General features: G+C 65.5%; 57 protein-coding genes, 1 tRNA gene and 1 pseudogene (2 of these 59 running past the window's edge). 35 read left to right on the top strand and 24 right to left on the bottom strand.

The window, feature by feature from the left end:
- Positions 1 to 657: the 3' portion of an ATP-binding cassette domain-containing protein gene (locus tag ACO2Q9_RS18955; protein ID WP_423313636.1), read on the top strand. 177 nt of this gene lie to the left of the window's left edge; only the last 657 of its 834 coding nucleotides appear in the window; its start codon lies beyond the left edge, outside the window; the stop codon is at positions 655 to 657.
- A gap of 39 nt (positions 658 to 696) precedes the next feature.
- Positions 697 to 912: a TOBE domain-containing protein gene (locus tag ACO2Q9_RS18950; RefSeq protein WP_423313634.1), complete on the top strand. Its 216-nt coding sequence runs from the start codon at positions 697 to 699 to the stop codon at positions 910 to 912.
- Positions 913 to 939: 27 nt separating this feature from the next.
- Here ACO2Q9_RS18950 and ACO2Q9_RS18945 read toward each other — a convergent pair whose 3' ends face one another.
- The 4 genes from ACO2Q9_RS18945 to ACO2Q9_RS18930 all read right to left on the bottom strand — a co-directional run bounded on the left by ACO2Q9_RS18945 (position 940) and on the right by ACO2Q9_RS18930 (position 7867).
- On the bottom strand, positions 940 to 2424 hold the full coding sequence (locus tag ACO2Q9_RS18945) for an efflux transporter outer membrane subunit (RefSeq protein WP_423313632.1): 1485 nt from the start codon (positions 2422 to 2424) through the stop codon (positions 940 to 942).
- 29 nt (positions 2425 to 2453) lie between these two features.
- Complete coding sequence (locus tag ACO2Q9_RS18940) at positions 2454 to 5705, bottom strand: efflux RND transporter permease subunit (protein WP_423313630.1); 3252 nt, start codon at positions 5703 to 5705, stop codon at positions 2454 to 2456.
- Entirely contained in the window at positions 5702 to 6889 is a 1188-nt protein-coding gene (locus ACO2Q9_RS18935; protein WP_423313629.1) for an efflux RND transporter periplasmic adaptor subunit, read from the bottom strand. Before ACO2Q9_RS18935 ends, ACO2Q9_RS18940 begins: the two co-directional genes overlap by 4 nt.
- Before the next feature lie 138 nt (positions 6890 to 7027).
- A complete protein-coding gene (locus ACO2Q9_RS18930) occupies positions 7028 to 7867 on the bottom strand; it encodes an alpha/beta hydrolase (RefSeq protein WP_423313627.1) in 840 nt (279 codons plus the stop codon).
- A 148-nt stretch (positions 7868 to 8015) separates the two neighbouring features.
- Between ACO2Q9_RS18930 and ACO2Q9_RS18925 the strand changes: the two genes are divergently transcribed.
- Together ACO2Q9_RS18925 and ACO2Q9_RS18920 are read left to right on the top strand one after the other, a co-directional pair.
- Complete coding sequence (locus tag ACO2Q9_RS18925; RefSeq protein WP_423313625.1) at positions 8016 to 8933, top strand: LysR family transcriptional regulator; 918 nt, start codon at positions 8016 to 8018, stop codon at positions 8931 to 8933.
- Positions 8934 to 9033: 100 nt separating this feature from the next.
- Positions 9034 to 9585, top strand: coding sequence for an NADPH-dependent FMN reductase (locus ACO2Q9_RS18920; RefSeq protein ID WP_423313623.1), 552 nt, complete (start codon positions 9034 to 9036; stop codon positions 9583 to 9585).
- A 28-nt stretch (positions 9586 to 9613) separates the two neighbouring features.
- Here the strand turns inward: ACO2Q9_RS18920 and ACO2Q9_RS18915 are convergent, their stop codons facing one another.
- Both ACO2Q9_RS18915 and ACO2Q9_RS18910 read right to left on the bottom strand, forming a co-directional pair.
- Positions 9614 to 10402 carry a hypothetical protein gene (locus ACO2Q9_RS18915; protein ID WP_423313621.1) on the bottom strand — a complete coding sequence of 263 codons (789 nt, stop codon included), beginning with the start codon at positions 10400 to 10402 and terminating at the stop codon, positions 9614 to 9616.
- Between the two features lie 159 nt (positions 10403 to 10561).
- Positions 10562 to 11203 (bottom strand): FMN-dependent NADH-azoreductase, encoded by a 642-nt coding sequence (locus ACO2Q9_RS18910; RefSeq protein ID WP_423313619.1) that lies wholly within the window; start codon positions 11201 to 11203, stop codon positions 10562 to 10564.
- Between the two features lie 150 nt (positions 11204 to 11353).
- Between ACO2Q9_RS18910 and ACO2Q9_RS18905 the strand changes: the two genes are divergently transcribed.
- The 7 genes from ACO2Q9_RS18905 (at position 11354) to ACO2Q9_RS18875 (ending at position 17632) form a co-directional block, all read left to right on the top strand.
- A complete protein-coding gene (locus tag ACO2Q9_RS18905; RefSeq protein ID WP_423313617.1) occupies positions 11354 to 12337 on the top strand; it encodes a LysR family transcriptional regulator in 984 nt (327 codons plus the stop codon).
- 157 nt (positions 12338 to 12494) lie between these two features.
- Complete coding sequence (locus ACO2Q9_RS18900; RefSeq protein WP_423313615.1) at positions 12495 to 13133, top strand: peroxiredoxin; 639 nt, start codon at positions 12495 to 12497, stop codon at positions 13131 to 13133.
- A gap of 12 nt (positions 13134 to 13145) precedes the next feature.
- Positions 13146 to 13721: an RBBP9/YdeN family alpha/beta hydrolase gene (locus tag ACO2Q9_RS18895; RefSeq protein WP_423313613.1), complete on the top strand. Its 576-nt coding sequence runs from the start codon at positions 13146 to 13148 to the stop codon at positions 13719 to 13721.
- On the top strand, positions 13718 to 14716 hold the full coding sequence (locus ACO2Q9_RS18890; RefSeq protein ID WP_423313612.1) for a sulfate ABC transporter substrate-binding protein: 999 nt from the start codon (positions 13718 to 13720) through the stop codon (positions 14714 to 14716). Before ACO2Q9_RS18895 ends, ACO2Q9_RS18890 begins: the two co-directional genes overlap by 4 nt.
- Positions 14717 to 15601, top strand: a complete 885-nt coding sequence (cysT, locus tag ACO2Q9_RS18885) for a sulfate ABC transporter permease subunit CysT (protein WP_423313610.1) — start codon at positions 14717 to 14719, stop codon at positions 15599 to 15601.
- Positions 15601 to 16512 carry a sulfate ABC transporter permease subunit CysW gene (gene cysW, locus ACO2Q9_RS18880; RefSeq protein WP_423313608.1) on the top strand — a complete coding sequence of 304 codons (912 nt, stop codon included), beginning with the start codon at positions 15601 to 15603 and terminating at the stop codon, positions 16510 to 16512. Before cysT ends, cysW begins: the two co-directional genes overlap by 1 nt.
- A gap of 16 nt (positions 16513 to 16528) precedes the next feature.
- Positions 16529 to 17632, top strand: coding sequence for a sulfate/molybdate ABC transporter ATP-binding protein (locus ACO2Q9_RS18875; RefSeq protein ID WP_423313607.1), 1104 nt, complete (start codon positions 16529 to 16531; stop codon positions 17630 to 17632).
- A gap of 30 nt (positions 17633 to 17662) precedes the next feature.
- Here ACO2Q9_RS18875 and ACO2Q9_RS18870 read toward each other — a convergent pair whose 3' ends face one another.
- Both ACO2Q9_RS18870 and ACO2Q9_RS18865 read right to left on the bottom strand, forming a co-directional pair.
- Complete coding sequence (locus ACO2Q9_RS18870; RefSeq protein ID WP_423313605.1) at positions 17663 to 18196, bottom strand: rhodanese family protein; 534 nt, start codon at positions 18194 to 18196, stop codon at positions 17663 to 17665.
- A 19-nt stretch (positions 18197 to 18215) separates the two neighbouring features.
- Positions 18216 to 18527, bottom strand: coding sequence for an ArsR/SmtB family transcription factor (locus tag ACO2Q9_RS18865; RefSeq protein WP_423313602.1), 312 nt, complete (start codon positions 18525 to 18527; stop codon positions 18216 to 18218).
- A gap of 75 nt (positions 18528 to 18602) precedes the next feature.
- On the opposite strand from ACO2Q9_RS18865, the gene ACO2Q9_RS18860 reads away from it, so the two are divergent.
- A complete protein-coding gene (locus ACO2Q9_RS18860; RefSeq protein WP_423313600.1) occupies positions 18603 to 19472 on the top strand; it encodes an MBL fold metallo-hydrolase in 870 nt (289 codons plus the stop codon).
- Between the two features lie 47 nt (positions 19473 to 19519).
- A tRNA-Arg gene (locus ACO2Q9_RS18855) sits at positions 19520 to 19596 on the top strand.
- A 15-nt stretch (positions 19597 to 19611) separates the two neighbouring features.
- Here ACO2Q9_RS18855 and ACO2Q9_RS18850 read toward each other — a convergent pair.
- From ACO2Q9_RS18850 to ACO2Q9_RS18835, 4 genes are read right to left on the bottom strand one after another with little or no spacing between them, the layout of a single operon-like run.
- Positions 19612 to 20310: a Crp/Fnr family transcriptional regulator gene (locus tag ACO2Q9_RS18850; RefSeq protein ID WP_423313598.1), complete on the bottom strand. Its 699-nt coding sequence runs from the start codon at positions 20308 to 20310 to the stop codon at positions 19612 to 19614.
- A 29-nt stretch (positions 20311 to 20339) separates the two neighbouring features.
- Complete coding sequence (locus tag ACO2Q9_RS18845) at positions 20340 to 21323, bottom strand: tripartite tricarboxylate transporter substrate binding protein (protein WP_423313597.1); 984 nt, start codon at positions 21321 to 21323, stop codon at positions 20340 to 20342.
- Between the two features lie 25 nt (positions 21324 to 21348).
- On the bottom strand, positions 21349 to 22686 hold the full coding sequence (locus ACO2Q9_RS18840; RefSeq protein ID WP_423313595.1) for a (Fe-S)-binding protein: 1338 nt from the start codon (positions 22684 to 22686) through the stop codon (positions 21349 to 21351).
- Entirely contained in the window at positions 22683 to 23099 is a 417-nt protein-coding gene (locus ACO2Q9_RS18835; RefSeq protein WP_423313593.1) for a RidA family protein, read from the bottom strand. The genes ACO2Q9_RS18840 and ACO2Q9_RS18835 overlap by 4 nt, the downstream gene beginning before the upstream one ends.
- Before the next feature lie 136 nt (positions 23100 to 23235).
- Here ACO2Q9_RS18835 and ACO2Q9_RS18830 point away from each other — a divergent pair, with 136 nt between their 5' ends.
- From ACO2Q9_RS18830 to ACO2Q9_RS18805, 6 genes are all read left to right on the top strand, one after another.
- On the top strand, positions 23236 to 23616 hold the full coding sequence (locus tag ACO2Q9_RS18830) for a hypothetical protein (RefSeq protein WP_423313591.1): 381 nt from the start codon (positions 23236 to 23238) through the stop codon (positions 23614 to 23616).
- A gap of 141 nt (positions 23617 to 23757) precedes the next feature.
- Positions 23758 to 24930 (top strand): TolC family protein, encoded by a 1173-nt coding sequence (locus ACO2Q9_RS18825; protein WP_423313589.1) that lies wholly within the window; start codon positions 23758 to 23760, stop codon positions 24928 to 24930.
- Positions 24927 to 25481, top strand: a complete 555-nt coding sequence (locus ACO2Q9_RS18820) for a hypothetical protein (protein ID WP_423313587.1) — start codon at positions 24927 to 24929, stop codon at positions 25479 to 25481. The genes ACO2Q9_RS18825 and ACO2Q9_RS18820 overlap by 4 nt, the downstream gene beginning before the upstream one ends.
- Positions 25478 to 26587, top strand: coding sequence for an efflux RND transporter periplasmic adaptor subunit (locus tag ACO2Q9_RS18815; RefSeq protein ID WP_423313585.1), 1110 nt, complete (start codon positions 25478 to 25480; stop codon positions 26585 to 26587). The genes ACO2Q9_RS18820 and ACO2Q9_RS18815 overlap by 4 nt, the downstream gene beginning before the upstream one ends.
- Before the next feature lie 6 nt (positions 26588 to 26593).
- Positions 26594 to 29704, top strand: a complete 3111-nt coding sequence (locus ACO2Q9_RS18810) for an efflux RND transporter permease subunit (protein WP_423313583.1) — start codon at positions 26594 to 26596, stop codon at positions 29702 to 29704.
- 22 nt (positions 29705 to 29726) lie between these two features.
- Positions 29727 to 30107, top strand: a complete 381-nt coding sequence (locus ACO2Q9_RS18805; protein ID WP_423313581.1) for a hypothetical protein — start codon at positions 29727 to 29729, stop codon at positions 30105 to 30107.
- 16 nt (positions 30108 to 30123) lie between these two features.
- Here the strand turns inward: ACO2Q9_RS18805 and ACO2Q9_RS18800 are convergent, their stop codons facing one another.
- On the bottom strand, positions 30124 to 30429 hold the full coding sequence (locus ACO2Q9_RS18800; protein WP_423313579.1) for a hypothetical protein: 306 nt from the start codon (positions 30427 to 30429) through the stop codon (positions 30124 to 30126).
- 265 nt (positions 30430 to 30694) lie between these two features.
- Between ACO2Q9_RS18800 and ACO2Q9_RS18795 the strand changes: the two are divergent.
- A pseudogene (locus ACO2Q9_RS18795) lies at positions 30695 to 30985 on the top strand (GNAT family N-acetyltransferase); the annotation flags it as partial.
- Between the two features lie 35 nt (positions 30986 to 31020).
- Here ACO2Q9_RS18795 and ACO2Q9_RS18790 read toward each other — a convergent pair.
- Positions 31021 to 31338: a YnfA family protein gene (locus tag ACO2Q9_RS18790; RefSeq protein ID WP_423313577.1), complete on the bottom strand. Its 318-nt coding sequence runs from the start codon at positions 31336 to 31338 to the stop codon at positions 31021 to 31023.
- Between the two features lie 96 nt (positions 31339 to 31434).
- Here ACO2Q9_RS18790 and ACO2Q9_RS18785 point away from each other — a divergent pair, with 96 nt between their 5' ends.
- The 3 genes from ACO2Q9_RS18785 (at position 31435) to ACO2Q9_RS18775 (ending at position 32319) form a co-directional block, all read left to right on the top strand.
- The gene (locus ACO2Q9_RS18785) at positions 31435 to 31689 is read left to right on the top strand and encodes a hypothetical protein (RefSeq protein WP_423313576.1); all 255 of its coding nucleotides are present in this window, start codon (positions 31435 to 31437) and stop codon (positions 31687 to 31689) included.
- A gap of 215 nt (positions 31690 to 31904) precedes the next feature.
- Positions 31905 to 32066 carry a hypothetical protein gene (locus tag ACO2Q9_RS18780; RefSeq protein WP_423313574.1) on the top strand — a complete coding sequence of 54 codons (162 nt, stop codon included), beginning with the start codon at positions 31905 to 31907 and terminating at the stop codon, positions 32064 to 32066.
- Positions 32053 to 32319: a hypothetical protein gene (locus ACO2Q9_RS18775; protein ID WP_423313572.1), complete on the top strand. Its 267-nt coding sequence runs from the start codon at positions 32053 to 32055 to the stop codon at positions 32317 to 32319. Before ACO2Q9_RS18780 ends, ACO2Q9_RS18775 begins: the two co-directional genes overlap by 14 nt.
- Before the next feature lie 2 nt (positions 32320 to 32321).
- Here ACO2Q9_RS18775 and ACO2Q9_RS18770 read toward each other — a convergent pair whose 3' ends face one another.
- Positions 32322 to 32957 carry a hypothetical protein gene (locus ACO2Q9_RS18770; RefSeq protein WP_423313570.1) on the bottom strand — a complete coding sequence of 212 codons (636 nt, stop codon included), beginning with the start codon at positions 32955 to 32957 and terminating at the stop codon, positions 32322 to 32324.
- Between the two features lie 171 nt (positions 32958 to 33128).
- On the opposite strand from ACO2Q9_RS18770, the gene ACO2Q9_RS18765 reads away from it, so the two are divergent.
- From ACO2Q9_RS18765 to ACO2Q9_RS18755, 3 genes are all read left to right on the top strand, one after another.
- Positions 33129 to 33512, top strand: coding sequence for a response regulator (locus ACO2Q9_RS18765; RefSeq protein WP_423313568.1), 384 nt, complete (start codon positions 33129 to 33131; stop codon positions 33510 to 33512).
- 124 nt (positions 33513 to 33636) lie between these two features.
- Positions 33637 to 34848: a DUF3182 family protein gene (locus ACO2Q9_RS18760; protein ID WP_423313566.1), complete on the top strand. Its 1212-nt coding sequence runs from the start codon at positions 33637 to 33639 to the stop codon at positions 34846 to 34848.
- Entirely contained in the window at positions 34832 to 35683 is an 852-nt protein-coding gene (locus tag ACO2Q9_RS18755) for an alpha/beta hydrolase family protein (RefSeq protein WP_423313564.1), read from the top strand. Before ACO2Q9_RS18760 ends, ACO2Q9_RS18755 begins: the two co-directional genes overlap by 17 nt.
- Here ACO2Q9_RS18755 and ACO2Q9_RS18750 read toward each other — a convergent pair.
- Positions 35586 to 36491, bottom strand: a complete 906-nt coding sequence (locus tag ACO2Q9_RS18750; RefSeq protein ID WP_423313562.1) for a YihY/virulence factor BrkB family protein — start codon at positions 36489 to 36491, stop codon at positions 35586 to 35588. The genes ACO2Q9_RS18755 and ACO2Q9_RS18750 overlap by 98 nt on opposite strands.
- A 75-nt stretch (positions 36492 to 36566) precedes the next feature.
- Here ACO2Q9_RS18750 and ACO2Q9_RS18745 point away from each other — a divergent pair, with 75 nt between their 5' ends.
- On the top strand, positions 36567 to 36848 hold the full coding sequence (locus tag ACO2Q9_RS18745) for a hypothetical protein (RefSeq protein ID WP_423313561.1): 282 nt from the start codon (positions 36567 to 36569) through the stop codon (positions 36846 to 36848).
- Between the two features lie 3 nt (positions 36849 to 36851).
- On the opposite strand, the gene ACO2Q9_RS18740 is transcribed toward ACO2Q9_RS18745, so the two are convergent.
- Positions 36852 to 37760, bottom strand: a complete 909-nt coding sequence (locus ACO2Q9_RS18740) for a c-type cytochrome (protein ID WP_423313559.1) — start codon at positions 37758 to 37760, stop codon at positions 36852 to 36854.
- On the opposite strand from ACO2Q9_RS18740, the gene ACO2Q9_RS18735 reads away from it, so the two are divergent.
- Genes ACO2Q9_RS18735 through ACO2Q9_RS18725 form a run of 3 tightly spaced genes read left to right on the top strand, consistent with a single transcriptional unit; the run spans position 37759 to position 41533 of the window.
- Positions 37759 to 38133, top strand: coding sequence for a c-type cytochrome (locus tag ACO2Q9_RS18735; RefSeq protein ID WP_423313557.1), 375 nt, complete (start codon positions 37759 to 37761; stop codon positions 38131 to 38133). The two genes, ACO2Q9_RS18740 and ACO2Q9_RS18735, sit on opposite strands and share 2 nt — an antisense overlap.
- Positions 38130 to 39050: a cytochrome c oxidase subunit II gene (coxB, locus tag ACO2Q9_RS18730; protein ID WP_423313555.1), complete on the top strand. Its 921-nt coding sequence runs from the start codon at positions 38130 to 38132 to the stop codon at positions 39048 to 39050. The genes ACO2Q9_RS18735 and coxB overlap by 4 nt, the downstream gene beginning before the upstream one ends.
- Positions 39047 to 41533, top strand: coding sequence for a cbb3-type cytochrome c oxidase subunit I (locus ACO2Q9_RS18725; protein ID WP_423313553.1), 2487 nt, complete (start codon positions 39047 to 39049; stop codon positions 41531 to 41533). Before coxB ends, ACO2Q9_RS18725 begins: the two co-directional genes overlap by 4 nt.
- Before the next feature lie 9 nt (positions 41534 to 41542).
- Here ACO2Q9_RS18725 and ACO2Q9_RS18720 read toward each other — a convergent pair whose 3' ends face one another.
- The gene (locus ACO2Q9_RS18720; RefSeq protein ID WP_423313551.1) at positions 41543 to 42073 is read right to left on the bottom strand and encodes a DUF421 domain-containing protein; all 531 of its coding nucleotides are present in this window, start codon (positions 42071 to 42073) and stop codon (positions 41543 to 41545) included.
- A 196-nt stretch (positions 42074 to 42269) separates the two neighbouring features.
- Between ACO2Q9_RS18720 and ACO2Q9_RS18715 the strand changes: the two genes are divergently transcribed.
- The 3 genes from ACO2Q9_RS18715 (at position 42270) to ACO2Q9_RS18705 (ending at position 45146) form a co-directional block, all read left to right on the top strand.
- A complete protein-coding gene (locus ACO2Q9_RS18715) occupies positions 42270 to 43700 on the top strand; it encodes a PQQ-dependent sugar dehydrogenase (RefSeq protein WP_423313549.1) in 1431 nt (476 codons plus the stop codon).
- Between the two features lie 129 nt (positions 43701 to 43829).
- Positions 43830 to 44804: a ferritin-like domain-containing protein gene (locus ACO2Q9_RS18710; protein WP_423313547.1), complete on the top strand. Its 975-nt coding sequence runs from the start codon at positions 43830 to 43832 to the stop codon at positions 44802 to 44804.
- Positions 44805 to 44870: 66 nt separating this feature from the next.
- Positions 44871 to 45146 carry a hypothetical protein gene (locus ACO2Q9_RS18705; protein WP_423313545.1) on the top strand — a complete coding sequence of 92 codons (276 nt, stop codon included), beginning with the start codon at positions 44871 to 44873 and terminating at the stop codon, positions 45144 to 45146.
- 24 nt (positions 45147 to 45170) lie between these two features.
- On the opposite strand, the gene ACO2Q9_RS18700 is transcribed toward ACO2Q9_RS18705, so the two are convergent.
- The gene (locus tag ACO2Q9_RS18700; RefSeq protein WP_423313543.1) at positions 45171 to 45863 is read right to left on the bottom strand and encodes a glutathione S-transferase N-terminal domain-containing protein; all 693 of its coding nucleotides are present in this window, start codon (positions 45861 to 45863) and stop codon (positions 45171 to 45173) included.
- 61 nt (positions 45864 to 45924) lie between these two features.
- On the opposite strand from ACO2Q9_RS18700, the gene ACO2Q9_RS18695 reads away from it, so the two are divergent.
- A complete protein-coding gene (locus ACO2Q9_RS18695; RefSeq protein WP_423313541.1) occupies positions 45925 to 46620 on the top strand; it encodes a hypothetical protein in 696 nt (231 codons plus the stop codon).
- Between the two features lie 19 nt (positions 46621 to 46639).
- Here ACO2Q9_RS18695 and ACO2Q9_RS18690 read toward each other — a convergent pair whose 3' ends face one another.
- From ACO2Q9_RS18690 to ACO2Q9_RS18670, 5 genes are all read right to left on the bottom strand, one after another.
- Positions 46640 to 47926: an acyl-CoA dehydrogenase family protein gene (locus ACO2Q9_RS18690; protein WP_423313539.1), complete on the bottom strand. Its 1287-nt coding sequence runs from the start codon at positions 47924 to 47926 to the stop codon at positions 46640 to 46642.
- Between the two features lie 36 nt (positions 47927 to 47962).
- A complete protein-coding gene (locus ACO2Q9_RS18685; protein WP_423313538.1) occupies positions 47963 to 49045 on the bottom strand; it encodes a phosphotransferase in 1083 nt (360 codons plus the stop codon).
- Between the two features lie 25 nt (positions 49046 to 49070).
- A complete protein-coding gene (locus ACO2Q9_RS18680; protein ID WP_423313536.1) occupies positions 49071 to 49790 on the bottom strand; it encodes a Crp/Fnr family transcriptional regulator in 720 nt (239 codons plus the stop codon).
- 114 nt (positions 49791 to 49904) lie between these two features.
- A complete protein-coding gene (locus tag ACO2Q9_RS18675) occupies positions 49905 to 50684 on the bottom strand; it encodes an oxepin-CoA hydrolase, alternative type (protein WP_423313535.1) in 780 nt (259 codons plus the stop codon).
- Positions 50685 to 50722: 38 nt separating this feature from the next.
- On the bottom strand, positions 50723 to 52243 hold the full coding sequence (locus ACO2Q9_RS18670; protein WP_423313533.1) for a 3-hydroxyacyl-CoA dehydrogenase: 1521 nt from the start codon (positions 52241 to 52243) through the stop codon (positions 50723 to 50725).
- Between the two features lie 83 nt (positions 52244 to 52326).
- On the opposite strand from ACO2Q9_RS18670, the gene ACO2Q9_RS18665 reads away from it, so the two are divergent.
- A protein-coding gene (locus ACO2Q9_RS18665) for a hypothetical protein (RefSeq protein WP_423313531.1) crosses the window boundary here: on the top strand, positions 52327 to 54307 show its 5' portion. Its footprint extends 230 nt past the window's final position; 1981 of the gene's 2211 nt are visible here — the first part of the coding sequence; its start codon is at positions 52327 to 52329; the stop codon falls past the right edge of the window.

The following is a 54307-nucleotide window of genomic DNA, read 5'->3' as shown; positions in this document are numbered from 1 at the left end:
AAGAGCACGTTGCTGCGCCTGGTCGCGGGTCTGGAAGATTCGACCAGCGGTGAACTGGTCATCGGCAATCGCGCGGTGAAGGGCCTGCGCGACGACACGCGGATCATGTTCCAGGACTCGCGCCTGCTGCCGTGGAAGCGTGTGCTGGACAACGTGGCGCTCGGCGTTCCCGCGGATCAACGCCAGGCCGCAGTCGACGTGCTGGGTCAGGTCGGTCTCGGCGATAGGCTCAACGACTGGCCCGCGCGCCTGTCGGGTGGGCAGCGCCAGCGTGTATCGCTGGCGCGTGCGCTGGTGCACAACCCGCAACTGCTGCTGCTCGACGAGCCGCTCGGCGCGCTGGACGCGCTCACGCGGATCGAAATGCACCGCCTCATCGAAGGCCTGTGGCTGCGCAACGGCTTCACAGCCTTGCTGGTCACGCACGACGTGCAGGAAGCCGTGGCGCTGGCCGACCGCGTCATCCTCATCGAAGACGGCCGCATCGCGCTGGACGAAACCATCTCGCTGGCGCGCCCGCGCTCTCAGGGCGACGCGGCCTTTGCTGCCATCGAGAAGCGCATTCTCGATCGCGTGCTGCAACGGCCCAACGTGCATGAAGAGCCAGGCCCGCCGATCGAAACCACGCCCGCGCATGTGCTGCGCTGGGCTGTCTGAATTTTCTCAACCTCTCAAGTCCTGCAAAGAAGGAACAACATGTCCATTCAAGCCATCAACGTCCGCAACCAGTTCCGCGGCAAGGTCAAGGAAATCATCCGCGGCGACGTCGTGTCGGAAGTCGATGTCGAAACGCCGTGGGGCATCGTCACGTCGGTCATCACGACGCGCTCGGTGGACGAGCTCGCGCTGAAGCCTGGCTCCGAAGTCGTCGCGCTGGTGAAGTCCACCGAAGTGTCGATCGCGAAGCTCTGAACGATTCAGGAGCGGCTTCCACGGCGGTCAGCGCGCCGTGCGCGCTCCCGCAAGTTGGATGTCCTGCGCGTCGCTCACCTTGCGCGGAGCATCCCATCCGCCGCCCAGCGCGCGGATCAACCCGACGGTGGCAGCGTACTGCGACGCCTTGACACCGAGCGCCGCGCGCCGGTTGCGCAGCTCGCTGCGCCTTGCGTCCAGCAGTTCGAGCTGGCTCACGTAGCCGTTGCGGTAGCGTGAGTCGGACAGCAGCGTCGCGCGTGCGGCCGAATCCACCGCGCGGCCCTGCGCCCGGGCCTGTTCATCCAGCAGGCGCAGGGCGGAGAGCTGGTCCTCCACTTCACGGAAGGCACCGAGCACTTGCGCGCGATACCCGACGAGTGCCGTGTCGAGTTGCGCCGCCGCGCTGTCCACGCCAGCCTGCCGGCGTCCGCCATCAAAGATGGGCAGGGCGAGCAGCGCCCCGATGCTCCACGCACGCGCCGAGCGCGTGAACAGGTCCCCAAGCTCGGACGACGCGAAACCGCCGGAGGCCGTCAGCGCGAGGTCCGGGAACCAGGCCGCCTGCGCGACTCCGAGCCGCGCCTGTGCCGCAAGGATGCCATTCTGTGCAGCGGACACATCCGGCCGGCGCGCGAGAACCGTTGCAGGGACACCGGGTGGGATGACGGGCAGCGCCGTGGTCCATTCACCTGCATCGAGGCTGAAGCCCGAAGCCGGTTCACCGATCAGTACCGCGAGCGCGTGTTCGAGTTCGGCACGGCGGCGGTCGAGCGCGAAGGCTTCGGCCTCGGTGGATGCGAGTTCGGTGCGCACGCGGGCGACGTCGAGCTCGGCCACATCGCCGGCGCGGTAGCGGCGCTCGGTGACGTCCAGACTGCTGTTGTATGCCGTGACGGTTTCGCGCACCAGCGCGCGTTCGGTGTCCGCCGCGCGCAGCGCGAGGTAGGTTTGCGCCACCTCGGCCTGGACCAGCAGGCGCGTGTTCTGCAACAAGGCAGCGCGCGCGTCGGCGTCGAGCGCTGCGGCGTCGCGGGTCTTCGCGAGCTTGCCGAAGATGTCGACCTCCCACGAGAGATCGACACCTGCGCTCACCAGCGTCGATGGGCGCGTGCCGGTCGCGGTGTTGGCGCCGGCTTGGCGCACCGCGCCTGCACCAAGGCCCACCTGCGGCGCGAGCTCGGCCGACGCACTTCGCACCATGGCGCGGGCCTGTGCGAGCCGCGTGGCCGATTCCTGGATGCTGGTGTTGCCGGCGACCGCACGCTCGACCAGGCGGTCGAGCACCGGGTCGGCAAAGGCCTTCCACCATTCACCGCGGTCCTGCGCTTCGGCGGGCTGCGCCGTGGTCCAGCCGGGGATGGTTTCCCTGAAATGCGCAGGCGGCAGCTCGGCGGGTTTGACCGCGCTGGGCGGCACGGTGACGCAACCGGCAAGCACCATGGCGGCGAGAAGCGGCGCGAGCAGCGGTGCGAACCGGAAGCCGTGCGAGACGGGTGTCGTTGTGTTCATGACATGAATCCTTTCAGGCCCGACGTTCATCAGGCTTCTTCGCTGCGCCTCGGCGCAGCGGGTACGAGTTGCGATCCGGCACCGCCACCACCGTGGCTGTTGTCGACCGGCGTGCTTTCGATGTGCGGCGCTTCGCCATGCTGGCGCAGCGGACGGTTGCCCGCCAGGCGGCGCATCACGACGTAGAACACCGGCGTGAGGAACAAACCGAAGGCGGTCACGCCGATCATTCCGGAGAACACGGCCACGCCCATGGCGGACCGCATCTCCGCGCCGGCGCCGGAACTCAACACCAGCGGCAGCACGCCCATGATGAACGCCAGCGAGGTCATCAGGATCGGGCGCAGACGAAGGCGGCTTGCCTCGATGGCGGCCTGCACCGGCGTGCGGCCGGCAAACTCCAGTTCACGTGCGAACTCCACGATCAGGATGGCGTTCTTGGCTGAAAGTCCCACCAGCACCATGAGCCCGATCTGCGTGAACACGTTGTTGTCGCCACCGGTCAGCCACACGCCCGTCAGCGCGGCGAGCAGGCTCATCGGCACGATCAGCAGGATGGCGAGCGGCAGCGTCAGGCTTTCATACAGCGCAGCCAGTACGAGGAACACCAGCAGGATGACCACCGGGAACACGATCACCGCCGAATTGCCGGCGAGGATTTCCTGGTACGTGAGGTCCGTCCATTCGTAGCCGATGCCTTGCGGCAGCGTCTCGGCGGCGATGCGTTCGATGGCCGCCTGCGCCTGGCCCGACGAGTAGCCGGGGGCCGGGCCGCCGTTCACGTCGGCGGTCAGGTAGCCGTTGTAGCGCATGGCGCGTTCGGGGCCGAAGCTCGGCGTCACCCTCATCAACGCCGACAGCGGCACCATCTCGCCGGTGACAGAACGCACCTTCAGCAGGCCGATGTCTTCGGCGCGCGCGCGGTACTGTGCGTCCGCCTGAACACGCACGCTGTAGGTGCGGCCGAACTTGTTGAAGTCGTTGGCGTACAGGCTGCCGAGGTAGATCTGCATCGTGTCGAAGATGTCCGCCACCGGAACGCCGAGCTGACGCGCCTTGGTGCGGTCGATGTCGGCGTAAAGCTGCGGCACGTTGAGCTGCCAGCTCGTGAACATGCCGGCGAGTTCCGGCGTCTGATAGGCCTTGGCCATGAAGGCCTTCACGGCGCCGTCCATCGCTTCGTAGCCGAGCGAACCCCGGTCTTCCAGTTGCAGCTTGAAGCCGCCGGTGGTGCCCAGGCCCTGCACGGGCGGCGGCGGGAACATCACGACGAACGCATCCTGGATGCCGGCGTACTGCTGGTTCAGCGCCGCAGCGATCTCGTTGCCCGACAGGCCCTTGCCCTTGCGCTCGTCGAAAGGCTTGAGCATGGCGAACACGATGCCGGAGTTCGAGCTGTTGGTGAAGCCGTTGATCGACAGGCCGGGGAAGGCGAGCGTGCCTTCCACGCCCGGTGTCTTCTCGGCGATCTCGCCCATGCGGCGGATCACGGCATCGGTGCGGTCGAGCGTGGCACCGTCGGGCAGTTGCGCGAAGCCGATCAGGTACTGTTTGTCCTGCGCAGGCACGAAGCCGCCGGGCGCGGCCTTGAAGAGGCCGAAGGTGGCCGCGACCAGCACGACATAGATGCCGAGCATCAGCGCCTTGCGCGAGAGCACGCCGCGCACGCTGCCGCTGTACGCCTCGGAGCCGCGACCGAACAGGCGGTTGAAGCCACGGAACAGCCAGCCGAACCAGCGGTCCATCCAGCGCGTGAGCGCATCCTTGGGTGCGTCGTGGCTGCGCAGCAGCAGGGCAGCGAGCGCGGGTGAGAGCGTGAGCGAGTTGATGGCCGAGATCACTGTCGAGATTGCGATGGTCACCGCGAACTGGCGGTAGAACTGCCCGGCCAGCCCGCTGATGAACGCCAGCGGCACGAACACGGCGACCAGCACAGCGGCAATCGCGACGATCGGCCCTGACACTTCACGCATGGCCTGGTAGGTGGCCTGCAGCGGTTGCAGACCGGCCTCGATGTTGCGTTCGACGTTTTCCACCACGACGATGGCGTCGTCCACCACGATGCCGATGGCCAGCACCAGCCCGAACAGCGTGAGCGCATTGATCGAGAAGCCCAGCATCAGCAGCACGGCGAACGTACCGACCACCGATACCGGCACGGCCAGCAGCGGGATGATCGACGCGCGCCAGGTCTGCAGGAACAGGATGACGACCAGCACCACGAGCAGCACGGCTTCGAGCAGCGTCTGCACCACCGATTCGATGGAAGCCCGCACGAACTGCGTCGGGTCGTAGGCGATGCGGTATTCCACGCCCTCGGGCATGTTCTTCGCCAGCTCGTCCATGGTCTTGCGCACTTCGGTGGAAATGTCGAGTGCATTGGATCCGGGTGCCTGGAACACACCGATGCCGACGGCGGGCGCGTTGTTCAGCAGCGAGCGCAGCGAGTAGTCGGCGGCGCCGAGTTCCAGCCGCGAGATGTCGCGCAGCCGCGTGACCGCGCCGCCTTCGCCGGTTTTCACGATGATGTCGCCGAACTCTTCCTCGTTCGACAGGCGGCCCTGCGCGTTGACGGAGAGTTGCGTGTCCACACCCGGCAGCCCGGGCGAGCCACCCACCACACCGGCTGCGGCCTGCACGTTCTCGCCGCGCACCGCGCGCACCACGTCGCCGGCCGACAGGCCGCGTTGCGCGACCTTCTGCGGGTCGAGCCACACGCGCATGGCGTAGTCGCCGCCGCCCCAGATGATGATCTGCCCCGCGCCCGGGATGCGGGCGAGCCGGTCCTTCACGTTCAGCAGCGCGTAGTTGCGCAGGTAGTCCATGTCGTAGCGGCCGTTGGGCGACACCAGGTGCACCACCATCGTGATGTCGGGCGAGCTCTTGACTGTGGTGATGCCCAGGCGGCGCACTTCCTCGGGCAGGCGCGGTTCGGCTTGCGCCACACGGTTCTGCACGAGTTGCTGCGCCTTGTCGGGGTCGGTGCCGAGTTTGAAGGTGACGTTGAGCGTCATCACGCCGTCGGTCGTCGCCTGGCTGCTCATGTAGAGCATGCCTTCGACGCCATTGATCGCTTCTTCCAGTGGTGTGGCGACGGTTTCGGCAATCACCTTCGGGTTGGCGCCCGGATACGTAGCACGCACGACGACCGTCGGCGGCACCACTTCGGGATATTCGGAGATAGGCAGGCCGCGCAGGGCGAGCAGGCCGCCCAGGAAGATGAGCAGCGACAGCACGCCGGCAAAGATCGGCCGGTCGATGAAGAATTTCGAGAAGTTCACGTCGTTCCTCCCATCGGCACTTCATTCGGCGCAATGGGCGCGCCCGGACGGACGTGCTGCAGCCCGTTGACGATCACGCGCTCTCCGGCCTTGAGACCCGAGCTCACGACTCGCAGGCCGTCGATGTGCGCACCGAGCGTTACCTCGCGGTATTCGGCCTTGTTGTCCGGCGACGCGACCATCACGTACTTCTTGCTCTGGTCGGTGCCGACGGCGCGTTCGGTCACGAGCACGGCCGCGTTGCTGCTGGCCTGGCCCATGCGGATGCGCGCGAACTGGCCGGGAATGAGGCTGCCGTCCTTGTTGTCGAACGAAGCGCGCAGGCGGATGGTGCCGCTCTTGGCATCGACCTGGTTGTCGATGAGCTGCAGGCGACCGGCAATGGGCGTGTCGGCCTGCGCGGACGTGCCCATCTGCACGGGGATGCGGTCGAGCTGGTTGCGCGACCCGGCACCACCCGTCGCGTTTTTCAACGTGCGCATCAGAAGCTGCTCGTCGGTGTCGAAGCTCGCGTAGATCGGGCTGACCGAGACCAGCGTGGTCAGCACCGGCGCACCCGGGCCGGCGGCGACCAGGTTGCCCACGGTTACCTCCACCTTGCCGATGCGGCCGGCAATGGGGGCGCGCACTTGCGTGTAGCCGAGACTCAGCTTCGCAGTCAGCAGTTGCGCCTGCGCGGCGCGCAGGTTCGCATCCGCCTCACGCAGCGTGTTGCCGCGTTCCTCGAATTCGCGTTGCGCAATGGCGCGCTCGTCCCACAGGCGCTGTGCGCGTTCCTGCTCGCTGCGGCTGTGCGTCACGCGGGCCTGAGCTGCGGCCACCTGGGCTTCGGCGCGCTCCACTTCGGCGGCATACGGCGCGGGGTCGATGGTGATGAGCAGGTCGCCCGGCTTCACCAGCGCGCCCTCGCGGAAGTGCACCGACTGCACGGCGCCGGCGACGCGCGAACGAACATCCACGCGCTCGACCGCTTCGAGCCGGCCGGAGAATTCCTCCCACGCGTTCACTTCGCGTTCTGCCACCGTGGCCACCGACACAGGCGTGGCCTGCGGCGCAGCAGCGGGTGCCTGGGCATGCGAGCCCTGCTGCCCGAAGAGCACGACGCCGATACCGGCGGTCGCGATGATGGCGGCGACGGCGGTCCACAGGCTGCGTCGCTTGAAAAAGTTGTCGTTGCGGTTCATTGTCCAGGTCCTTTCGGAGTTCTTCCGGGGTGATTTCGGGTGATTTCGGTGTTTTCGGGATGAGTCGGCCTGCGCCGGCCATTCGGGCCGGACGGATGTCTCGTTGTTGAAATGGGGGGTGAGGCTCCGACCGGAGCGTCAACAGTGCGGCGGTGGCGTCGCGGGGTTCAGGAAATGCGACAGGTGCTGCCGCACGCTGACCTCGCACGCGCAGCATTCCTGCGGTTCGCTTTCCACCAGCGTGTCGGGCCAGCCGGTCGTGCCCTGCAGCAGCTGGAACTGCACGGGGACGCCGCCTGCGCGCAGGCGTTCGGCGTACTCCTGCGCCTCGTCGCGCATGGGGTCGTCCTCGCCGGTCATCACCAGTGTGGCGGGCAGGCCTGCGAGGCGCTGCACCGCACCGGGCACGGCGTACGGGTGTTCGGCGTCCATGGGCGAGCGCAGGTATTGCTGCCAGCCCTGGTGCCACTTGCATTCGGTCTGCGCGCCGATGGCTTCGCGCAGCGACGCGGTGCCGACGCACGGATCGAGCATCGGCGTCACGAGGATCTGCCCGGCCAGCGGCGGGTGCGTGCGGTCGCGGGCGACCAGCGTCACGGCCGCCGCGAGGTTGCCGCCGGCTTCTTCACCGGCGAGAAAGATGCGGGGGGCGGTGCCGGCCAGCTTGGTGCGGTTCTTCCACGCCCACTCCAGCACGGCATAACCCGCTTCCACGGCTTGGGGGAAAGGATGCGCAGGCGCCAGCGGATAGTCCACCGACACGACGACGCTGCCGGATTCTGTCAGCAGCTTCGCCATCGGCTCGCCGGTGCTCAGGTCGCCCGAAATGAAGGCACCGCCATGGAAGTGGATCACCAGCGGCTGTCCGCCGCCCGGGCGCTTGGCACCGTAGACCCGGACATTCACCACACCGCCAGCCTCCAGCGCGACCGCATGATCGGTCGGCGTGGTGGGGGTGGGCGTTTTGCGCGGGCTCATGGCTTTCTGTTCCAGTCCGGTGAATGTAGTGGTGGCGATTCCGATGATAAATAGACCTTTTGCGCCTTGTCTGTTTCCATATTGCCAACAATCGCCCCCGTTTTTTGGCACAGAATGCGTCCACACCAAGGAGTTGGAGAGAGCAGGGATGGACCAGATCCTGTCGATGCGGGTTTTTGCGCGGGTCGTCGAGGCGGGCACCTTCACCAAGGCGGCCGAGTCGCTGGACATGCCCAAGGGCACGGTGACCAAGCTCGTCCAGCATCTGGAGGCGCGGCTCAAGGTCAAGCTGCTCAACCGCACCACGCGCCGCGTGATGGTGACGCCCGAAGGCGCTGCCTATTACGAGCGCACGTTGCGGCTGCTCAATGACCTCGACGACATCGAAGCCAGCATGTCCAACGCGCAGGTCAAGCCCAGCGGGCGCGTGCGCGTGGATGTGGGCTCGTCGGTGGCGCGGCTCATCATCATCCCGGCGCTGCCGGACTTCTATGCGAAATTCCCGGACATCCAGCTCGATCTGGGTGTGAGCGACCGGCCGGTGGACATGGTCACCGAGAACGTGGACTGCGTGCTGCGTGCCGGCGACCTGATGGAGCAATCGCTCGTGGCGCGGCGCATCGGCAACATCGGGCTGGTCACCGTGGCGTCGCCGGACTACATCCGCCGCCATGGCGAACCCACGCATCCGCAGCAGCTGGACCAGGATGGTCATCGCACGGTGAACTACTTCTCCGCGCGTACCGGCCGGCCGTATCCGCACGAGTTCGTCAAAGGCGGTGAACAGCTCGAAATCTCCGGGCGCTACCAGGTGTCGGTCAACGAGAGCAACGCGCATATCGCGGCGGTCCTGGCCGGTCTTGGCGTGGGGCAGACGGCCGCTTTCTCGGCGGCACCTTATATCGCCAGCGGAGAGATGGTGGAGGTCATGAAAGACTGGACCCGCCCCGCGTTGCCGATCTACGTGGTGTATCCGCCCAATCGACACCTGAGCGCGAAGGTGAGGGCGTTCGTGGACTGGGCGGCTGAGTTGTTTGCGCGACGGGCGGATTTGCAGTCGCGCTGACATAGATGCGCGCTTGTCGGCACCGGCCTACACCGGGACGCCTGCCCCCAGCCCAGAATGTGGCGACGCATCCATAGTCAATCCGGAACAGGAGAACAACTTGGCCAACTACCGCATCGCCGTCCTCGTCGGCAGCCTCCGCAAGGATTCGTTCAACCACAAGCTTGCCAAATCCATCGCGAAGCTGGCCCCGCCGAACTTCAGCTTCGAGCATCTGGAGATCGGCGACCTGCCGCTTTACAACCAGGACGACGACAAGAACCAGGCGCCGCAGGTGCTGCGCCTCAAGGACGAGGTGAAGAAGTCACAAGGCCTGCTGTTCGTCACGCCGGAATACAACCGGTCCATCCCCGGCGTGCTGAAGAACGCCATCGACCACGGTTCGCGTCCCTACGGCCAGAGTTGCTGGGCCGGCAAGCCGGCCGGTGTGCTGGGTGTGTCGGTCGGGGCCATCGGCACCGCGCTCGCGCAACAGCACCTGCGCAACATCCTGGCTTACCTCGACGTGCCCACGCTCGGCCAGCCCGAGGCCTTCATCCAGGCCAAGGAAGGTTTGTTCACGGACGGCGGCGACATCGGCATCGAGGAGAGCCGCAAGTTCCTTCAAGGCTGGGTGGAGAAGTACACGAAGTGGATCGAGAAGCACGCCTGACGCGTCCTCTGCGCGGTTCTGGATCTTGTCAGGTCTCAGCGGCGTTCGAAGCGACTTGTGCCTGTGCAACAAATGACCGCCGTTTGGCCAAGAAGATGACTGCGCCGAGCGGGAAGGCCAAAGCAAATATGTACGGTGCCGCAGGTCCAGCTTTGGTGAATCCTGCTCCAAGCAGCAGGAAGCTGAGCGGCTGGATGCCCCATGCGCCGTCAGTCCAGTTGAACTGGAACTGCGCAAAGCCGAGCGCGACGAACAGGACCCAGAGCCATTTGCGCTTGGCAATTGGCGTGCGGATGCAGATGACCAGCGCAAACACGACAAAAAGCGGTATGGCTACCGCCATTGCCAGCACGGTGTAGTGCGCCGGGCCCTTGCCCTCGATCGTGAAGCGGTTCTTCGTAATGAGCGATTGGTCTTGCGGCAGCACGTGCAAGGCCGTCAGCACAAGCTTCCCGCCCCGCCGCTGCAGCGAGGTGCTCGCAATGATCCAGGCTTGCGCGTATTCGTACTCGTACGTGAGGTGGTAGTTTGTCAGATCCGTTGTCTTGAACGTTTGCGTCCCGACCGTCTTGACGGACTTGGGGGATTCGGCCGGAAGCATCTGGGCCATCTGCTTGAGTTGCCCCCGCAATTGCGGGGTCTTGAGTTCCGCGACCAGTTGCGATTCGATGGCACCGTAGTCCCGCGCGGCGAGCTGGGAGATGACCTTCTTCCCGATCTCCGCCTCCTCCTGCGGAATCATCTTGTCAAACCAGGCCTGCTGGTCACAGGCGCTTAGCATGAGGGTCAGGAAGAGCAGAGCAAGGGAGCGGATCATGTCGGAGACTCGCGAATCGGCTGCTTCGACTATATCGACTCCCTGCGAAGTGCCAGTGAAGCGCTATCGGAAAAAAGCAAAAGAGCCCGCATCAGCGGGCTCTTTTTTATGGCACCGGTCAACGCCGATGCTTCTTTATCGTGGGACGACTCTTTGCGATCAGGCCGCAGCCGCCGAAGCCTGCGCATCGTTCGCTGCGTGGCTCTTGATGTCCTTCTCGGCGGATGCCAGTGCCTCGGCCTTCCTGGCTTCGCCCATGCCCACGCCTTCGGCGCGCACGAAGCGCACGTCGGTGATGCCGACGAAGCCGAAAATCACCTTGAGGTAGCTTTCCTGGTGTTCGATGGCCTGGCCGCCTTCTGACGTGGAATACACGCCGCCGCGCGACGACGCGACGATGACGGTCTTGCCACCGGCCAGACCCACGGGGCCCTTGTCGGTGTACTTGAAGGTGCGGCCGACTTGCGCGATGCGGTCGATCCAGGCCTTGAGCTGGGTCGGGACGGAGAAGTTGTAGAAGGGCGCGCCGATGACGATGACGTCAGCCGCCAGGAACTGGGTGACCAGCGCTTCGGAGACGGCGTTTTCCTGCTTCTGCACGTCGGTGAATTCGGTGCCGGCCGGGGCACGGAAGCCCAGCGCGTCAGCGGACAGGTGCGACGGCGCATTGACGGCGAGGTCGAGGTATTCGACGGTGGTGTCGGGGTGGGTGGCTTGCCATTCGGCCACGATGCGCGCGGTCAGGTTGCGGGAGACCGAGTTGGCGCCGGTGATGGCGGAGTCGATGTGGAGCAGCTTCATGAGGGTTCCTTTCAATGCGGCAAGCAAACGGTTGAGCCGATGAAGCAATTGTGGAGATGGTGCGATTCATTGATAAGTCGCCACTTTCGCGATAGATTGTCCTGCTGGCGGAGCCAATGCTCGCCCGATTGACGATTCCGGAGGACGGCGATGATGGATCTGAACGACATGCTTTACTTCACCGAAGTGGTGGAGCGGGGCGGTTTCGCGGCAGCGGGCCGGGCGCTCGGCATCCCGAAATCGCGGCTGTCACGACGGGTGGCGGACCTGGAGGCGCAGTTGGGCGTGCGGCTGCTCCAGCGCACCACGCGCAAGCTGTCGCTGACCGAAGTGGGCGAGCAGTACCTGCGGCATTGCCTTGCCATGCGCGAGGCTGCACAGGCCGCCGCGCAGGTGGCGGCCCAGGTCCAGACCGAGCCGCGCGGCACCATCCGCGTCACCTGTCCGGTGACGCTGGCGCAGTCGGGCGTGGGCCTGCTCGTGCCGCTGTTCATGCGCGAGAACCCGCAGGTGCGGGTGGAAATGCAGGTGACCAACCGCGTGGTCGATCTGGTGGAAGAAGGCGTGGACATCGCGCTGCGCGTGCGGCCCACGCTGGAGGCCAGTGGCAGCCTGGTCATCAAGCAACTGGGCCAGACGCGCACATTGCTGGTCGCCTCGCCGGACCTGCTGATGCGCGAGCCGGCACCCGTGACACCCCATGACCTGTCGCGCTTCGAGACGGTCGCGATGTCCGCCAGCGATTCGCGCACCACGTGGCGACTGTTGGGGCCGGACGAGGCGGAGTTCCTGTTCGTGCACCGCCCGCGCTATGTGGCGGACGATCTGCTCACGCTGAAGTTTTCTGCGCTGATGGGGACTGGCATCTGCATTCTTCCTGACTACATGTGCCGAGAGGAAATCCAGTCGGGGCGGCTCGTCCTGCTGCTGCCGGAATGGGCCCCGCCGCCGGGCGTGGTGCATGCGGTTTTTCCGTCTCGACGCGGGCTGGTGCCGGCGGTGCGGCGGCTGCTGGACTTCTTGGGCGAGCACCTCAAAGGCGAACAGATCGTCCACGACGCCTGCAAGACCGTGAAGAAAGCGGGTAGGAAATCCGGGCAAAAGACGGCGCCGGCGACGGTGGAGGACATCTGATATCCGGGCTGAATCATCTCGTTTACAGATAAGTTGGAAATGATTTTCCAGCTTCATATTCGATTCCGGATATACACAAACAACAATTCATTCGTTTGATATCCGGGGGTCGACGTCCAGAATTCGTCCTCCAAAGGCATACAACGGAGCACGAAACATGACTCTCAGACTGGGCGATACCGCCCCCGATTTCACGCAGGAATCCACCGCCGGCCCGATTTCTTTCCATGAATGGGCGGGCAATTCCTGGGTTGTCCTGTTCTCCCATCCGGCCGATTTCACCCCCGTCTGCACCACCGAACTGGGCAAGACGGCGGCCCTCTCCACCGAGTTCGCCAAGCGCGGCGTGAAGCCGATCGCGGTGAGCGTCGATCCGCTCGAATCGCACGGCAAGTGGGTCAACGACATCAACGAGACGCAGAACACCACGGTCAACTTCCCCATCCTGGCAGACGCGGACCGCAAGGTGGCGACGCTGTACGACATGATCCACCCCAGCTCGCTGGCCAACGCCACCGTGCGCAGCGTGTTCATCATCGACCCGAAGCACGTCATCCGTACGACGTTCACTTACCCGGCCAGCACCGGTCGCAACTTCGACGAAATCCTGCGCGTCATCGACTCGCTGCAGCTCACCGACAGCCACAAGGTCGCGACGCCCGCCAACTGGAAGGACGGCGACGACGTGGTGATCATCCCGGCCCTGCAAGACCCGGCCGAGATCGCCCAGCGGTTCCCCAAGGGCTACAAGGCCGTGAAGCCGTACCTGCGCCTCACTCCGCAGCCGAACAAGTAATCGAGATAGACAGTGGGAGCCACGCTCGTCATCGTCCCCGGCTGGCGCGACTCCGGTCCCGGCCACTGGCAAAGCCTGTGGGCCGAGCGGGTGGAGGGTGCGCTGCGCGTGCAGCAGGACAACTGGATCACACCCTCGCGCAGTTCCTGGGTGGCGTCCGTCGCCTCGACCATCCTGTCCGCGCCCGGGCCGGTGGTTGTGGCGGCGCACAGCCTGGGCGCGGTGGCGGTGAGCCACCTGCCCGAAGAAGCGGCGGCGCGCATCCAGGGGGCGCTGCTCGTCGCGCCGGCCGACCCGGAGCGTCGCGCCGTACTGAGTGATTTCGCGCCGGTCCCTTATGCGCGGCTGCCTTACCGCAGCGTGCTGGTGGCCAGCACCAACGATCCGTTCTGCCCGGTGCGACTGGCGGGGGCCTATGCCCGCGCCTGGGGCAGTGAGTTCGTGCGCCTGCCCGAAGCGGGCCACATCAACATCGAGTCCGGCCATGGGGAATGGCCGCTCGGCATCGCGCTTTTGCAATCGCTGGCGGGAGAGCCCGGCTTCACGGTCCGGCCTGCCGCCCAAAGTCAACTCCTGGAAACAGCATGAAAACGAAAATCCGCATCATCCTTGCAACCGCAGCACTCTCCGTCGCCGGCGCTGCCTCGGCACAGGCGAGCCTGCTCAACGCCTCGTACGACGTGGCCCGTGAGTTCTACAAGGATTACAACGCCGCCTTCGTCGCCCACTACAAGAAGACAACCGGCAAGGACGTGAAGATCGACCAGGCGCACGGCGGCTCCAGCGCGCAGGCGCGTGCCGTGGCCGAAGGCCTGGATGCGGACGTGGTGACGATGAACACCTCCACCGACATCGACTTCCTGGCCGAGAAGGGCGTGGTCGCGAAGGACTGGAACAAGAAATTTCCCAACAACGCAGCGCCCACGACGTCCACGATGCTGTTCCTGGTGCGCAACGGCAACCCCAAGGGCATCAAGGATTGGGACGACCTGATCAAGCCCGGCGTGCAGGTCGTGGTGGTCAACCCCAAGACCGGCGGCAACGGCCGCTACGCCTATCTGGCTGCCTGGGGCTACGCCAAGAAGAAGGGCGCAAGCGACGCACAAGCCGCCGAGTTCGTGTCCAAGCTCTACAAGAATGTGCCCGTGCTCGCGCGTGGCGGCCGCGATGCCACCACCGCGTTCCTGCAACGCAACATCGGTGACGCGCTGATCACCTTCGAATCGGAAGTGGTCTCCATCAACAACGAATTCGGCGCGGGCAAGGTCGATGCCATCCACCCGTCCATCAGCATCGTGGCCGAGAACCCCGTGGCCGTCGTCGAGCGCACCGTCGCCAAGAAGGGCACGGCCGACGTGGCCAAGGCTTACCTCGACTGGCTGTATTCGGAAGAGGCTCAGGAAATTGCTGCCAAGCACGCCATGCGCCCCCGTTCGCAGACCGTGCTGAAGAAGCACATTGCCGTGTTCAAGCCGATCCAGCTGTTCACGGTGCAGGAACTGTTCGGCAGCCTGGGTGAAGCGCAGAAGGTCCACTTCAACGATGGCGGACAGTTCGACAAGATCTACACCGTCGGCAAGTAAATGACCGCTGCTTCCAGTGCGGCGCTGCCGGCCGGGCCGGCCGCCGCAAACAACCGCGCGCGCGGTGCCAAGCGCGTGCTTCCGGGATTCAACATCACGCTCGGCTACACGCTGCTGTACCTCAGCCTGATCGTCCTCATCCCGCTGTCATCGCTGGTCTTCAAGACGTTCACGCTCACCTGGGAACAGTTCTGGGTGGCCGTGACGTCGCCACGTGTGTTGGCTTCATACCGTCTCACGTTCGGCGCTTCGCTCTTCGCCGCGATCGTCAACGCCTTCTTCGGACTGCTGATCGCCTGGGTGCTGGTGCGCTACAAGTTCCCGGGCAAGAAGCTGGTGGACGCGCTGGTGGACCTGCCGTTCGCGCTGCCTACGGCGGTGGCCGGCATCTCGCTCACCGCGCTGCTCGCGGGCAACGGCTGGATCGGCCAGTACCTCGAGCCGCTTGGCATCAAGCTCGCGTTCAACCCGGCGGGTGTGGTGATCGCGCTGATCTTCATCGGCCTGCCTTTCGTCGTGCGAACGGTGCAGCCGGTGCTGGAAGACACGGAGAAAGAACTCGAAGAAGCCGCTACCTCGCTCGGCGCGACGCGCCTGCAGACCTTCACCAAGGTGATCTTCCCGTCCATTGCCCCCGCGCTGCTCACCGGCTTCGCCATGGCGTTCGCGCGTGCGGTGGGTGAATACGGCTCGGTGATCTTCATCGCGGGCAACATGCCCATGGTGTCGGAAATCACGCCGCTCATCATCATCGGCAAGCTGGAACAGTACGACTACGCGGGCGCAACCGCCGTGGCCGTGGTGATGCTGGTCATCTCGTTCATCCTGCTGCTCATCATCAACGGCCTGCAAGCCTGGCAGCGCCGCACCACGGGAGCGAACTGATGAGCGCAAAACAACCCATCCGCCGCGCCAAGGCCGGCACGACCGAAGCGCCCTGGGTGCGCTGGTTGCTGATCGGCAGCGCGCTCGGTTTCATGTTCCTGTTCCTCGTGCTGCCTCTGGCCGCGGTGTTCACCGAGGCATTGCGCAAGGGCTGGGGCGCCTATGTCGACGCGCTGCGCGAGCCTGATGCGTGGGCCGCCATCCGTCTCACGCTGATCACGGCTGCCATCGCTGTGCCGCTGAACCTCGTGTTCGGCGTGTGTGCTGCGTGGGCCATCGCCAAGTACGAGTTCCGGGGCAAGGCCTTCCTCACCACGCTGGTCGATCTGCCGTTCTCGGTGTCGCCCGTCGTGGCCGGCCTGATCTACGTGCTCATGTTCGGCGCGCAGGGCTGGATCGGCCCGTGGCTGGCCGAGCACAACATCAAGATCATCTTCGCGGTGCCCGGCATCGTGCTGGCGACGGTGTTCGTGACCTTCCCGTTCATCGCGCGCGAGCTCATTCCGCTGATGCAGGCGCAAGGCAATGAGGAAGAGCAGGCCGCCATCGTGCTGGGCGCGACCGGCTGGCAGACCTTCTGGTACGTCACGTTGCCCAACATCAAGTGGGGCCTGCTGTACGGCGTGATCCTGTGCAACGCGCGCGCCATGGGCGAGTTCGGCGCGGTGTCGGTGGTGTCGGGGCACATCCGTGGACAAACCAACACGATCCCGCTGCACGTGGAAATCCTCTACAACGAATACCAGTCCGTCGCCGCATTCGCCGTGGCATCGCTGCTGGCCGTGCTGGCGCTGGTGACACTGGCCATCAAGTCATTCGTCGAATGGCGGCATGAGCGCGAACTGAAAGCCGCCGCCAACCTGCCGCCCGAGCAGCCTGTTTTCGCCACCGCTGCAACCGCAGTGAGGTGACGCAAGGAAGAACAACATGAGCATTGAAATCCGCAACATCAGCAAGCGCTTCGGCGATTTCCACGCCCTGCGTGACGTGAGCCTGGACATCAATTCGGGTGAACTCATCGCGCTGCTCGGCCCGTCCGGCTGCGGCAAGACCACGCTGCTGCGCATCATCGCGGGGCTGGAAACGGCCGACTACGGCACCATCCATTTCTCGGGCGAAGACACCACCGACGTGCATGTGCGCGAGCGCAACGTGGGCTTCGTGTTCCAGCATTACGCGCTGTTCCGCCACATGACCGTGTTCGAGAACGTGGCCTTCGGCCTGCGCGTCAAGCCGCGCAGCGAGCGCCCGAGCGAAGCGCAGATCAAGAAGAAGGTGCACGACCTGCTGGGCCTGGTGCAACTCGACTGGCTGGCCGACCGCTACCCGTCGCAGCTGTCGGGCGGGCAGCGCCAACGCATTGCTCTGGCCCGCGCGCTCGCCGTCGAACCCAAGGTGCTGCTGCTGGACGAACCCTTCGGCGCGCTCGACGCCAAGGTGCGCAAGGAACTGCGCCGCTGGCTGCGCCGCCTGCACGACGAACTGCACGTCACCAGCATTTTCGTGACGCACGACCAGGAAGAAGCGCTCGAAGTCGCCGACCGCGTGGTGCTGATGAACGCCGGCAACGTCGAGCAGGTCGGCACGCCGCAGGACGTGTGGGAACACCCGGCCAGCCCGTTCGTCTACGGCTTCCTGGGCGATGTGAACCTGTTCCACGGACGCGCCCACGAAGGCCAGGTGCTGCTGGAAGGCATCCAGATCGACTCGCCCGAACACAGCAAGGTGCAGGACGCCAAGGCCTTCGCCTACGTGCGCCCGCACGACCTCGAAGTGCAGCGCTGGGCACCCGGCGGCAACGTGGATGAAGCCGGCCGTCCGCGTGGCATCGTCGCGCAGCTCGACCGCGCCATCGTTGTCGGCCCGATTGCCCGGCTGGAGCTGATCCCGGCCGAGGAAGAGAAGGGCGGCGCTGCTGCTTCGATCATCGAGGCGCAGATTCCGGCCGAGCAGTTCCGTGAACTCGGTCTGCGTGAAGGCGAAACGCTGGTGGTGACGCCGCGCCGCGCCCGGGTGTTCGTGGAGCAATAGTCGTGAACCGGCGGGTTCGCCTCGCCAGTCTCAAGTCTCGCTGGCCATGGCATTGCGGTTCCAGGGCATGTGCATCAGGACGCGTGCAAGCCCGCAAAACCCCGATACGCCAGCGAAGACAAGGCCCGCTCCCACGATGCCCGAGAGCAGATGGAACCACGGTGAGATCGTGGCGCCCGTCACGGCACCCAGAACGATCAGCGATCCTGCAGCGATCTGCACCTGTCTTTGCAATTCCAGCGGACGCGATTTGTCTTCCACGACAGGCAGACCGGCCTTCTTCCAGGCATCCAGTCCACCCTCGATGACGTAGGCGTCGCAGCCGGCCCATGCTTCGAGTTGCGGCGCATTCATCCGCGTACGGTGGCCCGAGCGGCAATGGAAGATGACGGCCGGTGCGCCACCGGTCGGCAGGGTGCTGATGTGCAGGCGATCCATCGGCAAATGGCGCGCCTGTGTGATCCGCTCACGGGCATGTTCATCGGCATTCCGGATGTCCAGCAGGACGGCTCCTTCTTTCAGGAGGTCATGGGCGGCTCTGGGTGAGAGGGACTTGATGGTCATGGTGGGCTCCAGTGAAAGTTCAGGGGCAGAAGATGGCTTTGAGCGTTGCGACCAGCGCCGCTACATCGTGATTTTCGATTCGGTAGTAAAGGGTCTGCGCCTCGCGCCGGTAGATCACCAAGCCCTCGTCGCGCATCCGGGCGAGGTGCTGGGACAGTGCGGACTGACTCAACGCCAGGTTCTCGTGGAGTGCGCCGACGCTCAGTTCCCCATGCTCTATCAGCAGACAAAGAATCAGCAGACGGTGTTCATTGCCGACCGCGCGCAGCATGGCGGCGGCTTTGGTCGCCCCGTGCTGCATGAATTGCCTGTCTTTCCTGCTGGGTGTCATGAAGTTTTCTATTTCACATTTTGCTAATTTAGATTATTCTAATATAGATAGGCACATTTTTGAACAGGACCATCCATGTCATGCGCCGCCCGAATAGAAGCCTTTTTTGACGAGGTCACGAATACCGTGACTTACCTCGTGTCGGACCCCGCGACACGGCAAGCTGCCGTGATCGATCCGGTGCTTGACTACGATTTCCGGAACGGCAAGGTATGCACTAAATCGGCCGACCGGGTGCTGGCAACTGCGGACGCGCAGAAGCTGGACGTGGTCTGGATTCTGGAGACGCACGCTCACGCGGACCATCTGAGCGCGGCACCCTACTTTCAGTTCCGCACGGGGGCCAGTATCGCCATCGGTGAGCGCATCCGGGACGTGCAGGGCATCTTCTGGCCGATCTTCAACCTGGAGGGTACGCCTGGCGAGGGCTCGGAATTCGATCGCTTGCTGCGTGATGGCGAGTTCGTTGAGCTCGGTAATCTGCAGATCGAAGTGCTCCACACCCCGGGGCATACCCCTGCGTGTGTCTCTTACCGCGTGAACGACGCGGTGTTCGTGGGCGACACGCTGTTCATGCCCGACTACGGCACGGCGCGCGCCGACTTTCCGGGAGGGAGTGCCGCTGCGCTGTACAAATCCATCCGCAAGCTGCTTGCGCTTCCTCCCGAAACGCGGTTGTTCATGTGTCATGACTACAAGGCGCCCGGCAGGGACACCTTTGAGTGGGAGAGCACGGTTGCCGAGCAGCGCGCACGCAACGTGCACGTCCATGAAGGTATGCAGATGGACGATTTCGTCGCGATGCGCCAGCGCCGTGATGCAACCCTGGCAGCGCCCGCGCTTTTGCTGCCGTCGATCCAGCTCAACATCCGTGCGGGAAAGTGGCCCGAGGCCGAGTCCAACGGCGTACGCTATCTGAAGATTCCAATGCGTCTTCCGGCATGACCATGTTCAGATGCCTGCGATAATGCGGCGCTTCATTCGCAGTACATCTGCCCGTAGCTCAGTTGGATAGAGCAACAGCCTTCTAAGCTGTGGGTCGGGGGTTCGATTCCCTCCGGGCAGGCCAATTGCCCGCGCTCTGTCAGTCCACCGCCGCGAGCACGCCCGGCTCCAGGATGACAATCCTTCCCGGGTACTTCGAGATCAGCCCGCGCTTCTCGAAGTCGGCCAGCGTCAGGCTCACCCAGGTGCGCGTCGCTCCTACCAGTTTTCCCAGATCGTCATGCGTGAGGCCTTCCACGGTCGACGCGCCGTTGCTGCGCGGGTCAGCCGCAGCAAGCGCGACGAGGATGCGCCCCAGTCGCACACGCGAAGAATCGAGGGCGAGCGGACCGGCACGCTGGATGTTCTCCGCGGCAAGGATGGCCAGCAGCCGGGTGAGGTTGATGGCGAACTGCGGGATGGTCCGCATGCAATGCACGAGGTCTGCCACGGGCATCACCATCGCGTCGACCGAACCGACGCTCTCGGCCGTGAGGATGCGCGGCTTGCCGAGCACGGCGGCGGCCAGGCCGAGCAGGCTGCCGGCGGTGACCATCATCACGGTGAACTCGTCGCCCTCTGCAGAGGAAAGGTAAAGCCGCACGCGCCCGGCTTTCACCACGATCAGCGAATCGCTGGGCTCGCCTTCGCGGAACAGCGTGCGACGCGGCCCGTACAGCCGCGAGTGCATGCAGGCCTCGATCTGCCGGATCTCGCCTTCGGCCAGACCCCGCAGCGCGATGTCCCACTTGAGCCTGGAGTCGCCCTGATCGCCTGAGGGGTCGTTCGGTTCGGTCACGCCGGGATTATCGGGCGCGCATCGGACGGTCACTGCACCTTGATGTTGCTGTCCTTCGCCACCTTCGACCAGCGTGCGATCTCGGTGCGGATGAATTCGTCGTAGTCGCGCGGCATGCTGCCGACGGGCTCCATGCCGAAGTCGCGCACCTTCGCGGCAAACTGCGGTTCCTTCACCACCGAGGCGATGTCGGCGCCGATCTTCTCGATGACCGGACGCGGCACCTTGCTGCCGATCACCATGCCGAAGGCGGACACCACTTCGAAGCCCGGGAGTGTTTCCGCAATGGTCGGGTACTGCGGGTCGGCGGTGAGGCGATCCTTCAGCGTGACGCCCAGCATCTTGAGTTTGCCTGCCTTGACGTACTCACGCACCGGCGCCCACACGTCGAACATCAGCGGCACGCGTCCGCTGATCACGTCGGCGTGTGCGGCCGCGCTACCGCTGTAGGGCACGTGCAGCAGGTCGATGCCCGCGCGCTTGTTGAGCATTTCACCCGACACGTGGTTGAGCGTGCCGACGCCGGGCGTGGCATAGCTCAGCGTGCCGGGTTTCGATTTGGCGAGCGCGATCAGTTCCGCCACGCTGTTGGCTGGCAGGGACGGATGCGCGACCAGCACACAGGCAGACGTGGTGAGCTGGCTCACACCCGACAGGTCGGCCAGCGTGTCGTAGGGCATGTCGCTGCGGATGGCGGGGTTCACCACATGGGCCATCACCACCATGCCGATGGTGTGCCCGTCGGGTGCGGCTTTCGCGACGAGGTTGGTGCCGATGGTCGAGCCGCCGCCCACGCGGTTTTCCACCACTACGGTCTGCTTCCAGCGGTCCGACAGGCGCTCGCCGAGCATGCGCGCGAGCACATCGGTGGGGCCACCGGCGGAGAACGGCACGATGATCTTCACCGGCTTCGACGGGAATGCATCCTGCGCCAGCGAGGGCAGCGTGGCGAGAGGGCCGCCCGACAGCAGGGCTGCAAAGGAAAGCAGGGCGTGGCGTCGTGAGGTTGACATGGACATCCTTTCTACATGACTCGGTTCAGGATCCGTTGGAAGGGGCTTGCCGGCGCGGCGGCTCCGTCGACAGGCAATCCAGCCCGCCGCGGAACTCCGCCACCGAAAAGATCTCGGGCCCATGCTTTTGCAGCCAGTCGCCGTCGATGTCGACGCCGTTGTGCTCCAGATAGGGTCTTGCCTCGTCCACGATGGCCTGCCATTCTTCGTGCAGGCGATAGTTCTTGAACTGGTCCACGTGCGGCTTCATGCCTGCGGCCTGCGCCAGCAGGTCGGTGAAGTTGAGCACCTCGAAATGTCCATCCTTCTCGTGATGGGCGAACGACATGTGGCAGCCGTGATAGAGCGTCACCAGCGCGTCGGCGTTGTGGGCATGCACGCGCTCGATGAGGTGGTCGTGCTCGATGTCGCGTAGCGCTGGCGTCTTGTTGCAGCCCGAGCCGCCGCAGGTGTAGGACGACTCCAGCACGGTTTCCACCAGCTCGAGCCCGGGGATGCACCGGAGCAAAGCCTCCACATTGCGGCCGACTTCCGGCAGTCCGCGGTGCGCATGCAGCACCACGCGTTTGCGCACCGGCGTGGTGAAGAGCTTCTTCAGATCGTCCGATCGGGCCAGCAGCCAGTCGGTGACATGGTCGAAATCGAAGTGGCGCTCGGCGAAGCCGCCCATGGTCTCGTCCAGATGCACCGCGCAGGTGGGGCACCAGTTGAGCACCTTCGTGGGCTGGAAGCTGTTGAAGCGCGTGAGGGTGTTGCTGGTGAAGCGCCCGCCGACCTTGGCCTCGCCCTCCCACTTGGTGGCGATGACGCCGCAGCACGATGAAGGGCCGCCGAGCACCTCGTAGTCCGCGCCGAGCGCGTCCAGCACATACATCACGTTGAACAGAAGATGCGGTGTACGGACGGCGTTGCAGCCGGTGTAGAAGACGATGTCGGCCTCGCGCCGGCGCGGCGTGGCGAGCAGCCGCGCGTACTCGGCCGGCACGATCTGCATGGCTGCCATGAGCTTGATGGAACGTGCCATGCGGCGAAAGAGCTGCGGCGTTGCCGACGAGCGTGCCGATTCCTTGATGGTCGCGTGCAGCAGCATCTTGCGCGGGTTCACGCCTTCGGGGCAGGCGGGTATGCAGTCGCCGCAGCCGTTGCAGCCGTGCACCCAGGCTGCGGACGCGGCGGGCATGGGAGCGTCCTCGCCGAGCGAGCGTGTGACGCCTTCGACCAGTTCGACGGAGCCGGCAGTCCGTGCTTCGGAGAAAGGCACAACAGGACAGACCTCGGCGCAGGCACCGCAACGCGTGCAGGCGTCCAGAATGTTGCCGACTTCCGTGTGCAGATAGTCGTCGATGTCGGTGGCGGCGCTCATGTCACGTTTTCCGGCAGCGCGACGATGGCTTCGATCTCGATGAGCATGTCCCGGTGGATCAGCCGGCTCACCTCGACCAGCGTTGCGCCCGGCCGGCCGACGAAGTACGGCGCGCGCAGCTCACGCGTCTCGGTGTCGAAGCGCTCGATGTCGGTGGTGTAGAGCGTGTACTTGACCACGTCCTCCCAGCGCGCGCCCGCCGCGCGGAGGATGTCGCCGATGTTCTGGAAGCACTGCAGCGTCTGCGCCCGCATGTCCCCTGTGCCTACCAACTTGCCGTCAGGGTCGCGGGCCGTGACGCCGGCCGTGTGCAGGAAGCGCCCGCTGGAGACCACGCCCAGCGAGAAGAACACCTTGTCTTCCCATGGCTTGCCCAGCCGGAGATCGATGCGGTTGGCAGACGTGGCGCTCATGCAGTTGGCTTCCTGTTCAAGTGGCTGGAAGCCATTCTGTCGGGCGGGAGGGGCGCTGGCGGTTAAGTTCTTAACACCGGAAGCAGCATGGCCTTCATGACCAAACAGTCAGGCTCTGCTAGCATTCGCGCCGTTCATGAAACGCTGTCTGTTGTTGTTGCTCGTTTTTGTATTGCCGCTCCAGTTGAGCTGGGCAGCGATCCACTATTGCGAAGACGATGACGGCGTAGGTCTGCTGAACGTGGCGTCGGCGCAATTCGATGATCACCGGCATGCCCCTGTGCCTGAGGCCGGATCGGGTAGCACTGCCAGTGTCTCCTTCGATGTCCAGACCGGCAATGCCGATCCCTGTTGTGCTGCCGCGCACGCCTGCCATGGCCTGCATCACCTGATTGCCAATTCCCCTTCCGATCTCGCCGCGCCCGCAAGCGAGCGCGTGCGCTGGCTTTCCAGCGCAGACCCGAGGCCGGACTCGCGCACCGCGCGACTCGAACGTCCGAAATGGCTCGCCGCCTGACGGCGGGCCGCGACACACTCCCCAGCTTTCCATAGCACCCGGTGCCCCTCGCGGTTCCGCCGAAGCAGTCGTTCCTTTCGACCTTCGGAGAACTCGATGTATTTTCATTTCCCGCGGCCACGCATGGTCGCGATGTCTTGCATGTTCGCGCTTGCCGCTACGGCGGGCGCGCAGACCACGGCCCCGACCGTGGCGCCTACCCTCAGGGAGGCAACCGGGGCGGCCTGGCGGTTGAGCGCACAGGCGCGTTCTTCGGTCAGCCGTCAGGCCCAGCTCGACGCGCGCGATCGCGCCGCCGGCGCTTTCCTGGCGGGGCCGCCCGTGCTTTCACTCTCGCAGCAGAACGGACGCGGCATTGCGAGCGGCACGCGCGAGTTCGAGGCGGAAATCTCCGCGCCGCTCTGGTCACCTTCCCTGAAGCGGGCCACCGCGGGGCAGGTCAGCGCGGATCGCGCAACGCTGGAGGCAGAGGCCTCGGCCGCGCAACTTGCAATTGCCGCAGAGACACGGGAGCTCGCCGCCGCAGCCGCCCTTGCCGGCGTTGAGCGGAATCTGGCGGAGCGCAAAGCCGCAGAGGCGCGTGAACTCGTGGCCGACACCGACCGGCGTGTGAAGGCTGGCGAGTCGGCGCGCATCGATGCGTTGCGTGCGCAATCTGCCCTGCGTGAGGCCGAGGGCGCGAAGACGGCGGCCGACGTTTCAGCGGCGCGCACGCTGGCATCCTGGCGCGCGCTCACGGGCCTGACGACCATGGCGGTGCTCGACGAAGCATTGGTCCCGGACGGCGTCAATCCGGTGCTGGTTGCCGCAGAGGCGAGGGTGCGTGCTGCGCGCGCTGCCCTCGACGTGGCGGAAGCCGATCGCCGTGACCCGGTGGAGGTGGGGCTTGCCATGGTGCGCGAACGCCCAGGGGCCGGCGTGCCGAGTGAAAGTTCATGGCGTGTCTCCGTGCGCGTGCCGTTCGGCGGTGACGCCCGCAACGGCCCACGCATTGCCGCCGCGCGGGCCGATGTGGACGAAGCAGAAGCTGCGCTCGACAGTGCGCGCCGGCATGCCGAGGCCGACCGGACAGCAGCGCTGGCCGAACTCACCGCAGCGCGCGAAGCCGAGAAGATCGCCGCGGACCGCGAACGCCTCGCACGCGAGGCGCAGGAGCTGATCGCGAAGTCGCATCGGCTGGGCGAATCGGACATGCCCACGCGGCTGCGCGCCGACACCGAGCGGTTCGAGGCAGAGCTGGCGCGTGCCAGGGCCGCCATCGAGGCGCGTCGCGCCCTATCGAAAGTCAATCAATCCAGCGGGGCTCTCCCATGAATGAATTTTCCGGAACATATAGCGCACGCTGCTGCGCAGCGGTCCTTGCCGCCATCTCTTTGCTGCCGCAGTCGGCCATGGCCGATGACGGCCATGGGCACGGCGAAGCGCCCGTGGCCGAAGCCACGGCAAGCCCGCGCATGGAAGCGCATTCCGATCTTTTTGAACTTGTCGGCATCGTCGACAAGGGACAGCTCGTCATCTACCTGGACCGCTTCGCGACCAACGAGCCTGTTGAGCGCGCGACGATTGCCTACGAAGCCGGGACGGAGAAGGGCGAGGCCAGGGCGCAACCGGACGGAACCTATGTCGCGGCCATCAAGGCAATGGCAGGCAACGAAACCCTGTCGATTGCCTTCACGGTGACGGCGGGAGCAGACGCCGACCTGCTGGCGGGCGACCTCGTGCTGGCCGAAGCACACCATGACGACCACGGCGAAGAGGCCAAACCTCTGGCGCGCTGGGCCGCCTACGCGGCCGCCGCACTTTCCGCTCTCCTGATCCTGGGCTTTGCAGCCCGCAAGTTCTCTGGCCGCAAGGAGGCTGCATGAGCACGAAGCTAATCATCGCGCTGTTGTGCGCTGCATCTTTCCTCATCTCTCCCGCGTGGGCTGGCCCCGGTCACGACCATGGCGATGCGTCGCCCGTTGCCGCGAGCAACGCGCCGAAGCGCCAGCCCGACGGCGTCGTCTTCCTGCCCAAGAACTCGCAACGCCAGCTGGCGGTGAGGACGCGGGTCGCTGAAGAAGCGCAGACGCCGGTGACGGTGGAACTGTCCGGCAAGGCTGTGATGGATGCGAACGCAGGTGGTCGGGTGCAGCCCACCCAGGGCGGCCGGCTTGAAGCCGGTCCGCGCGGCCTGCCAAGTCTCGGGCAACAGGTCCGCAAGGGCGAAGTGCTGGCGGTGGTGCGCGCCTCGACATCGGCCATCGAGCGCGCCAACCAGCAGGCGCTGGTGGCGGAACTCCGCTGGCAACGCGACCTGGCGCGCAGCCGCGCCCAGCGTCTGGCGCAGCTCGAAGGCACGGTGCCGCAGAAGGACATCGAAGCCGCGCGCGCCGAGGCAGACAGCCTGGCCGAAAGGCTGGCGGCCATCAGCGGCTCGACGTCGGCCGGCGAAACGCTCGTCGCGCCGGTGTCGGGCGTGATTTCCGCTGCCAATGCGGTTGCAGGCCAGGTGGTGGATGCGCGCGAAATCCTGTTCGAGATCGTCGACCCTGCGCGCGTGATCGTTGAGGCGTTCGCATTCGATGTGTCGCTGCTCGCCGACATCGGCGGCGCAAGTGCGTCACCGGCTGCCGGTGTTTCGGTGCCGCTGCAGTTCATGGGGGCTGGCCGATCGTTGCGCGAAGGCGCGATTCCGCTGCAGTTCCGGGCATCGGGACAAGGCGCCCTTCCGCTGGCCATCGGCCAGCCGGTGAAGGTGCTCGTGCGTTCGAAGTCGACGGTGAAGGGCTTCGTGATTCCTGCGTCCGCGCTGGTGAAGAGCGCTTCGAACCAGGACATGGTGTGGGTTCATACCGGCGCGGAAGTGTTCGAACCCCGCCCCGTGCGCGCCGCCGCGCTGGACGGCGCGTCCGTTGCGGTGACCGACGGCATCAAGGCCGGCGAACGCGTGGTCACGCAAGGCGCGGCCCTCATCAACCAGGTCAGGTGAGGGCCCATGTTCGAAAAACTGGTTCAGTTCTCATTGCAGAACCGCCTGACCGTCGCATTGATGGCCGCGGTGCTCATGCTCTGCGGCGCCTTCACGCTCGTGCAGATGCCTGTGGATGTCTTTCCCGATCTCAACAAACCCACCGTCACGCTGCAGGCCGAAGCCGGCGGCATGGCGCCGGAAGAGGTCGAGCAACTCATCACGTTGCCCCTGGAGACCGCAATGGGCGGCATTCCCGGTGTGGAGAGCATCCGTTCGGTGTCAAGCGTGGGTCTGGCGTTCGTCTACGTCACCTTCGACTGGAAGACCGACATCTACCGCGCCCGCCAGATGGTGGGCGAGCGCCTGTCAACCGCGCGCGAGCAGTTGCCGCCGGGCGTCGGCCACGTGGGCATGGGGCCCGTGAGTTCGATCATGGGCGAAATCATGTCGGTGGCGCTGCCGATCGACACGTCGAAGACGAGTGCGATGGCGGTGCGCGAATACGCGGACTTCGTCATTCGTCCGCGCTTGCTCACCATTCCCGGTGTGGCGCAGGTCGTACCCATCGGCGGCGAAGTACGCCAGTACCAGGTGCAGCCCGACACCGCGCGCATGTCGTCTCTGGGTGTTACGGTCGAGTCCATCGAGGACGCGCTGCGTGATTTCTCCGGCAACTCGAGCGGCGGCTTCCTCGAGCTCAACTCGCGGGAATACCTCATCCGCAACATCGGCCGTACCACGCGCATCGACGACCTCAAACGACTGCCCGTCGCGTACCGCAACGGACAGTCCATCAGGCTCGATCAGGTCGCATCCGTGGCATTCGCTGCCGCCATCAAACGTGGCGATGCAGGCTACAACGGTGCGCCAGCCGTCATCCTCGGCGTGCAGAAGCAGCCTGATGCGGATACGGTCAAACTCACCGCTCGCGTCGAGGAGGCACTCGAAGGGTTCAGCACTAGCCTGCCCGCAGGCATGGGCGCGCCCATCGTCACGATGCGGCAGGCGAGCTTCATCGAGGCATCGGTCAGCACGCTGCAGGGCAAGTTCCTTGCTGCGGCGTTGGTCGTCGCTGCGGTGCTCTACCTGTTCCTCATGAGTGCGCGCACGACGATCATCGCGCTCACCGCGATCCCGCTGTCGGTGATGATCACAGTGCTGGTGTTCCGCTACTTCGGCTTCTCCATCAACACCATGACGCTGGGCGGCCTGACCATCGCCATCGGCGGGCTGGTGGACGATGCGGTGGTCGGCGTGGAGAACGTGCTGCGGCGACTCAAGCTCGAGCGGCAAGGCCTGGGCGAACGCATCGGTCCCCTCGAACTCATCGCCCGTTCGACGCTTGAGGTGCGCTCGGCCATCGTCTATGCGACCGTCATCATCGTGCTGGTGCTGCTGCCGCTGTTCTTCCTGCCCGGCATCGAAGGGCGGCTGATGCAGCCGCTGGCGGTGGCGTACATCGTGTCGCTGCTTGCATCGATGTTCGTGTCCGTGACGGTCACGCCCGTCATGTGCTACTACCTGCTGCCGAAGATGAAGTCGCTGGACCATGGCGACACGCGCGTGCAGGCCTGGGTGAAGCGTCGCTACGAGCGGGGTCTCCTGCGCGTACTGGCTGCTCCCAGGGGCTGGGTGGTGGCGGGTGGCGTCGCCACGGTATTGGCTGCCGCTGCCGTGCCGCTGTTTCCCACCACCTTCCTGCCGCCTTTCAATGAAGGCGTGGCACTGGTGGGCCTGCGGCTTAACCCCGGTACGACACTGGAAGAGTCTGCGCGCATTGGTTCGGTGGCAGAGCAGAGCCTGCGTGCAGTGCCCGAAGTCGAGCACGTCGGCCGCCGCTCGGGGCGCGCGGAACTCGACGAGCATGCCGAAGGCGTGCACGTGTCGGAACTGGATGTGAAGCTCAAACGCAGCGAGCGCAGCGTGGAGGAAATCTATGCCGACCTGCGCGCACGCATCGCGTCGCTGCCGGCCGCCATCGGCATCGGCCAGCCGATCAGCCACCGCATCGACCATATGCTGTCGGGCGTGCGCACGCAGATCGCCATCAAGATCTACGGAGATGACCTCGACGCCTTGCGGGGACAGGCTGAAGCATTGCGCCAGCGGCTCTCGGCGATCAACGGCGTGGTGGACCTGGAAGTCGAGAAACAGGTCCTGACGCCGCAGATCAAGGTGACGGTCGACTACGACAAGGCAGCAGCCTATGGTCTGCCGCCCGCCAAGCTGCTGCGCGAGCTGCAGCTGATGATCGACGGCGAGAGGGTGTCGCAGATCGTGGAAGGCAGCCGGCGGTTCGATCTGGTGTTGCGCCTGCCCGAGACGGCGCGCGGCATCCAGGGTCTGCGCAACCTGATGATCGATACGCCGGTCGGGCGCGTGCCGCTATCGGTGCTTGCGTCCGTGGAAGAGTCCGACGGACCCAACCAGATCAGCCGTGACGATGGGCGTCGCCGCATCGTGATTTCGGCCAACGCGCAGGGCAGGGCGTTGTCCGACGTGGTGCGCGACATCCGCGACGTGACCGCCGCGACGCAGTTGCCCGAGGGCTACTTCATAACGCTTGGCGGGCAGTTCCAGGCGCAGGAAGAAGCCAGCCGCCTGATTGGCCTGCTGTCGATTGCGTCGGTGGCGCTGATCTTCCTGATCCTGTACTCACGCTACAAGTCGGCGGTGCTGGCGACCATCATCATGGCCAACATCCCGCTGGCGCTGGTGGGTGCCGTCGTGGGGCTGTGGCTGTCGGGCCAGCCGCTGTCCGTGGCGGCGCTGGTGGGCTTCATCACGCTGGCCGGCATCGCCATCCGCAACGGGATCATGAAGGTGTCGCACTACGTGAACCTGCGGGCGTTCGAGGGCGAGGCCTTCGGCGATGCGTTGCTGGCGCGCGGCTCGCTCGAGCGGCTCACGCCCGTGCTGATGACGGCGCTGGTTGCCGCGCTGGCGCTGGCGCCACTGCTGTTCGAAGCCGACATGCCCGGCACCGAGATCCTGCATCCCGTGGCCGTGGTGATCTTCTCCGGCCTCGTCACCTCGACCCTGCTCGACTCGTTCCTCACGCCCGCGATGGTCAAGCTCTTCGGGCGTGAGCCCATCGAGCGGCTGGTCGCGCAGGCAGGCTCTGAGGCGTTCTGAAAATTTTCAACAAGGAGTAAGCATGAAACATCGACTCATTTCCCTGGCGACCGCAGGCGCGCTGATCGCCTTTGCCGGTCCGGTATTCGCGCACGGCGACAGTCATGCTGCGAAGCATGGCGGCATCGTCGTGGAGACGAAAACGCTCGATTTCGAGGTGGTTGCGAAGCCCGAAGCCGTCGTGGTCTACGTGTCGGACCATGGCAAGGACGTCGCGCTGGCCGGCGCCAAGGGCAAGGTGACCCTGCTCAACGGCACGGAGAAATCGGAGGCCGATCTCGTGGTGGCGGGCGACAGGCTGGAAGCCAGGGGGCCATTCAAGGTCGCCAAAGGCACCAAGGGCATCGCGTCGGTGACGCTGGCGGGCAAGGCCGCGGCCACTGCGCGTTTCGAGGTGAAGTGACCCCGAGAGGTCGAGGTCAAGGCTTGTTGGCTTCCTCGACCACCTGGTTGGCCGAGTCGCTGATGCGCTTCAGGTCTGCCTGGGCCGCCGCGATGTAGGCGTTGACGCACTGGACATACCTGTTCTGCTCTGCCTGATACCGGCTGACCTGCAGATTCCAGAGATTCGCGTCTTGCTGGGTTGTCAGCTGGATCGGGGCGACGGGCTTTGAGGGCTTCGTGCAGTTGGCCTGCGGGTAGGTGAAGGCCCCGAAGTTCGAAGGCTCGGCCGCCCCTGCCAGCGTGCAATTGAGAAGAAGCAGGACGGGTAGGGAAGACTTCATGCCGGATTCTTCCTGAATTCCTGTCTTGCCCGGATCAGATGCCCGGGTCGCGCATTTTCTCGATGCCGAGCACGACGCTCAGCAGAAGCAGTTGTGTCACGAGGAATGCTGCGATCATGTCCATTTCGTTCTCCTGTGGGTATCGACCGGTTGCCGGATCTGTTGCGATTTGCCGGGTTTGATTGGGCGCCGGCCGGATGAAGCGGAGTTGTCGGGAAAGTAAAGAAGTTCGGTGGCCTGTGGGCAACTTTGATAATTCCGCCATATGAAGACCATCCGGGAAACCCCGAGATTGCGCCTGCGCCAGGCCTGCGCGGACGACGCTGCCTGGCTGCTCGCGCTCATGAACGAGCCTGCCTACCTCGAAAACATCGGGGACCGGGGTGTGCGCACGGTGGACGACGCGCGAACCTACATCGCCCGAACCTTCGAGCAGAGCTATTGCGACAACGGGCACGGCCTCCATGTCGTCGAGACCAGGGATGAAATCACGCCGGTCGGCCTTTGCGGCCTCGTCCGGCGGGACGCGCTGCCGTACCCGGACATCGGCTTTGCGTTTCTCGCGGGATCTGGCGCAGGATGCCGAGGGGCTCAGCGCGGCTGGAACGCAATGATCCCCATGCCCACGAGCGCAACCGCCACGCCGGCCACGTCCCACGGTGTCGGGCGCACGCCGTCCACCGCCCATAGCCAAGCCAAGGCCATCGCGATGTACATGCCGCCGTAGGCGGCGTAGACCCGGCCCGCAGCAGCTTCGTGCAGCGTGAGCAGCCAGGCGAACAGCGCGAGGCTCACCGCAGCGGGCACCAGCAGCCAGACGCTGCGCCCCTTCACCAGCCACAGGTAGGGCAGGTAACAGCCGACGATTTCGGCGAGGGCAGTGACGGCGTAGAGCAGCAGGGTCTTCATCCTGCGAATGGTAACGATGCATGCGGGCAAAAGGAGCGCAGATGCAGGGCATGCCGTCCGACACTTGCCGCGCAGTGCCGCGACTAATCTGGCCTCATGCCATCCGAACAGGGTTTATCGCTGCGCGCAAGGGGTTCCCGATGGAGCGGGGTGATCGTTGTGGTGACCCGCAACCTGATCTATGTGTTGTCCGTCGTTGCGACCCTGTGCGCGATCGCCGCGTCTTCGATGCGCGGAGAAGAGGCGGCAGCCGTCTACGGCGCCGTCTGGACCATGCTCGGCGGCGCGTTCCTTTGTCTGCTGCTCATGCTGGCTGCGAACTATTTTTCTGCGGACAGCGGCAAAAAATGAAGGATTGGGCGTTGTCCTACACGCAGCGTTCGATTGCAGACGCACACTTGATCCATCCCTCCCCTGCGGGGCCCCAACCCCCCGCATGTTTCACCCCTCCAGCCTCACGGCTGGAGGGGATTTTTCTTTTCAAAAGTAACGGCATGTGGACCCGCTGCGGTCCTACAGGCAGGAGCAGGCGTCACATGCACCATGACAGGTGCGTCGCCCGGGTGATGACCATCGTCACCAGCGGCGCTGCATTCATGATGCGTTTGCCCCTGCGGTCCTTTGGGACCCAGGGGCATTTTTTGCCTGTTGCGCCGCACAATGCCATCGGTAAACTGTTTGTACAGGCGCTGCACGCGCCCATTGAGGTATTCGATGGATTTCGGTGACAGGTTGGTGCACACCGAGGCGTTGGGTTCTTGGTCGTTGCAATTCCATGAAGTGACGGCGCCGGATGGCGCCTATCTCTGTTCGTACGTCGAGGTGCGGCTGGAAGATGCGCGCAAGTGCCGCCTGTCGCTCGTCAAGATCGAGTGGACGCTGGAGCAGAAAGCCGCAGCGCTGCGCAGGCGGGCCCACGAATGGATTTCCGACTGGCAGCGCCGCGATCACACCGGAAACACCGGCTTCGCGGATCTTTGAACTCAGCGCAGCGTCGTGCGCGAATTGACGGCCGCACGCATCGGGGTGGGCGTGGCGGTCGTCGCCGTTCCCGCAGTCACGGAGCTGCTGCCCGCGCTGACCGGTGCATTGTCCGAATTGGTGACGGATCCGCCTGAACTGGTGGAGACACCGCCGGTCGTGCCGCCCGTGCTGCCATTGCCGGGCGTCGATCCAGGCGTCGAGCCGGTGGGGCTCGCGGCAACGCCCGCATTCACCCCCACGTTCGCTCCAATACCCGTGCTGCCGGCGTTGGCACCGATACCTGCATTGGCTCCGACACCCACGCCGGAACTGCCGCCGCTGCCGGACGACGAGCTGCCGACCCCTGCGCCGACGCCTGCGCCGACCCCTGCGCTTGCGCCGACGCCCGATGCACCGGCTCCGACGCCGGCACTCGCCCCGACCCCGACGCCGCCGTCACCGACGCCCACGCCGACACCTGCTCCAACGCCCACGCCACCGACGCCGGCGCTCGCGCCCACCCCGGCACCTACGCCGCCGTCACCGGCTCCGACTCCCGCGCCGGCACCCACACCGAGTGCGTGGCCGGTGGCCGGAAGAACTGCAAGCGCGGCAGCGAGAACGCCTAGCGCCAGATGAGTGTTGTTCGACTTCATGGTTTGACTCCTTTGGTTAATGGTTTTGTAGTGATAGACAGCGCCCTGTCAGCGTGCCGTCGGAAAAAAGCGGCCTGCCATGTAGGACGTTTCGCTGACGCGTGGAACATGCGGTCACACCCGTGTCATGCGTGTTCAAATAGTCGCGCGAAGTTACGGAATGAGGACGCCATGCCGCTGAAGATTTTCCTGATCGAAGACAACGAAATGCTCAGGAACGAGTTGCGCGAGGCGCTCGAAGAGGTCGTGCCTGTGGAGGTGGTCGGCTCTGCCAACAATGAGCGGACGGCCGTGCACTGGCTGTCATCGCATGACGGTGGGTGGGATGTCGCCATCGTGGATCTGCAGCTCAAGCAGGGCAGCGGGATCGCAGCGCTCGAGTGGTGCCGCACGCGCCGCAAGGACCAGCGCGTCGTGGTGTTGAGCAACTACCTCACCGAGGACGTCCGCACGCGTTGCCTGGCATTGGGTGCGGATGCTGCTTTCGACAAATCACACGACATCGACAAGCTGCTCGACTACTGCCGCGAGCGCCATGACGCCGTGCGTGCCTGACTGCTTCACGCACCGCTTCTCGCACCTGTAGTCCTTTGCCGACGCCTCGACTGGGCGTTGGACGATGGCCCGATGAAGCAGCCGTCGCGATAGTGGATTCACTTCTTTTTGCCGGAGGTGTTTCATGAAGATTGTCGCCATGCCCCCCGTCACACTGGCCGCGATGTCAGGGGATGCCCTTCTCGCGGCCGGTGCAGGCAGCGCCGTCGATACGTCGTCCCCTTACGCAGCGCCCTCGGGCCACGTCATGGCGTACACCCGCGGCTTGCGCGGCTATGCCAATGAACACGAGCAAATGACCCGCATGGAGGTCGTGCGACGCCTGGCTGCACTCAAGGGTTTTGGCGTGATCGAGGAGTTCGCGCAGGAACCCGTGCTCGGGTCCACGTACCTGGTGCCGAGCGATACGCTCGTTGGCACCGATCTCGCGCAGGCCCTCGGCGTGAAATGCCGTGACGACCTGTTCGGAGGCGTGGTACCGCATGGCGTCGTCGCGACCAAGGCCATCACGCATCCTCTGCTGTCGCCCGAGTCCGCGGCGCCAGAAGGCTGGAGCCACGAGTACGGCCCGATGATCCGCGATGCGGTGTTGCGCGGCTTCAGTGCTTTCTCGCGTGCCGATGCGCGCGAGGCGGCGCGGCGCATGCTGGCCTTCGGTCCGGCGCGTATCAAGCGCGTGCGCGAGACCGGTGGCCGCGGCCAGTTCGTCTGCAGGAGCATGGCTGAAGTGGACGCCTGCCTGCAGGAGATGCCCGACGCGATGATCGAACGCGACGGTGTCGTGGTGGAGCAGAACCTGTCGAAGGTGGAGACATTGAGCGTGGGGCAAGTGTGGGTGGCGGGCATGCTCGCCTCTTATTTCGGCTATCAGAAGCTCACGACGAACAATCGCGGCGAAGAAGCCTACGGCGGGTCCGATCTCACCGTGGTGCGCGGTGATTTCCACACGCTGCTGGCCATCGAACTGCCGCACGAAGTGCGCGTGGCTGTTGGCCAGGCGCTTGCCTACAACGCGGCGGTGTCGATCTGCTTCCCGCAGTTTTTCGCATCGCGCATCAACTACGACGTGGCCCAGGGTTTCGACGAGGCAGGCGCCTGGCACTCTGGCGTGCTCGAGCAGTCCTGGCGCGCGGGAGGCGCGACCGGCGCGGAAATCGCGGCACTCGAAGCCTTCCGCTCGGACCCGGAACGGCGTATCGTGCGGGCTTGCTGCACAGAAATCTATGGAACTACCGACGCACCCGAAGGGTCAGTCGTTTACTTCAGCGGCGTGGACCAACGCGAAGGGCCGCTGACCAAGTTCACAACCCTTGTACAAGATGGCCACTCGGCATAACACGATCCACATTCCTGTAGGTGACCACAGCATTGCCGGCACGCTCGTCGGGCCGGACACCGTCGTACCGGGCGTCATGCTCGTGCATGGCTGGGACGGCAGCCAGGAGCAATACTTGGCGCGCGCGCACGAAATCGCGGCGCTGGGCTGCATCTGCCTGACCTTCGACCTGCGCGGCCATGCCAAGGACAAGGCGCGGCGCGACATGGTCACGCGCGAAGACAACCTCAACGACATGCTCGCGGCCTACGATACGCTCGTGGGCCATCCTTCGGTGGATGGTTCGGCCATCGTCGTCGCCGGCAGCAGTTATGGCGGCTATCTGGCGGCGGTGCTCACCGCATTGCGGCCGGTGCGCTGGCTCGCGATGCGTGCGCCCGCGCTGTACAAGGACGAGGACTGGATGGTGCCCAAATATGCGCTGAGCAAGGAAGAACTTGCCGCGTACCGCAACACCGTCGTCACGCCGGACCGTAACCGCGCATTGGCCGCGAGTGCGGGGTTCCAGGGCGACGTGCTGATCGTCGAGTCGGAACTCGACGTGATCGTGCCGCACCCGGTGATCGAGAACTACCGCAACGCCTTCACGCAGGCGCACTCCATGACCTACCGCGTCATCAAGGGTGCGGACCACAGTCTGTCGCAGAAGGCGTGGAGCCAGGCGTACACCACTGTGCTGGTGAACTGGGTGGACGAGATGGTGAGTGGTGCCCGCCACGAGCGCGAGGAGCTTGCCATCAGGGAGCCGAAACCGAAGGCCCAGAAGAAATTGCGGCTGAACGGTCTGCGTTCCTTTTTGCGAGCGAGCCGTGCTGGCTTGCATACACCCAGGTGAACTCCGCGCCGAGCAGGAAGATCTGCGCCGAGTAGTAAACCCACAGCAGCAGCACGGCCAGCGAGCCCGCTGCGCCGAACGAACTGGTGACGCTGCTGTGCCCCAGATACATCCCGATCAGGAATTTCCCCGCCTCGAACAGCACGGCGGTGACGGCGGCACCGGTCCAGACGTCGCGCCACGCGATGCGTGCGGTGGGCATCAGCTTGTAGATGCTGGCGAAGAGGATGGTCGTCACACCCAGCGAGAGCGTGAGGTTGAGCAACTGCAGCGCAATCTGGGTGCCCGGCATCATTGACTGCGTCCAGCGTCCGACGGCAGCCAGCGCGGCGCTGGCGACCAGCGAGACGATCAGCAGGAACGCGAGACCGAGGATCAGCCCGAAGGACAGCACCCGGCTGCGCAGCATGTTCCACAGCCCCTTCCGCTGCACCGTGGACGGTTGGCGCCAGATTCGGTCGAGCGCGCGTTGCAGTTCGACGAATGCACTGGTCGAGCCGATGAGCAAGGCGCCGAGGCCAAGCAGCGTGGCGATCAGCCCGCCGCCATCGAGCGTGGCCGACTGCAGGAGTTTCTGGATGGTGGACGCGGCTTCCGCGCCCACGAGGCCGGTGAGCTGGCCGACGATCTCCCCCTGGACGGCCTCACGCCCCCACACCGCCCCTGCGACCGCGATCACGATGACCAGGAGCGGCGCAATGGAGAAGACGGTGTAGTAGGCGATGGACGCGCCCATGCTGGAGGCGTCGTCGTCGAGCCAGGCGTTGACGGATTTCTTGCTGAGATCGATGAAGCGTCGGATGTGCATGTCCGCCGAGCATCGCTCGCGGGCATGGGCGAGGGCGTCGTCCTGCGATGGGATTGCCTGTAGGAGTGCGCCGCAATGATGGCTCGCGTCCTACAGGCGCTGCGCGGCTTCGGCGGCACAGTGGAGCTTTTGAAGGAGACCCGCATGGCAACCAGCAGCATCCTGGGCAGCGAGATGGCCGCCAGCATTCCCGACGGCAAGGACAGCGAGGCGCTGGGGCCAAGTGATCGCTCCGATTCCGGGAGCGACTCCATCGGCGTCGCAAAAAATGAGTTACGCAAGCCACCGGCTGGCGCGCGCCGACCAGCGGATCTGCGCGAATACGCGGCGGAAGAAGAACGTTCCCGCGACGCCTGAGCGTCAATGCAGGGTGCCGAGATAGGCCGCGATATCGATGGCGTCACGTTGCGTGACGCCGAGTTGCGGCATGGCCGTGCCGGGCTTGACCACCTGCGTTTCGCGCAGCCAGAGCGCCAGGTTGTCGGGCGTGTTGGCCAGCTTGCCCGCGATCATCGAACGGCTGGCGAAGCCCTTGAGCGGCGGCCCGACATGCGGGTTGGAGCCCGTGATGCCCGGAATGCTGTGGCAGCTGTTGCAGGCGTACTGGTAGAGCGCGCGCTGGCCGCGCTGCGCGTCGGGCAGTGCCTGCGCCGTCACGGGCGCGTTCGCCACAAGGCCGACGCCGCAGGACGCTGCGGCACCGCCGTTGCTCGCAGCAGTTGCCGCACCTGTGCGTGCGACTGGCGTCATCGTTCCAGACAACTGCGCATACTGCGTCGCGTTCAGATCGGGCAGGCGCTGCAGGAACGCGACGATCGACCACATCTCGTCGTCCGTCAGCCGGAATTCCCACGCGGGCATGCCGCTCATCCTGATGCCATGTCGCGTCAGCCAGTACAGCTCGCGCGGCTGCCAGCGCTTTCGCGCATCGACCAGCGGGCCGGGAAGCGGCTGCATGCCCTGGCCGATGTCGCTCTGCGCGACGCCGGGCGCGCCGTGGCATTGGACGCATCTGTCCCGGAAGCAGGCTGCGCCGCGCAGCACCATGCGCTCGTCGGTGAGCGGGGGTGTCTCGATGTCGCGGGCACGCAGGCGCACCGACTGGCGCATCGCGGTCTCCAGCAGGCTGAAGGTGGGCTGCAGGTGTTGTTCCGTGGAAGCGACGTTGTACAGCCCGCCATAGACGACGGCCAGGCCCGCCGCTGCGCCGAGCAGTGCGGTGGCCAACAAGGTGGCGGCGATGGTGGCTAGGACGGCTTTGCGCTTCATGGGTGCACCGATTGTGGGGCTCGTGCTCTGCATTCTGGTTACCGCAGGTTGCAGCCCCGGCGAAAAGCCGACGGAACGGCAGCCCGTGGTGGACGCAGACCCGTCACGTGGACGCGTCCTTCTTTCGCAGTACCAGTGCGGTGCATGCCACACCATCCCCGAGGTGCCGTCGTCGCGGGGTGTGGTGTCGTCGTCGCTCGAAGGTTTCGGGCGGCGCAGCTACATCGCGGGCCGGCTGGCGAACCGGCATGAACTGCTGGCCCGGTGGATCGAGGATCCACAAGCGATGGTGCCGGACACGCCGATGCCCTCGATGGGCGTGACGCCGCAGGATGCGCGCGACATGGCGGCTTACCTGCTGACGCTGCAATGAACGGCCACGTCCTCCAGACGGCGGGCGATGCCGCACACCAGATCGCCACGGTGAGCTGGGTGCTGTTCATCGGTGGCGGGTTGATCTTCATCGGGGTGATGGCGTTGCTCGCATGGGCCTTGTTCCGGCGGTCAGAAACGACGCGACCCATGGTCTGGCTGGCCCTCGGCGGTGTGGCGTTCCCGGCTGTCGTGCTGTCAATGCTTTTCGCCTGGAGCCTGCCGATGAGCCCGCTCTGGAAACCCGTGCCGCCTCCGGATGCGCTCATCATCACCGTGACCGGCCGTATGTGGTGGTGGGACGTTCGCTATGGCGCAGCGGGCGACGCACCCGCGTTCGACACGGCCAACGAAATCCGCATCCCCGTCGGCCGTCCGGTGTATCTGGCGCTGACGAGTGGTGACGTCATCCACAGCTTCTGGGTGCCCGCGCTTGCCGGCAAAGTCGACATGCTGCCCGGTCGCATCCAGCACCTGCAGGTGCGTGCGACGCAGGCTGGCACGTTCCGGGGCCAGTGTGCGGAGTACTGCGGCATCCAGCATGCGCGCATGGCCCTGCATGTGGTGGCCGAACCACCGGAGGTGTTCGACGCGTGGCGGCGCACGCAGACAAAACCTGCCGCCGCGCCCGTCACCGCGCAACAGTTGCGTGGACGCGAGCTGTTCCTGGCGCAGCGATGCAACGCCTGTCACACAGTGCGCGGCGTGGCATCCGGAAGCCGCTTGGGGCCGGACCTCACGCATGTGGGCAGCCGCCTGCATCTGGCGGCCGGTACCTTGCCCAACAGTGTGTCGTCGCTCTCGCAATGGGTGGCACACGTGCAGGATGTGAAGCCCGGCGCGCGCATGCCCTCGTATGCGCGGCTGGAGCGCCAGCAGCTTGACGATCTGGGCGTGTGGCTGGAGTCGTTGAAATGAGCGAAAAGGCCGCGCTCGAACGTGCATGGGAACCGCCGCGGGGCTGGCGCCTCCTTTCGGCGGTGAACAACACGCACATCGGCACCTTCTACATCGCCACGGCGCTGTTGTTCTTCGTGCTGGCGGGCATCCTCGGGCTGCTGATGCGCGCGCAGCTTGCGGTGCCGGACAACACGCTCATCAGCGCCGGTGCGTACAACCAGTTCTTCACCATGCACGGCACGGTGATGATGTTCCTGTTCGCCGTGCCCATCGTCGAGGCGGTGGCGGTGTACCTGCTGCCCGGCATGCTGGGTGCGCGCGACCTGCCGTTCCCCCGCCTGTCGGCCTATGCGTTCTGGGCCTACGCCATTGGCGGCGTCGCGTTCTTCTGCACGCTGTTCTTCGGCGCGTCGCCCGACGGTGGCTGGTTCATGTACCCGCCGCTCACCAGCAAGGAGCATTCGCCGGGCATCGGAGCGGACTGGTGGCTGCTGGGCATCGGCTTCATCGAGATATCGGCCATCGCCGGCGCCATCGAACTCATCATCGGCATCCTGTTCACGCGTGCGCCGGGCATGACGCTCGCACGCATGCCGGTCTTCGCCTGGGCAATGCTGGTCACCGCGCTGATGATCGTGTTCGCGTTCCCGGCCATCATTGCCGGCACGCTGCTGCTGGAACTGGAGCGCGCGTTCGACTGGCCATTCTTCATTCCCGCGCGAGGCGGCGACCCGCTGCTCTGGCAACACCTGTTCTGGTTCTTCGGGCACCCGGAGGTGTACATCATCTTCCTGCCTGCGGCGGGCATGGTGTCGATGATGGTGCCGACACTTGCACGTCGCCCGCTCGTGGGCCAGGGCGCAGTGGTGTGGGCACTGATCGCCGTCGGCGCGATCAGTTTCCTGCTGTGGGTCCACCACATGTTCACGGCGGGCCTGGGCAGCTGGGCGCTGCACCTCGCTTCGGCCGCGAGCTTCGCGGTGTCCATCCCGAGCGCGGTGCAGGTGTTCGCCTGGATCGCCACATTCTGGAGCGGGCGTGTGCGCATCAACGGACCTTCGCTGTTCCTGCTGGGCTTTCATTTCATCTTCGTGCTGGGTGGGCTGACAGGCGTGATGGTGGCCGTGCTGCCGTTCGACTGGCAGGCGCACGACAGCTACTTCATCGTCGCGCACCTGCACTACGTGCTGATCGGTGGCATGGTGTTCCCGATCTTCGCGGGGCTGTACTACTGGACGCCGGTGTTCAACGGCCACACCCTGTCCGAGCGTCTGGCACGCTGGACGTTCGGGCTGATGTTCGGCGGCTTCAACCTCGCGTTCTTCCCGATGCACATCAGCGGGCTGCTGGGCATGCCGCGCCGTGTCTACACCTATGCGGACGGATTGGGCCTGAACCTGCTCAACCTGTTGTCCACCATCGGCTCATTTGTCTTCGCAGCGGGCGTGGCGCTGTGCCTGTTCGATCTGGCGCGCACGCTGCGCCGACCGAAGCAGGACCACGGCAACCCCTGGCACGCACCGACGCTGGAATGGCTGCCCGGCGGCGAATACGGCGTGCGCAGCGTGCCACAGATCACGTCGCGCGAACCGCTGTGGGCGCAGCCGGGCCTGCCGCAGGAAGTGGAAGAGGGCCGCCACTGGTTGCCGGGCACCGTGTTCGGCGGGCGCGAAACGCTGTTCACCAGCCCGCGTGACGCGAAGATGCAGCATCTGCTGCGCCTTCCCGGGGACGGCTGGCTGCCGCTTGTCGCCGCGGCCGGCACGGCAGGCTTCTTCCTCATGCTGACCCTGTACTGGGTGACGGCGGCCTTCATGTCGGCGGGCGTTGCGTTCGTTGCCATCGTCGCGTGGCTCTGGCAGTCGGACCGTGCGCCGCCCTCGGCCGTCGCCCACATCGGGCACGGCGTACATCTGCCGGCCACCGCGAAGGGGCCGCGTTCGCATTCGTGGTGGGCCATGGTCGTGCTGATGTGCGTGGACGGCAGCATCTTCGCGTCGCTCTCGTTCGCGCACATCCACAGCGGCATGGCGCTCGATGTTTGCCCTCCGCCGGGCTCGGCGCTGCCGGCGAATCCATGGGCCATCGCGAGTGCACTCGCATTGCTGGCAAGTGCGGCATCGATGACGTACGCGCGCACCGCAGTGCCGCAACGCGGCGGCACGAAGATGCATTGGCTGCCGCTTGCCGCGATCGCCGTCGCCATGGTGCTGGCGGCGCTGTCGTTCTACATCGATCTGGCCAGCCAGCTGGCGGCCGGGCTGTCGCCGCGTGCCAATGCGTGGAGCGCTTCGGTCGCGGCGCTGCTGGCCTGGCAGGGCTTTCACGTGCTCATCGTGCTGGTGATGGGCGGCTACGTGATCGCGCGCGGCATCGCGGGCCTGCTGCACGAGCAGGCGCGTGCGACCATCGACAACACCTGGCTCATGTGGCTTTATATGGCGGGGCAGGGCGTGGCCGCACTGATGCTGGTGCACATGCTGCCGCGCATCCTCGCGTGACTGCTGTGACTACCTGGTGCCGGGCGGGCCCGAAGACGGCTCCGGGGTGGCCGGCATGCGTGAGACCACACTGATCTGTCCGCCGCTTTCCATCACCGCCAGTTTCACGTCTTCGACTTTTTCGACGCCGTGCTCGCGCAACGCGGAGTTCAGGTCGTCCAGGGTGAGCAGCTCGCGCCGCAGGTTCCGGCGCAGCAGTTTGCCGTCGCGTATGAGTGGCATCGGCTGGCCTTCCACCAGTCGACGCACGGGCTTGAAGTGATAGGCGGCCCAATCCAGTCCGTAGTTCCACGCACCGATCGTCGCCACCAGCAGGAAGCCTTCGCTGATGGTGTCGTAAGTTCCGGCCATCGCGTTCTGTGACGCATCGGCGATGACGACGACGAACAGCACGTCGGTGATCGCCACCGAGCCGACATCGCGCCGCAGCACGAACCGGAACATGAGGAAAAGGAACCAGTAGACCGCTGTGCCGCGCACGATGATTTCGAGGGGCGGCACATGGATCGCGAAGAGTGCGGACAGGTCAGGAACATTCATGCGTGGTGCCTTGCATTTCTTTTTCTCCGCACCGTAGGCCTGGGCACGGTTCACCGGTGTAGGCGGGAGCCGTGACTCGCGGCGAACTTGCCGCAAAGCTGTGTAGGACGCGGCGCACAGGCAGGCGCGCGACATGCTCACGTCCCGGCAAGGCGGCATGGTGGACAGTGACGAAGCAGTTCACAGGAGACATTGCATGCACCACTTTCCGCGCACGGCGACGTGCTTCCTCGTCGCCGCCGGAGTCGCCGGGCTCGTCGCCTGCGGCGATGCGTCCCGCATACCGGACTCGAATGTCACCGGCCCGAACCCCACGTTACCCGAACCCAGCAAGTCGCTCATACCGACGGTCAACATTGCGCCTGCCATCGGCTGGACCGATACCGCTGCACCCAGGCCTGCGACGGGGCTGAAGGTCAACGCCCTGGCGCGAAATCTGGACCACCCGCGCTGGGTCTACGTCCTGCCCAATGGAGACGTGCTGGTTGCCGAATCCAACGCGCCGCCGAAGCCCGGCGGTGGCGGCGGCATCCGCGCGTGGGTGATGGAGAAGGTGATGAAGCGTGCCGGCGCACGCACGCCGAGCGCCGACCGGATCACGTTGCTGCGCGACGTGGATGGCGATGGCGTCGCGGAGGTGCGCAGTGCCCTGCTCGACCAGGCCTCGGGGCTGAAATCACCCTTCGGCATGGCGCTGGTGGGCAGCACGCTGTACGTGGCGAACGCGGATGCGGTGGTGCGCTTTCCCTACACGCCCGGGACGACGCGCATTGCCGAACGCGCCGAGCGCGTGACGGATCTGCCTGCCGGCATCAACCATCACTGGACGAAAAACCTCATCGCCTCGCGCGACGGCACGAAGCTGTACGTGACAGTGGGGTCCAACAGCAACGTGGGCGAGAACGGCATGGGCATGGAAGAGGGTCGCGCCGCGGTGTGGGAAGTCGATCCTTCCAGCGGTGCCAAGCGCCTCTTTGCCACCGGCTTGCGCAACCCCAACGGTCTGGGGTGGGAGCCGACGAGCGGCGTGCTCTGGACTGTGGTGAACGAGCGCGACGAGATCGGCAGCGATCTCGTGCCTGACTATCTGACTTCGGTGAAGGACGGCGCCTTCTATGGCTGGCCCTACAGCTATTGGGGCAAGAACGTGGACGAGCGCGTTGTCCCGGCGCGCCCGGAACTGGTGGAGAAAGCGGTGAAGCCCGACTATGCGCTGGGCAACCACGTCGCGCCGCTGGGCATGGTGTTCGCGGGCACCCGGCCGGCTGCCTTGCAGACCGCTGCACCTGCAAGTGCAACCGCAGCTGCAGCTGCACCTGCACCTGCAGCGACGTCGGTGCCGATGCCGCAAGTCCCGCAATTGCAATGGCCCGCGTCCTTCGGCAGCGGCGCCTTCGTCGGCCAGCATGGATCCTGGAACCGCAAGCCGCTCAGTGGCTACAACGTGGTGTTCGTTCCGTTTGCCAACGGCATGCCTTCGGGCGCGCCGGTCGAAGTGCTCGGCGGGTTTGTCAATGCCGACGGCAAGGCGTATGGGCGACCTGTCGGTGTCACCTTCGATCTGTCAGGTGCGCTGCTGGTGGCCGACGACGTTGGCAACATCATCTGGCGTGTCGTTCCGGGGTGACAGAACGCTGTCGGTGTGGCCCTACAGCATGGCGCGCATCCTGCTGATGGCTGGCACCGGCGTTTCGCGAGAGCATGAAAGACAGGCCCGAAAGGGTAATCAGCAACCGATTCAATGAAGGAGTCAACCATGGCAGATAAACGAGATGTACGCGATTTTCAGGAACCCGCTGTCGATGCAAACCGCGACCCGATCACCAACGAGCCGGGTGCACACCCGGTCGGCACCGGTCTGGGTGCCGTGGCTGGCGGCGCAGCTGCCGGCGCGGCAGCGGGTCTGGTCGGTGGCCCGGTCGGCGCGACGCTCGGCGGCATTGCCGGTGCGGTGACCGGCGGGCTGGCTGGCAAGGCTGCGGCTGAAGCTGTCAACCCGACGGCGGAAGAAGCCTACTGGCGCAGCGCCTACAGTGCCGAGCCGTATTACGAGCGCGGCCGTACCTACGAGGACTATCACCCCGCCTACTCGCTCGGATGGGCCGGCGTAGGCACGTACGGCGGCACGTTCGACGTGGCCGAGCCCCGACTGTCTGCCGACTGGGAACGCGCGCGCGGCACTTCCGCGCTGGAGTGGAACAGCGCCAAGCCCGCAGCCCAGGCTGCCTGGGAGCGCGCCGCGCAGATCAACGAAGCGCGCAAGGCCGAGAACGACGCCACGCCCGATGTGAAAGACACCATCGACACGCTGAACGATCTGCTCGAGTCGTGCCGTGACGGTGAGTTCGGCTTCCGCACGAGCGCCGAGCAGGCGAAGTCCGCCGACATCCAGACATTGCTGCTGCGCCGCTCGAACGAGTGCAATGAAGCCGGTCTGGAACTGCAACGCGAAATCGTGCGCCTGGGCGGCAAGCCGGCCGACGGCGGTACTGCGGCAGGCGCGTTGCATCGCGGCTGGGTCGCCGTGCGTACCGCCTTGACCAAGTACGACGACAAGGCCGTGCTGGAAGAGTGCGAACGCGGCGAAGACGCGGCGGTTGCACGCTATCGCAAGGCGCTGAAGCAGACGCTGCCGGCCGACATCCGCGCCATCGTGGAGCGCCAGGCACAAGGCGCGCAGCGCAACCACGATCAGGTCAAGGCATTGCGCGACGCGCATCGCAACAGCTGATCGGGATTCTCCGCGCGTCATTTGCCGCGCTTTCTTGGGGCGATGCTGCTTTGGTAGCATCGCCCCATGTCACAAGGCGAACCGCTGCACCCTGAAAAGACCGACCGCACGCGCATCGTCACGATCGCGCGTGTGGCGTTTTACTTTCTGGCCCTCCTCGCTGCGGGCTTCGCCATTACAGCCGGTTTCGCGGAGCGCAACTGGCGCGAGCCGCTGTTGCAGCTTGGCTGGTATTTCCTGGCCGCGAGTTGTGTGGCGCTGCTGGTCCTTCTGGTGTTCGTGCGCCTGGTGCGCGACCGCCCGGAAGCGGCGTCCACACTGTTCGTGGACAGCCGTCCCTGAAGCATCGATGTCGGCGGCGCGGGTTCAGCGACGCTGGTACTGGGATTTTCCGAACAGGATGTCACGCGACTTGTCGTCCGTGATCGGCTTGCGCAGATCGGCCAGGACTTTCACGCCGCGCTGCACCGCGGGCCGTGCAGCCAGCTCGTCGAACCAGCGCTTGAGGTGCGGATAGTCGGTGAGCGTGATGCCCTGGTTCTCCCAACTGCGCAACCACGGGAAGATCGCGATGTCGGCAATCGAATACGTCGCGCACGCGATGTACGCATGTGACGCGAGTTGCCGGTCGATCACGCCATACAGGCGCTTCGCCTCGTTGGTGTACCGCTCGATCGCGTAGCCGATTTTTTCGGGTGCATACATGCGGAAGTGATGCGCCTGCCCGAGCATCGGACCGACGCCACCCATCTGGAACATCAGCCACTGCAGCACGTCGAATTTTTCACGGTCGCCGGGCGGCATGAACTTGCCCGTCTTGCCCGCAAGGTAGATGAGGATCGCGCCGGATTCGAAGATGGAGATCGGCTTGCCGTCGGGGCCCTCGCTGTCGGTCAACGCCGGAATCTTGTTGTTCGGGCTGATGGCCAGGAAATCGGGTTTGAACTGGTCGCCCGTACCGATATTGACCGGATGGACGTTGTAGTCGAGCCCACATTCCTCGAGCATGATGTGAACTTTGTGGCCGTTTGGCGTTGGCCATGAATAAACATCGATCACAAGCCTACCCCTTTCGCACGTTTTGATACAAGATGGCGACTTTAGGCCAATCTCGCGAACCATGCTGGAGCGACTCCGCAAGGCACTCTTCTCGAAGCCCGCGTCGCCGCCCCCGTCCACACGCGGGCCGGACACGGTCGGCCTGAGCATCTGGGCCGAACGCCAGGGTTTGCGGATCGAGCCGTCGGCCGACGGCAAGTCGTTCCGCGTGAGCGGCGCCAGCGGCGACATCGACTGGCAGCTCGAAACGGGCGCGCCGACGCGCAACTTCATCCGGGGTGGCGAATTGCGCGGCCGCACCGAACTCGGCCTGCATCAGGACGTCTCCATCCTGATCCTCAACCGTCATCTGAAAGAAGCCCTCGAGCAGCACGCATTCGCGGAGTTCACCGACTCGCTGCGCACCGAAGCCGACGCCGCGCTGACCGAGGAGGTGCGCTGGCTGTCGATGTACGAGGAAGTGGCGATCCGCGCCGCACCCATCGGCTTTGCCGACATGTACGCCGTGCTGGCGGACAACCGCATCCACGCGCAAGCCTGGGTGACCGAAGCAATTGCGACAGACCTCATGCGCTGGCCCGAGGCCGTCGGGCCGAAGACGCCGATCACGCTGCTCACCCTGCGTGGCAATGTCTACCTGCGCATCGAGTTCCCCACGGTGAGCATGGATGTGCTGTCCCACGCCGCGAGGGTCTATGGTGCGGCGTGCGCGCAGGCTGCGGCGGCGCTTCCGCGCCAGGTCGCACGCGCGCCCTGAGTCTGCCGCCGTGGCTTCTTCAGAAGCCGCGCGTCACGGGCATTTCGACTTCGCGCGGGCGAGCCGCGTATTTGCCCAGTTCCATCTTCGCGATGGCATTGCGATGCACTTCGTCCGGGCCATCCGCAAAACGCAGCGTGCGCGCGTTGGCGTAGGCATACGCGAGCGGGAAGTCGTCGCTCATGCCGCCACCGCCATGCACCTGCATGGCCCAGTCGATGACCTGGCAGGCCATGCTGGGGGCGACGACCTTGATCATCGCGATCTCGTTCTTCGCGACCTTGTTGCCCGCCACGTCCATCAGCCATGCGGCCTTGAGCGTCAGCAGGCGCGCCATGTCGATCTTGCAGCGCGCTTCGGCGATGCGTTCCTGCGTGACCGTCTGCGATGCGACCGACTTGCCGAATGCCACGCGCGACGACGCGCGCCTGCACATGAGTTCGAGCGCGCGTTCGGCCAGGCCGATGAGGCGCATGCAGTGGTGGATGCGCCCCGGGCCGAGGCGGCCCTGTGCGATCTCGAAGCCGCGGCCTTCACCCAAAAGGATGTTGGCCGCCGGCACGCGCACATTCTCGAAGTACATCTCGACGTGGCCGTGCGGCGCGTCGTCGTAGCCGAACACGTTGAGCGGGCGCACGATGCGGATGCCCTTGGCATCGGCCGGCACGACGACCATGCTCTGCTGTGAATGGCGCGGCGCTTCGGGGTCGGTCTTGCCCATGGTGATGAACACGGCGCAGCGCGGATCGGCCGCGCCGGAGATCCACCACTTGTGGCCGTTGATCACATACTCGTCGCCCCCGCTGCCGGATACGCGCTCGATGCGCGTGGCGATGTTCGTCGCGTCGCTCGACGCAACGGCCGGCTCCGTCATCGCGAAGGCCGAGCGGATCTTGCCGTCCAGCAGCGGCTTGAGCCAGCGTGCCTTGATCTCGTCCGAGCCGTAGCGCGCGATCGTTTCCATGTTGCCCGTGTCGGGCGCCGAGCAATTGAACACCTCCGACGCCCACGGCACGCGGCCCATGATCTCGGCCAGCGGCGCGTACTCCTGGTTCGTGAGGCCTGCACCGTCGTAGCCCGAGACGTGTGCGCTGTCGACCGGCAGGAACAGGTTCCACAGGTGCGCGGCGCGTGCCTTGGGTTTCAGGTCTTCGATGACCTTGAGCGCGCTCCAGCGTTTGCCTGCGGCCGTGTTGGCGGCGAGCTCGGCAGCGTAGGCGGCTTCGGCGGGATAGATGTGATCGTCCATGAACTTCAGCAGCTTCGCCTGAAGTTCCTTGGTCTTTGGGGAATAGTCGAAATCCATGGGGTCTCCGTTCGGATGTCTGTATGTGCGCTTGCTTCAGGCGCGCTGTGCGAATTTCCAGGCCATCTGTGCGAGCGGCCTTGCACCGGCGGCCGAACTCACGGCCTGGGCGCTCGACGCGGTGCCGTCCTCCACGCGCTTGGCGATGCCCTGCAGGATGGCCGCGATGCGGAACATGTTGTAGGCCAGGTAGAAGTTCCAGTCGGCCATGATCGCGTCGACGTTCTTGCGGCCGGTGCGCTCGCAGTAGCGTTGCACGTAGGTCTTTTCATCGGGGATGCCGAGCGATGCCAGATCCAGGCCGCCGATGCCGCGGAATGCGCCGGGCGGGATGTGCCAGGCCATGCAGTGGTAGCTGAAGTCCGCGAGCGGATGGCCGATGGTGGACAGCTCCCAGTCGAGCACCGCAATCACGCGCGCCTCGGTCGGGTGGAACATCAGGTTGTCGAGCCGGAAGTCGCCGTGCACGAACGACTTCTCGTTCTCATCACGGGCACCCGCGGGAATGTGCGCAGGCAGCCACTCCATCAGGTGGTCCATCTCGGCGATCGGCTGCGTGATGGAGGCCTGGTACTGCTTGCTCCAGCGGCCGATCTGCCGCTCGAAGTAGTTGCCGTGCTTGCCATACGTGGCCATTGCCTCGGTCACACTGAAGTTGTGCAGCGCGGCGATGACCCGGTTCATCTCGTCGTAGATCGCGCCGCGCTCCGCATTGCTCATGCCGGGCAGCGACTGGTCCCACAGCACGCGGCCTTCCATGAACTCCATGATGTAGAACGCGCGGCCGATGACCGATTCGTCCTCGCACAGCGCCTCCATGCGTGGCACCGGCACGTCGGAGCCGGCGAGCGTCTTCATGACGAGGAACTCGCGCTCGACGGCGTGTGCGGATGGCAGCAGCTTCGCGGCAGGGCCGGGCTTGGCGCGCATCACATACGTGCGCGTAGGCGTGATGAGCTTGTAGGTCGGGTTGGACTGGCCGCCCTTGAACATTTCCACGCTGAGCGGGCCCTGGAAGCCTTCGACGTTCTTCGAGAGCCACGCATCGAGTGCGGGAATGTCGAACGCATGCGTGGACGAAACGGGGCGTGTGCCGATGAATTGGTCGAAGTGGCTCATGGGATCGATCGTGCGAGGCGCGCGCTTACGCGTCCGTCTCGGCGATGCGCAGCAGCGCTTCGCGGTTGCGTACCACCAGCCCGCCCGGCTCGATGCGGATGATGTCCTCGCGCTCCATGGACTTGAGTTCCTGGTTCACGCGCTGGCGTGACGCGCCCAGCAGTTGCGCCAGTTCTTCCTGTGCCAGTTGCAGGCCGATGCGCAGCTCGCGCCCGTCGCCCAGGCTCGGCACGCCGTAGCTGCGCACCAGATGCAGCAACTGCTTGGCCAGCCGCGCGCGCAAGGGCAGGGTGTTGAGGTCTTCCACCAGCCCGAACAGCTGGCGGATGCGGCGTGCATGAAGACGCAGCATGGCTTCGTACAGCTCGACGTGCTGGCTGAGGATCTTGCGGAAATCCGCCTTGGCCACGCAGACGATCGTCGTGTCGCCGTGCGCATAGGCGTCGTGCGTGCGCCGGTCGCCGTCGAAGATGGCCACGTCGCCGAACCAGATGCCCGGCTCGACATAGGTCAGCGTGATCTGCTTGCCCGAGATCGACGTGGAGCTCACGCGAACCGCGCCGCGCGCGCACGCGATCCAGTCTTCGGGCGCATCGCCGCGCGCTGCGATCAGGTCGCCGTCCTTGTAGCGTCGGACATAGGTGCATCGGAGGATGTCGTGCCGCAGCGATGGTGAAAGTGAAGAAAACCAGCGACCGTTGTTGATCGCCTCTCGTTCTTCGATGGTAAGAATCGGCTCGTCCATGGGCTGTCTTGTGAGTGACTGCGAATGGGGCCATTGTCGCGTGCGGGACGCGTGGCACGGCTCAGGGTTGTCACCTGAGCGTCTTCGATTCCAGCGGCCGCTGGATTTGTGGAACTACTCGTACTGCGGCTGGCGCTTGTCCAGGAACGCCTGGATGCCGATGCCGCCGTTGACGTGGTGCAGGTTGCGCACGAAATGATCGCGCTCGGCGGCCAGCTGCGCGGTGAGCGTGCGGTGCGGTGCCTCGTTCACCAGCTCCTTGATGCTCGCCAGCACGTTGGGTGCGCGCAGGTTGAGGCCGTGTGCCAGCGACAGTGCCTCGGTCAACGCATCACCCGGTTCGCTCAGGCGGTTGATGAGTCCGGCCTGGTGCAGGCGTTGCGCGGTGAGGCGCTCACCGCACATCAGCAGTTCGTTCACCAGCTGGCGTGGCAGGCTGCGCGAGAGGGTCCAGCTGCCACCGCCGTCGGGCGACAGGCCGACGTTGCTGTAGGCCATGACGAACACCGCGTTGCTGGCTGCCACGATGAAGTCGCACGCGAGCGCGAGCGAGAAGCCCGCACCGGCGGCCGCGCCTTCCACTGCTGCGACGATGGGGCGCGGGAACGTGCGCACCGCTTCGATCCAGTTGTGCAGGCCTTCGATGCTTTGCGCCTGCACTTCGGGCTGCTGCTGGCGGTTGGTCTGCAGGCGCTGCAGGTTGCCGCCGGCGCTGAAGGTCATGCCTTCGCCGGTGATCACCACGCTGCGGATGTCGGGGTTGTTCTCCGCGACGCTCAATGCCTCCACGCCGGCGGCGTAGATCTCCGGGCCGAGCGCGTTGCGGTGCTCGGGGTTGTGGATCGTGAGGACCATGGTCTGGCCCTGCGTGGTGCTCTTGAGTTCGGCGGACATGGTTCTCGTGTCTTTCGGTGCAATGGGTCGGCGCGGTGTCAGGCTTCTTCGTGCAACAGGCTCAGGCCGATGGCGCCGCGACGGCGCAGCCACGGGCTCGGGCGGTAGCGCGGGTCGCCATACACCGTCTGCATGTTGAACAGCACTTCGAGGATGCTTGCCGGCCCCCAGCGGTTGCCCATGGCCAGAGGTCCGAGCGGATAGCCCAGGCCCAGCGTGACGGCAGTTTCCAGGTCGGCTGGCGTGCAGATGCGCTGCTGGCAGATGTCAGCCGCGATGTTCACGATGGTTGCCACCACGCGCTGCGTCACGAAGCCGCCGCTGTCGCGGATGACGCTCACCGGCTTGCCGTCGCGTGCAAAGAGGGCGTGCGCCGCGTCGCGCATGTCCACCCGCGTGGCCGGATTGGTGGCCAGCACACGGCGTTTGGTGCTGGCGTCTTCCACCAGCAGGTCGATGCCCACGGTGCGGGCCGGGTCCAGGCGCTCCACGACCGCCACCGTCGTCACGTCGAAGCCCAAGGGCGCGACGAGAGTCAATGCGTTGGGGGAGGGCGCGGACTGCGTTTCGATGGTTGCGCCCAGATCCTTGAGCAGTTGCAGAAGTTCGGCGCGGCGTGCGGCGCGTGACGACACCCAGACCGGCGGCATTTCATTCACTTGCGGCACTGCGGGTTCAGGCGCAACCTGGGCAGCACCGTCCACGTAGCGGTAGAAGCCTTCGTTGGTCTTGCGGCCCAGCACCCCGCCAGCCAGACGCTGCGCGGTGATCACGCTCGGCCGGTACCGCGGCTCGTCGTAGTACTGCTGGTAGATGGACTCCATCACCGGGTGCGAGACATCCAGCGCCGTCAGGTCCATGAGTTCGAAGGGGCCGAGCTTGAAGCCGACCTGGTCTTTCAGGATGCGGTCGATGGTTGCGAAATCGGCCACGCCTTCGCCCACGATGCGCAGCGCTTCGGTGCCGTAGCCACGGCCTGCATGGTTCACGATGAATCCGGGCGTGTCTGCGGCCTGCACGGGCGTGTGGCCCATCTGGCGGGCGTAGGCGGCAAGATCTTCACAGACGCGGGCTTCGGTCTTGAGCCCGGCAATCACCTCGACCACCTTCATGAGCGGCACGGGGTTGAAGAAGTGGTAGCCCGCCAGTCGGCCGGGGTGTTCGAGACCTGCCGCGATCGCTGTCACCGACAGCGAGGACGTGTTGGTTGCCAGCACCGTGGATGCGGGCACGATGGCCTCGAGCTGCGAGAAGAGGGATTTCTTGATGTCCAGCCGCTCGACGATGGCCTCGACAACGAGCTGGCAGGCGGAAAGCGCTTCGAGCGAGCTGCTGACCTGGAGACGCGATGAAAGTGATGCAACGTCGTCCTGCGAGAGACGGCCCTTTTCCTGGAGACGGGCCCACTGGGCAATGATGAGATCGCGGGCCTTGGCGGCTGCGTCGGGCTGGGTATCGAAGAGATGGACCGTGCTTCCGGCCTGGGCCGCGATCTGCGCGATACCCCGACCCATGGCCCCGGTCCCCACGAGGCCAACATCCATATAAATAGTGGTCATCTGAGGATTATTGCTTACCGATTACTGTTTCAAGGTGTGTCACAATGCCCCGAACTCGGCCTGCTATGGACGCGCGATTGACTGTGGACTTCAAAAAAACGGTATTAGGGGGTGTGCTGCTGGCAACCGCCGTGAGCAGTTCGGCCCTGTCCATCGGCAGGGTCCGGGGCGCAGCATGGGTCGGTCAGCCGCTGGACGTGACCGTCCCGGTTCGGCTCGAAGCCGGTGAAGACGGCTCGTCGCTGTGCTTTGACGCCGACGTGTTCCATTCCGACGTGCGCATTGAACCGCGCAACGTCCGCATCGTCACCGAATCCGCACCCGGCACGGCTGAAGGACGCGAGATTTCCGTGCGCGTCCGTTCCAGCGTGGTGGTCGACGAACCCGTCGTAACTGTCTATCTGAAGGTGGGTTGCGACCAGAAGGTCACGCGCCGTCTGGTCTTGCTGGCTGAACTGCCGACCGAGACTTCGTCCGCCATCGCCGCGGCGCCGCTGCCGACGCTGCCTGTGCCAGCGATCGTGGCACCGGCCCCCGCGCCCGGCCTGCCGGCGCCGCCAGTGGCTGCGCCGAGGCCCGCACCGGCACCCGCGCCCCGTCTGGCCGACGCCTCGCCTCCCGTGGCACCGGCGCCCCGGCCGCAGCGACCGCGTCCGGCTCCTGCGCCAGCAGCACCGGCCGCGCCCGCCGCATCGTCCGACCAGCCGAAGGTGGCTCGTCCCGCTGCGCCCGCGCCCAAAGCTGCGCCCGCCCCGGCGCCGCGTGCGCGCCTGCAGCTGGATCCGGCCGAGGCCCCGCCCGAGCGAGATGGCAATCTGCGCAGTGCGACCCAGTTGTCCGGCGTGCCGGAAGAAAACGAGCAGAAGCGTGCCGAAGCCGCCGCCCTGTGGCGCTCGATCAATGCCCAGCCCGAAGACGTGCTGCGCGATTCGCAGCGCATGCAGGAAATGGAAACGACGCTCAATGCGATCCGTTCCCAGATGGCGCAGAACCAGGCGAACATCAATGAATTGAAGTCGCAACTGGAAAAGGCGCAAAGCGAGCGCTACGCGAACAACCTCGTGTACGTGCTGGTCGCGCTGCTGCTGGCTGCACTGGCTGCTGCCGCGTTCTTCTGGAACCGTGGGCGCCGTGGTGGCGCCGCCCGCAACGCCGACTGGTGGCGCGATGTGGACATGCGCAGCCCGGCCACCGTGCAGGTTCCGCCACTGACGCAGGACGAAGGCCAGGCGACCGTGCAGATCCATGCACCGATGCCGCCCCCGCCGGCTCGCCCGGCGAAAACACGCCCGCCAGCCCCGGCCGAGCTCGATCTCGATCTGGGCATCGACGTCCAGGAAAGCGGCGATTCGGTCAGTGCGCCGCTGTCCAGGGCCTCCTATGCGGCGTCGCAGCTTCCGCGCCGCCTGCACACGGACTTCCACTCCAGCTTCGGCGGCAGCGGCCGCTCGGTGAACACCGAGGAACTGTTCGACATCCACCAGCAGGTCGACTTCTTCCTGTCGCTGGGACAGCACGATCAGGCCGTGGGCGTGCTGATGGGCCACATCCGCGACAACCCGGAGACCAGCGCTCTCGCCTATCTGGACCTGTTCAAGATCTACCACCAGCAGGCCAAGCGCGCGGAGTACGACCAGTTGCGCGAGGAATTCCACAGTGTCTTCAACGCCGACGTGCCTGAATTCGACGCGTTCAACGAAGAAAGCCAGGGGCTCGAAGGCTATCCGGAGACGCTGGCCCGCATCGTCGAGCTCTGGGGCAACCCGGACGTCGTGACGCTGGTGGAGGAGCTGATCTTCCGTCGCCCCAACGCCGAAAGCGGCGACTCCTTCGATCTCGAGGCCTATCAGGAACTGCTTCTGCTGTTCGCGGTGGCGCTCGAAGTTTCCGATGATGACAGTGCCGGCTTCGTCGTGTCCGGCCCGGACTCGGCATTCGCCGTCATGTCCAATGCGGCGCTCACCGTGCCGCCTTCGCTGGATGACGAAGAGCTCGTACGCCTGAAGAGCCGGGGTGTCGAAAACCCCCGCGAAGCCACGGTTTCGCTGCCCCCGTTGCCCGAGG

Source organism: Variovorax sp. VNK109 (assembly GCF_049445855.1).
Lineage (GTDB): Bacteria > Pseudomonadota > Gammaproteobacteria > Burkholderiales > Burkholderiaceae_C > JAGOCV01.
This window is presented reverse-complemented; position numbering and strand designations above follow the sequence as displayed.

Coding starts and splice junctions, on each gene's coding strand:
- ACO2Q9_RS18950 (WP_423313634.1), top strand. CDS start 697: ATGTCCATTCAAGCCATCAACGTCCGCAACCAGTTCCGCGGCAAGGTC.
- ACO2Q9_RS18945 (WP_423313632.1), bottom strand. CDS start 2,424: ATGAACACAACGACACCCGTCTCGCACGGCTTCCGGTTCGCACCGCTG.
- ACO2Q9_RS18935 (WP_423313629.1), bottom strand. CDS start 6,889: ATGAACCGCAACGACAACTTTTTCAAGCGACGCAGCCTGTGGACCGCC.
- ACO2Q9_RS18930 (WP_423313627.1), bottom strand. CDS start 7,867: ATGAGCCCGCGCAAAACGCCCACCCCCACCACGCCGACCGATCATGCG.
- ACO2Q9_RS18925 (WP_423313625.1), top strand. CDS start 8,016: ATGGACCAGATCCTGTCGATGCGGGTTTTTGCGCGGGTCGTCGAGGCG.
- ACO2Q9_RS18915 (WP_423313621.1), bottom strand. CDS start 10,402: ATGATCCGCTCCCTTGCTCTGCTCTTCCTGACCCTCATGCTAAGCGCC.
- ACO2Q9_RS18910 (WP_423313619.1), bottom strand. CDS start 11,203: ATGAAGCTGCTCCACATCGACTCCGCCATCACCGGCGCCAACTCGGTC.
- ACO2Q9_RS18905 (WP_423313617.1), top strand. CDS start 11,354: ATGATGGATCTGAACGACATGCTTTACTTCACCGAAGTGGTGGAGCGG.
- ACO2Q9_RS18900 (WP_423313615.1), top strand. CDS start 12,495: ATGACTCTCAGACTGGGCGATACCGCCCCCGATTTCACGCAGGAATCC.
- ACO2Q9_RS18890 (WP_423313612.1), top strand. CDS start 13,718: ATGAAAACGAAAATCCGCATCATCCTTGCAACCGCAGCACTCTCCGTC.
- cysT (WP_423313610.1), top strand. CDS start 14,717: ATGACCGCTGCTTCCAGTGCGGCGCTGCCGGCCGGGCCGGCCGCCGCA.
- cysW (WP_423313608.1), top strand. CDS start 15,601: ATGAGCGCAAAACAACCCATCCGCCGCGCCAAGGCCGGCACGACCGAA.
- ACO2Q9_RS18875 (WP_423313607.1), top strand. CDS start 16,529: ATGAGCATTGAAATCCGCAACATCAGCAAGCGCTTCGGCGATTTCCAC.
- ACO2Q9_RS18870 (WP_423313605.1), bottom strand. CDS start 18,196: ATGACCATCAAGTCCCTCTCACCCAGAGCCGCCCATGACCTCCTGAAA.
- ACO2Q9_RS18865 (WP_423313602.1), bottom strand. CDS start 18,527: ATGACACCCAGCAGGAAAGACAGGCAATTCATGCAGCACGGGGCGACC.
- ACO2Q9_RS18860 (WP_423313600.1), top strand. CDS start 18,603: ATGTCATGCGCCGCCCGAATAGAAGCCTTTTTTGACGAGGTCACGAAT.
- ACO2Q9_RS18845 (WP_423313597.1), bottom strand. CDS start 21,323: ATGTCAACCTCACGACGCCACGCCCTGCTTTCCTTTGCAGCCCTGCTG.
- ACO2Q9_RS18840 (WP_423313595.1), bottom strand. CDS start 22,686: ATGAGCGCCGCCACCGACATCGACGACTATCTGCACACGGAAGTCGGC.
- ACO2Q9_RS18835 (WP_423313593.1), bottom strand. CDS start 23,099: ATGAGCGCCACGTCTGCCAACCGCATCGATCTCCGGCTGGGCAAGCCA.
- ACO2Q9_RS18830 (WP_423313591.1), top strand. CDS start 23,236: ATGAAACGCTGTCTGTTGTTGTTGCTCGTTTTTGTATTGCCGCTCCAG.
- ACO2Q9_RS18825 (WP_423313589.1), top strand. CDS start 23,758: ATGTTCGCGCTTGCCGCTACGGCGGGCGCGCAGACCACGGCCCCGACC.
- ACO2Q9_RS18820 (WP_423313587.1), top strand. CDS start 24,927: ATGAATGAATTTTCCGGAACATATAGCGCACGCTGCTGCGCAGCGGTC.
- ACO2Q9_RS18815 (WP_423313585.1), top strand. CDS start 25,478: ATGAGCACGAAGCTAATCATCGCGCTGTTGTGCGCTGCATCTTTCCTC.
- ACO2Q9_RS18810 (WP_423313583.1), top strand. CDS start 26,594: ATGTTCGAAAAACTGGTTCAGTTCTCATTGCAGAACCGCCTGACCGTC.
- ACO2Q9_RS18805 (WP_423313581.1), top strand. CDS start 29,727: ATGAAACATCGACTCATTTCCCTGGCGACCGCAGGCGCGCTGATCGCC.
- ACO2Q9_RS18800 (WP_423313579.1), bottom strand. CDS start 30,429: ATGAAGTCTTCCCTACCCGTCCTGCTTCTTCTCAATTGCACGCTGGCA.
- ACO2Q9_RS18790 (WP_423313577.1), bottom strand. CDS start 31,338: ATGAAGACCCTGCTGCTCTACGCCGTCACTGCCCTCGCCGAAATCGTC.
- ACO2Q9_RS18785 (WP_423313576.1), top strand. CDS start 31,435: ATGCCATCCGAACAGGGTTTATCGCTGCGCGCAAGGGGTTCCCGATGG.
- ACO2Q9_RS18780 (WP_423313574.1), top strand. CDS start 31,905: ATGACCATCGTCACCAGCGGCGCTGCATTCATGATGCGTTTGCCCCTG.
- ACO2Q9_RS18775 (WP_423313572.1), top strand. CDS start 32,053: ATGGATTTCGGTGACAGGTTGGTGCACACCGAGGCGTTGGGTTCTTGG.
- ACO2Q9_RS18770 (WP_423313570.1), bottom strand. CDS start 32,957: ATGAAGTCGAACAACACTCATCTGGCGCTAGGCGTTCTCGCTGCCGCG.
- ACO2Q9_RS18765 (WP_423313568.1), top strand. CDS start 33,129: ATGCCGCTGAAGATTTTCCTGATCGAAGACAACGAAATGCTCAGGAAC.
- ACO2Q9_RS18760 (WP_423313566.1), top strand. CDS start 33,637: ATGAAGATTGTCGCCATGCCCCCCGTCACACTGGCCGCGATGTCAGGG.
- ACO2Q9_RS18755 (WP_423313564.1), top strand. CDS start 34,832: ATGGCCACTCGGCATAACACGATCCACATTCCTGTAGGTGACCACAGC.
- ACO2Q9_RS18750 (WP_423313562.1), bottom strand. CDS start 36,491: ATGCACATCCGACGCTTCATCGATCTCAGCAAGAAATCCGTCAACGCC.
- ACO2Q9_RS18745 (WP_423313561.1), top strand. CDS start 36,567: ATGATGGCTCGCGTCCTACAGGCGCTGCGCGGCTTCGGCGGCACAGTG.
- ACO2Q9_RS18735 (WP_423313557.1), top strand. CDS start 37,759: ATGGGTGCACCGATTGTGGGGCTCGTGCTCTGCATTCTGGTTACCGCA.
- ACO2Q9_RS18740 (WP_423313559.1), bottom strand. CDS start 37,760: ATGAAGCGCAAAGCCGTCCTAGCCACCATCGCCGCCACCTTGTTGGCC.
- coxB (WP_423313555.1), top strand. CDS start 38,130: ATGAACGGCCACGTCCTCCAGACGGCGGGCGATGCCGCACACCAGATC.
- ACO2Q9_RS18725 (WP_423313553.1), top strand. CDS start 39,047: ATGAGCGAAAAGGCCGCGCTCGAACGTGCATGGGAACCGCCGCGGGGC.
- ACO2Q9_RS18720 (WP_423313551.1), bottom strand. CDS start 42,073: ATGAATGTTCCTGACCTGTCCGCACTCTTCGCGATCCATGTGCCGCCC.
- ACO2Q9_RS18715 (WP_423313549.1), top strand. CDS start 42,270: ATGCACCACTTTCCGCGCACGGCGACGTGCTTCCTCGTCGCCGCCGGA.
- ACO2Q9_RS18710 (WP_423313547.1), top strand. CDS start 43,830: ATGGCAGATAAACGAGATGTACGCGATTTTCAGGAACCCGCTGTCGAT.
- ACO2Q9_RS18705 (WP_423313545.1), top strand. CDS start 44,871: ATGTCACAAGGCGAACCGCTGCACCCTGAAAAGACCGACCGCACGCGC.
- ACO2Q9_RS18695 (WP_423313541.1), top strand. CDS start 45,925: ATGCTGGAGCGACTCCGCAAGGCACTCTTCTCGAAGCCCGCGTCGCCG.
- ACO2Q9_RS18690 (WP_423313539.1), bottom strand. CDS start 47,926: ATGGATTTCGACTATTCCCCAAAGACCAAGGAACTTCAGGCGAAGCTG.
- ACO2Q9_RS18685 (WP_423313538.1), bottom strand. CDS start 49,045: ATGAGCCACTTCGACCAATTCATCGGCACACGCCCCGTTTCGTCCACG.
- ACO2Q9_RS18680 (WP_423313536.1), bottom strand. CDS start 49,790: ATGGACGAGCCGATTCTTACCATCGAAGAACGAGAGGCGATCAACAAC.
- ACO2Q9_RS18675 (WP_423313535.1), bottom strand. CDS start 50,684: ATGTCCGCCGAACTCAAGAGCACCACGCAGGGCCAGACCATGGTCCTC.
- ACO2Q9_RS18670 (WP_423313533.1), bottom strand. CDS start 52,243: ATGACCACTATTTATATGGATGTTGGCCTCGTGGGGACCGGGGCCATG.